The organism is Klebsiella sp. Shm-1 (genome assembly GCF_040804525.1).
In the GTDB taxonomy this organism is placed as follows: domain Bacteria; phylum Pseudomonadota; class Gammaproteobacteria; order Enterobacterales; family Enterobacteriaceae; genus Klebsiella; species Klebsiella pneumoniae.
Genome location: NZ_CP161823.1, coordinates 909,525 through 965,152, shown reverse-complemented (window position 1 = coordinate 965,152; position 55,628 = coordinate 909,525). Strand labels below are relative to the sequence as shown.

The 55,628-nt window shown below is 61.8% G+C and carries 55 protein-coding genes, 3 tRNA genes and 1 riboswitch (2 of these 59 cut by a window edge); of the genes, 28 read left to right on the top strand and 30 right to left on the bottom strand.

All coding sequences use genetic code 11. The features are described 5' to 3' along the window. Positions 1–75: the 5' portion of a YgdI/YgdR family lipoprotein gene (locus AB1E37_RS04805; RefSeq protein ID WP_002915549.1), read on the bottom strand. 150 nt of this gene lie to the left of the window's left edge; only the first 75 of its 225 coding nucleotides appear in the window; it begins with the start codon at positions 73–75; its stop codon lies off the left edge, out of view. A 197-nt stretch (positions 76–272) separates the two neighbouring features. On the opposite strand from AB1E37_RS04805, the gene csdA reads away from it, so the two are divergent. Beyond that, a complete protein-coding gene (gene csdA / locus AB1E37_RS04800) occupies positions 273–1,478 on the top strand; it encodes a cysteine desulfurase CsdA (protein ID WP_021470081.1) in 1,206 nt (401 codons plus the stop codon). Beyond that, positions 1,478–1,909, top strand: a complete 432-nt coding sequence (csdE, locus tag AB1E37_RS04795; protein ID WP_367777020.1) for a cysteine desulfurase sulfur acceptor subunit CsdE — start codon at positions 1,478–1,480, stop codon at positions 1,907–1,909. Before csdA ends, csdE begins: the two co-directional genes overlap by 1 nt. Positions 1,910–1,951: 42 nt before the next feature. On the opposite strand, the gene tcdA is transcribed toward csdE, so the two are convergent. After that, positions 1,952–2,773: a tRNA cyclic N6-threonylcarbamoyladenosine(37) synthase TcdA gene (tcdA, locus tag AB1E37_RS04790; RefSeq protein WP_002915577.1), complete on the bottom strand. Its 822-nt coding sequence runs from the start codon at positions 2,771–2,773 to the stop codon at positions 1,952–1,954. Between the two features lie 87 nt (positions 2,774–2,860). Then, complete coding sequence (mltA, locus tag AB1E37_RS04785; protein ID WP_002915579.1) at positions 2,861–3,958, bottom strand: murein transglycosylase A; 1,098 nt, start codon at positions 3,956–3,958, stop codon at positions 2,861–2,863. 210 nt (positions 3,959–4,168) lie between these two features. On the opposite strand from mltA, the gene AB1E37_RS04780 reads away from it, so the two are divergent. The 3 genes from AB1E37_RS04780 (at position 4,169) to AB1E37_RS04770 (ending at position 4,464) form a co-directional block, all read left to right on the top strand. Next, a tRNA-Met gene (locus AB1E37_RS04780) sits at positions 4,169–4,245 on the top strand. 33 nt (positions 4,246–4,278) lie between these two features. After that, positions 4,279–4,355 (top strand) — tRNA-Met (locus AB1E37_RS04775). A 32-nt stretch (positions 4,356–4,387) separates the two neighbouring features. Then, positions 4,388–4,464: transfer RNA gene (locus tag AB1E37_RS04770), tRNA-Met, on the top strand. A gap of 95 nt (positions 4,465–4,559) precedes the next feature. Here the strand turns inward: AB1E37_RS04770 and cobT are convergent. The 21 genes from cobT to pduF form a co-directional block, all read right to left on the bottom strand. Beyond that, positions 4,560–5,615 carry a nicotinate-nucleotide--dimethylbenzimidazole phosphoribosyltransferase gene (gene cobT / locus AB1E37_RS04765; RefSeq protein WP_004143920.1) on the bottom strand — a complete coding sequence of 352 codons (1,056 nt, stop codon included), beginning with the start codon at positions 5,613–5,615 and terminating at the stop codon, positions 4,560–4,562. A gap of 43 nt (positions 5,616–5,658) precedes the next feature. Continuing rightward, positions 5,659–6,204: a bifunctional adenosylcobinamide kinase/adenosylcobinamide-phosphate guanylyltransferase gene (cobU, locus tag AB1E37_RS04760; protein WP_032448066.1), complete on the bottom strand. Its 546-nt coding sequence runs from the start codon at positions 6,202–6,204 to the stop codon at positions 5,659–5,661. Next, positions 6,198–7,721, bottom strand: coding sequence for a cobyric acid synthase (locus tag AB1E37_RS04755; protein WP_032415487.1), 1,524 nt, complete (start codon positions 7,719–7,721; stop codon positions 6,198–6,200). The genes cobU and AB1E37_RS04755 overlap by 7 nt, the downstream gene beginning before the upstream one ends. Further along, positions 7,718–8,542 carry an energy-coupling factor ABC transporter ATP-binding protein gene (locus tag AB1E37_RS04750; protein ID WP_032448067.1) on the bottom strand — a complete coding sequence of 275 codons (825 nt, stop codon included), beginning with the start codon at positions 8,540–8,542 and terminating at the stop codon, positions 7,718–7,720. Before AB1E37_RS04750 ends, AB1E37_RS04755 begins: the two co-directional genes overlap by 4 nt. An 8-nt stretch (positions 8,543–8,550) precedes the next feature. After that, on the bottom strand, positions 8,551–9,228 hold the full coding sequence (locus tag AB1E37_RS04745) for an energy-coupling factor ABC transporter transmembrane protein (RefSeq protein ID WP_004143925.1): 678 nt from the start codon (positions 9,226–9,228) through the stop codon (positions 8,551–8,553). After that, positions 9,215–9,496 (bottom strand): energy-coupling factor ABC transporter substrate-binding protein, encoded by a 282-nt coding sequence (locus AB1E37_RS04740; RefSeq protein ID WP_002915619.1) that lies wholly within the window; start codon positions 9,494–9,496, stop codon positions 9,215–9,217. The genes AB1E37_RS04745 and AB1E37_RS04740 overlap by 14 nt, the downstream gene beginning before the upstream one ends. Before the next feature lies 1 nt (position 9,497). After that, positions 9,498–10,235: a cobalt ECF transporter S component CbiM gene (gene cbiM, locus AB1E37_RS04735; protein WP_004900256.1), complete on the bottom strand. Its 738-nt coding sequence runs from the start codon at positions 10,233–10,235 to the stop codon at positions 9,498–9,500. Beyond that, on the bottom strand, positions 10,232–10,945 hold the full coding sequence (locus AB1E37_RS04730) for a cobalt-factor II C(20)-methyltransferase (protein WP_004900258.1): 714 nt from the start codon (positions 10,943–10,945) through the stop codon (positions 10,232–10,234). The genes cbiM and AB1E37_RS04730 overlap by 4 nt, the downstream gene beginning before the upstream one ends. Further along, on the bottom strand, positions 10,942–11,736 hold the full coding sequence (locus AB1E37_RS04725; RefSeq protein WP_004900259.1) for a sirohydrochlorin cobaltochelatase: 795 nt from the start codon (positions 11,734–11,736) through the stop codon (positions 10,942–10,944). The genes AB1E37_RS04730 and AB1E37_RS04725 overlap by 4 nt, the downstream gene beginning before the upstream one ends. Positions 11,737–11,746: 10 nt before the next feature. Then, positions 11,747–12,532, bottom strand: a complete 786-nt coding sequence (locus AB1E37_RS04720; protein ID WP_004900260.1) for a cobalt-precorrin-6A reductase — start codon at positions 12,530–12,532, stop codon at positions 11,747–11,749. Beyond that, entirely contained in the window at positions 12,529–13,254 is a 726-nt protein-coding gene (locus tag AB1E37_RS04715) for a precorrin-3B C(17)-methyltransferase (protein WP_004143930.1), read from the bottom strand. The genes AB1E37_RS04720 and AB1E37_RS04715 overlap by 4 nt, the downstream gene beginning before the upstream one ends. Beyond that, positions 13,254–14,309: a cobalt-precorrin 5A hydrolase gene (cbiG, locus tag AB1E37_RS04710; RefSeq protein WP_004900263.1), complete on the bottom strand. Its 1,056-nt coding sequence runs from the start codon at positions 14,307–14,309 to the stop codon at positions 13,254–13,256. The genes AB1E37_RS04715 and cbiG overlap by 1 nt, the downstream gene beginning before the upstream one ends. After that, positions 14,290–15,063, bottom strand: a complete 774-nt coding sequence (locus AB1E37_RS04705) for a cobalt-precorrin-4 methyltransferase (protein WP_004900267.1) — start codon at positions 15,061–15,063, stop codon at positions 14,290–14,292. The genes cbiG and AB1E37_RS04705 overlap by 20 nt, the downstream gene beginning before the upstream one ends. Further along, positions 15,056–15,625 (bottom strand): decarboxylating cobalt-precorrin-6B (C(15))-methyltransferase, encoded by a 570-nt coding sequence (locus AB1E37_RS04700; RefSeq protein WP_002915684.1) that lies wholly within the window; start codon positions 15,623–15,625, stop codon positions 15,056–15,058. Before AB1E37_RS04700 ends, AB1E37_RS04705 begins: the two co-directional genes overlap by 8 nt. Further along, complete coding sequence (locus AB1E37_RS04695) at positions 15,615–16,220, bottom strand: cobalt-precorrin-7 (C(5))-methyltransferase (RefSeq protein ID WP_004151092.1); 606 nt, start codon at positions 16,218–16,220, stop codon at positions 15,615–15,617. Before AB1E37_RS04695 ends, AB1E37_RS04700 begins: the two co-directional genes overlap by 11 nt. Beyond that, a complete protein-coding gene (gene cbiD / locus AB1E37_RS04690) occupies positions 16,214–17,353 on the bottom strand; it encodes a cobalt-precorrin-5B (C(1))-methyltransferase CbiD (protein ID WP_032448068.1) in 1,140 nt (379 codons plus the stop codon). The genes AB1E37_RS04695 and cbiD overlap by 7 nt, the downstream gene beginning before the upstream one ends. Continuing rightward, positions 17,350–17,985 (bottom strand): cobalt-precorrin-8 methylmutase, encoded by a 636-nt coding sequence (locus tag AB1E37_RS04685; protein WP_002915711.1) that lies wholly within the window; start codon positions 17,983–17,985, stop codon positions 17,350–17,352. Before AB1E37_RS04685 ends, cbiD begins: the two co-directional genes overlap by 4 nt. Positions 17,986–17,995: 10 nt before the next feature. Beyond that, entirely contained in the window at positions 17,996–18,955 is a 960-nt protein-coding gene (gene cbiB, locus AB1E37_RS04680) for an adenosylcobinamide-phosphate synthase CbiB (RefSeq protein ID WP_004174579.1), read from the bottom strand. Then, positions 18,952–20,328, bottom strand: coding sequence for a cobyrinate a,c-diamide synthase (locus AB1E37_RS04675; protein ID WP_004185466.1), 1,377 nt, complete (start codon positions 20,326–20,328; stop codon positions 18,952–18,954). The genes cbiB and AB1E37_RS04675 overlap by 4 nt, the downstream gene beginning before the upstream one ends. A gap of 92 nt (positions 20,329–20,420) precedes the next feature. Beyond that, positions 20,421–20,599: riboswitch (cobalamin riboswitch) on the bottom strand. A gap of 281 nt (positions 20,600–20,880) precedes the next feature. After that, positions 20,881–21,792, bottom strand: coding sequence for a regulatory protein PocR (gene pocR / locus AB1E37_RS04670; protein WP_004181164.1), 912 nt, complete (start codon positions 21,790–21,792; stop codon positions 20,881–20,883). Between the two features lie 203 nt (positions 21,793–21,995). Then, a complete protein-coding gene (gene pduF / locus AB1E37_RS04665; RefSeq protein WP_002915732.1) occupies positions 21,996–22,805 on the bottom strand; it encodes a propanediol diffusion facilitator PduF in 810 nt (269 codons plus the stop codon). A 524-nt stretch (positions 22,806–23,329) separates the two neighbouring features. On the opposite strand from pduF, the gene pduA reads away from it, so the two are divergent. The 21 genes from pduA to AB1E37_RS04560 all read left to right on the top strand — a co-directional run bounded on the left by pduA (position 23,330) and on the right by AB1E37_RS04560 (position 40,097). Next, positions 23,330–23,614 (top strand): propanediol utilization microcompartment protein PduA, encoded by a 285-nt coding sequence (pduA, locus tag AB1E37_RS04660; RefSeq protein ID WP_002915737.1) that lies wholly within the window; start codon positions 23,330–23,332, stop codon positions 23,612–23,614. Beyond that, on the top strand, positions 23,611–24,423 hold the full coding sequence (pduB, locus tag AB1E37_RS04655) for a propanediol utilization microcompartment protein PduB (RefSeq protein WP_002915739.1): 813 nt from the start codon (positions 23,611–23,613) through the stop codon (positions 24,421–24,423). Before pduA ends, pduB begins: the two co-directional genes overlap by 4 nt. 18 nt (positions 24,424–24,441) lie before the next feature. Beyond that, positions 24,442–26,106 (top strand): propanediol dehydratase large subunit PduC, encoded by a 1,665-nt coding sequence (pduC, locus tag AB1E37_RS04650; RefSeq protein ID WP_002915744.1) that lies wholly within the window; start codon positions 24,442–24,444, stop codon positions 26,104–26,106. A 10-nt stretch (positions 26,107–26,116) separates the two neighbouring features. Next, on the top strand, positions 26,117–26,806 hold the full coding sequence (pduD, locus tag AB1E37_RS04645) for a propanediol dehydratase medium subunit PduD (RefSeq protein WP_004185474.1): 690 nt from the start codon (positions 26,117–26,119) through the stop codon (positions 26,804–26,806). A 14-nt stretch (positions 26,807–26,820) separates the two neighbouring features. After that, entirely contained in the window at positions 26,821–27,345 is a 525-nt protein-coding gene (gene pduE / locus AB1E37_RS04640) for a propanediol dehydratase small subunit PduE (RefSeq protein WP_002915750.1), read from the top strand. A 12-nt stretch (positions 27,346–27,357) separates the two neighbouring features. Further along, positions 27,358–29,190: a diol dehydratase reactivase subunit alpha gene (locus AB1E37_RS04635; RefSeq protein WP_004174565.1), complete on the top strand. Its 1,833-nt coding sequence runs from the start codon at positions 27,358–27,360 to the stop codon at positions 29,188–29,190. Beyond that, the gene (locus AB1E37_RS04630) at positions 29,180–29,530 is read left to right on the top strand and encodes a glycerol dehydratase reactivase beta/small subunit family protein (protein ID WP_004900279.1); all 351 of its coding nucleotides are present in this window, start codon (positions 29,180–29,182) and stop codon (positions 29,528–29,530) included. Before AB1E37_RS04635 ends, AB1E37_RS04630 begins: the two co-directional genes overlap by 11 nt. A gap of 18 nt (positions 29,531–29,548) precedes the next feature. Beyond that, positions 29,549–29,824 carry a propanediol utilization microcompartment protein PduJ gene (gene pduJ, locus AB1E37_RS04625; RefSeq protein ID WP_002915806.1) on the top strand — a complete coding sequence of 92 codons (276 nt, stop codon included), beginning with the start codon at positions 29,549–29,551 and terminating at the stop codon, positions 29,822–29,824. A 21-nt stretch (positions 29,825–29,845) separates the two neighbouring features. After that, positions 29,846–30,292, top strand: a complete 447-nt coding sequence (locus tag AB1E37_RS04620; protein WP_002915808.1) for a BMC domain-containing protein — start codon at positions 29,846–29,848, stop codon at positions 30,290–30,292. Further along, entirely contained in the window at positions 30,292–30,924 is a 633-nt protein-coding gene (locus tag AB1E37_RS04615; protein WP_002915810.1) for a phosphate propanoyltransferase, read from the top strand. Before AB1E37_RS04620 ends, AB1E37_RS04615 begins: the two co-directional genes overlap by 1 nt. Continuing rightward, positions 30,921–31,412, top strand: a complete 492-nt coding sequence (pduM, locus tag AB1E37_RS04610) for a microcompartment protein PduM (protein ID WP_032448070.1) — start codon at positions 30,921–30,923, stop codon at positions 31,410–31,412. Before AB1E37_RS04615 ends, pduM begins: the two co-directional genes overlap by 4 nt. Positions 31,413–31,415: 3 nt before the next feature. Further along, complete coding sequence (locus AB1E37_RS04605; RefSeq protein WP_032448072.1) at positions 31,416–31,691, top strand: EutN/CcmL family microcompartment protein; 276 nt, start codon at positions 31,416–31,418, stop codon at positions 31,689–31,691. 10 nt (positions 31,692–31,701) lie between these two features. After that, complete coding sequence (pduO, locus tag AB1E37_RS04600; protein ID WP_032448074.1) at positions 31,702–32,718, top strand: two-domain cob(I)yrinic acid a,c-diamide adenosyltransferase PduO; 1,017 nt, start codon at positions 31,702–31,704, stop codon at positions 32,716–32,718. Next, the gene (gene pduP, locus AB1E37_RS04595) at positions 32,715–34,103 is read left to right on the top strand and encodes a CoA-acylating propionaldehyde dehydrogenase PduP (protein WP_032448076.1); all 1,389 of its coding nucleotides are present in this window, start codon (positions 32,715–32,717) and stop codon (positions 34,101–34,103) included. Before pduO ends, pduP begins: the two co-directional genes overlap by 4 nt. A gap of 11 nt (positions 34,104–34,114) precedes the next feature. Then, entirely contained in the window at positions 34,115–35,227 is a 1,113-nt protein-coding gene (gene pduQ / locus AB1E37_RS04590) for a 1-propanol dehydrogenase PduQ (protein ID WP_032418385.1), read from the top strand. Then, positions 35,224–36,576 carry a 4Fe-4S dicluster domain-containing protein gene (locus tag AB1E37_RS04585; protein ID WP_032448077.1) on the top strand — a complete coding sequence of 451 codons (1,353 nt, stop codon included), beginning with the start codon at positions 35,224–35,226 and terminating at the stop codon, positions 36,574–36,576. Before pduQ ends, AB1E37_RS04585 begins: the two co-directional genes overlap by 4 nt. A gap of 2 nt (positions 36,577–36,578) precedes the next feature. Beyond that, complete coding sequence (gene pduT, locus AB1E37_RS04580) at positions 36,579–37,133, top strand: propanediol utilization microcompartment protein PduT (protein WP_004151971.1); 555 nt, start codon at positions 36,579–36,581, stop codon at positions 37,131–37,133. Beyond that, positions 37,133–37,483, top strand: coding sequence for a propanediol utilization microcompartment protein PduU (gene pduU, locus AB1E37_RS04575; RefSeq protein WP_002915850.1), 351 nt, complete (start codon positions 37,133–37,135; stop codon positions 37,481–37,483). Before pduT ends, pduU begins: the two co-directional genes overlap by 1 nt. Before the next feature lie 4 nt (positions 37,484–37,487). After that, positions 37,488–37,928 (top strand): propanediol utilization protein PduV, encoded by a 441-nt coding sequence (gene pduV / locus AB1E37_RS04570; protein WP_004185483.1) that lies wholly within the window; start codon positions 37,488–37,490, stop codon positions 37,926–37,928. Then, positions 37,925–39,139 carry an acetate/propionate family kinase gene (locus AB1E37_RS04565; RefSeq protein WP_032448078.1) on the top strand — a complete coding sequence of 405 codons (1,215 nt, stop codon included), beginning with the start codon at positions 37,925–37,927 and terminating at the stop codon, positions 39,137–39,139. The genes pduV and AB1E37_RS04565 overlap by 4 nt, the downstream gene beginning before the upstream one ends. Positions 39,140–39,230: 91 nt before the next feature. Continuing rightward, a complete protein-coding gene (locus AB1E37_RS04560) occupies positions 39,231–40,097 on the top strand; it encodes an L-threonine kinase (protein WP_020317261.1) in 867 nt (288 codons plus the stop codon). A 3-nt stretch (positions 40,098–40,100) separates the two neighbouring features. Here AB1E37_RS04560 and cobD read toward each other — a convergent pair whose 3' ends face one another. Further along, positions 40,101–41,177, bottom strand: a complete 1,077-nt coding sequence (cobD, locus tag AB1E37_RS04555) for a threonine-phosphate decarboxylase CobD (protein WP_004143954.1) — start codon at positions 41,175–41,177, stop codon at positions 40,101–40,103. A 17-nt stretch (positions 41,178–41,194) separates the two neighbouring features. Next, positions 41,195–42,448 (bottom strand): N-acetylmuramoyl-L-alanine amidase AmiC, encoded by a 1,254-nt coding sequence (gene amiC, locus AB1E37_RS04550; RefSeq protein WP_004174538.1) that lies wholly within the window; start codon positions 42,446–42,448, stop codon positions 41,195–41,197. A gap of 227 nt (positions 42,449–42,675) precedes the next feature. On the opposite strand from amiC, the gene argA reads away from it, so the two are divergent. Further along, the gene (gene argA, locus AB1E37_RS04545) at positions 42,676–44,007 is read left to right on the top strand and encodes an amino-acid N-acetyltransferase (protein ID WP_004149616.1); all 1,332 of its coding nucleotides are present in this window, start codon (positions 42,676–42,678) and stop codon (positions 44,005–44,007) included. Positions 44,008–44,236: 229 nt separating this feature from the next. Beyond that, complete coding sequence (locus AB1E37_RS04540; protein WP_004900320.1) at positions 44,237–44,557, top strand: hypothetical protein; 321 nt, start codon at positions 44,237–44,239, stop codon at positions 44,555–44,557. Between the two features lie 57 nt (positions 44,558–44,614). On the opposite strand, the gene recD is transcribed toward AB1E37_RS04540, so the two are convergent. From recD to recC, 4 genes are all read right to left on the bottom strand, one after another. After that, entirely contained in the window at positions 44,615–46,459 is a 1,845-nt protein-coding gene (recD, locus tag AB1E37_RS04535) for an exodeoxyribonuclease V subunit alpha (RefSeq protein WP_004900323.1), read from the bottom strand. Next, a complete protein-coding gene (gene recB / locus AB1E37_RS04530; protein WP_004900327.1) occupies positions 46,456–49,992 on the bottom strand; it encodes an exodeoxyribonuclease V subunit beta in 3,537 nt (1,178 codons plus the stop codon). Before recB ends, recD begins: the two co-directional genes overlap by 4 nt. Beyond that, on the bottom strand, positions 49,989–52,874 hold the full coding sequence (gene ptrA / locus AB1E37_RS04525; RefSeq protein WP_014599249.1) for a pitrilysin: 2,886 nt from the start codon (positions 52,872–52,874) through the stop codon (positions 49,989–49,991). The genes recB and ptrA overlap by 4 nt, the downstream gene beginning before the upstream one ends. Before the next feature lie 120 nt (positions 52,875–52,994). Next, on the bottom strand, positions 52,995–55,628 hold the 3' portion of the coding sequence (gene recC, locus AB1E37_RS04520; RefSeq protein WP_004211885.1) for an exodeoxyribonuclease V subunit gamma. Its footprint extends 744 nt past the window's final position; the window shows 2,634 of its 3,378 coding nt (coding positions 745–3,378); its start codon lies off the right edge, out of view; its stop codon occupies positions 52,995–52,997.

Genomic DNA, 55,628 nt, shown 5'->3' with positions numbered 1-55,628 from the left:
CACATAGTTAGAGGAACAGGCGCTCAGGCCTAAAGTCAGCATACAGGCAGAGATAATCGCAGCGGCCTTAGTCATTTTCATTCTTCTCTCCTTACGGCTATTTATACTATTCGTAACTCGTTAAGTAATAGGTTAAAACACAAACCCAACACTTTTCAGCATAACCCTCTTTGACCGACGTGGAGTCACATTCGGACAATTCCACAGGACGCAGAGACCTTGTCACGCCCGGCAAATTGCGCGACGATCGCGGTATTGATACGAGGAATTCCATGAACGCATTCAACCCGGCGCACTTTCGCGCGCAGTTTCCGTCTCTGGCCGATGCCGGCGTCTATCTCGACAGCGCGGCGACAGCGCTCAAACCGCTGGCGGTGATCGACGCCAGCGACCAGTTTTATCGCCTGAGCGCCGGCAATGTCCATCGCAGCCAGTTCGCCGCCGCCCAGCGGCTGACCGAGCGCTACGAGGCGGCCCGCGATCGCGTGGCGGCGTGGCTTAACGCCCCTTCCGGCAAAGATATCGTCTGGACGCGGGGGACCACCGAGGCCATCAATATGGTGGCGCAGAGCTACGTCCGGCCGCGCCTGCAGCCTGGCGATGAAATTATCGTTAGCGAAGCCGAGCATCATGCCAACCTCGTGCCCTGGCTGATGGTGGCCGGGCAGACCGGCGCCAGAGTGGTCAAACTGCCGCTTGGCGCCGACCGTCTGCCGGATATCGCCAGCCTCAGCGCGCTGATTACCCCGCGCAGCCGGGTGCTGGCCATCGGTCAGATGTCCAACGTCACCGGCGGCTGCCCGGACCTGGCGCAGGCTATCCGCCTTGCTCACGCCGCCGGGATGGTGGTGATGGTCGATGGCGCCCAGGGGGCGGTGCATTTCCCCGCTGACGTGCAGGCGCTGGATATCGATTTTTACGCCTTTTCCGGCCATAAGCTGTATGGCCCGACCGGGATCGGCGCCCTGTACGGCAAAAGCGAGCTGCTGGCAGCGATGTCGCCCTGGCTCGGCGGCGGGAAAATGATCGCCGAGGTCAGCTTTGACGGCTTTACGCCGCAGCCGGCCCCCTATGGCCTCGAGGCCGGTACGCCGAATGTCGCCGGGGTTATCGGCCTCAGCGCCGCGCTGGAGTGGCTGGCGCAGAGCGATATCGGCCAGGCGGAAAACTGGAGCCGCAGTCTGGCGAGCCTGGCGGAAGAGGAACTGGCGAAACGGCCGGGCTTCCGCTCTTTCCGCTGCCAGCAGTCAAGCCTGCTGGCCTTTGAATTTGAGGGTATTCATCACAGCGATCTGGTGACGCTGCTGGCGGAGTCCGGCATTGCCCTGCGCGCCGGACAACACTGCGCCCAGCCGCTGCTGGCGGCCTTAGGGGTCAGCGGCACCCTGCGGGCCTCTTTCGCCCCCTACAATACCCAAGACGATGTTGCGGCGCTGGTCCACGCGGTGGATCGCGCCCTGGAAATTCTGGTGGATTAATGACAACTCTGCACCCCTTCGGCACAACCATTACCGACGCTACGCTGCGCCAGATCTTCGCCCCGCTGAACCAGTGGGAGGATAAATACCGTCAGCTGATTTTATTGGGCAAAAAGCTGCCGACGCTGACCGACGAGCGCAAAGCGCAGGCCCATGAGATTGCCGGGTGTGAGAACCGCGTCTGGCTGGGCTATGAGGAGGACGCCGAGGGCAGGCTGCACTTCTTTGGCGACAGCGAAGGAAGGATTGTGCGCGGTCTGCTGGCGGTACTTTTAACCGCCGTGGAAGGAAAAACCCGCGCCGGGATCCTGGCGCAGGATCCGCTGGCGCTGTTCAACGAGCTGGGGCTGCGCGGCCAGCTCAGCGCCTCGCGCAGCCAGGGCCTCAGCGCCCTGAGCGAGGCGGTGCTCGCCGCCGCCCGCGAAAGGTAATCTCCCGATTTCGCTTTCCCGCCGCCGCGCCCGGTGGGCAAACTACTTTCCGGAAGCCGCAGCGTCACGCTGCGCTTTCGCCAGCATCTTCTTCAGGGCATGCGACACCGCGACGAACCCGAAGGTCGCGGTCACCATCGTCGCCGCGCCAAAGCCGGAAGCGCAGTCCATCCGCTTCGGCCCTTCCGCCGTGCTCTTCATTGCGCAGACGCTGCCGTCCGCCTGCGGGTAGACCAGCGCTTCCGTAGAGAAGACGCAGTCTACACCGAGCTTACCTTTGCTGTTTTTCACCACCCCAAACTGGCTTTTCAGCCGCTCGCGCAGTTTGGCCGCCAGCGGATCCTGGATGGTCTTCGCCAGGTCCGCGACCTGGATCTGCGTTGGGTCAATCTGACCGCCCGCCCCGCCGGTAGTCACCAGCGGCACCTTGTAGCGGCGACACCAGGCGATAAGCGCCGCTTTCGGCCGGACGCTATCGATAGCGTCGATAACATAGCTAAAGCCGACGCCAAGATATTCCGCCACGTTTTCCGGGGTCACGAAATCATCCACCACCGTCACCCGACACTCCGGGTTGATGAGACGAATACGCTCCGCCATCACCTCCGCTTTCGCCAGCCCGACGTTGCCGCTGAGGGCGTGGATCTGACGATTGGTGTTGGTGACGCAGACATCGTCCATATCGATAAGGGTGATCGCCCCGATGCCGGTCCGCGCCAGCGCTTCCGCCGCCCAGGAGCCGACCCCGCCGATCCCGACCACGCAGACGTGGGCGTCGGCAAAACATTGCAGCGCTTTTTCACCATATAAACGTGCCGTACCGCCAAAACGCTGGCGCCAGGCATCGCTGATTACAACAGACATAGAACCTCAGAACAAAATGACAGCGCCCGGAGGCCGCCGCAAGCGGCGTCATCCGGGCGCCCTGGTCAACAGGCACGGCCAGGGGGGTTAGCCGCTAAAAACATTCCCCGCGCCCGGGGCGTTTTTCAGCACCCATACGCGGCCGTAGTGGTTATACCAGCCGGCACGGTGGCCCGCGTCAGGCCCAATGCCCTGATAGATGTCGAAATGCTGACCTTTGATGGCCCCGCCGACGTCGAGGGCGACCATCAGGCGCAGTTCGTACTGGCCGTTAAACTTGCCGTTATTATCCAGCAGAGGCACCTCGGCCAGCAAGGTGGTTCCTGGCGGAATAATCGACCGGTCGGAGGCCACCGAGGCGCGGCCGATCAGCGGCACAGCGCTGGCCCCTTTCACCGGCGCGAAAGACTGCGGTTTAAAGAACACGAACGACGGGTTCTGCTCCAGCAGCTCACGCACTTCCGCTTCGCTGTGCTTCTCACCCCACTCGCGGATCGCCTGCATCGACATATCTTCTTTCTTCACTTCCCCGCGGTCGATTAGCACTTTGCCGATGCTGCGATAGGGCCAGCCGTTTTTCCCGGCATAGCTAAAGAAGTTGAGCGGCGAACCATCGCCAAAGTCGATATAGCCGCTGCCCTGCACGTCCATGATGAAGTTATCCATCAACGAGTTGCTATACGCCAGCACATAGTTATCGCTCAGCGCGCCGGCATAGATGCTGGCGCGGGACGGCAGCTTACCGCGCTTTGGCGGCATACGGTAAATGGGGTACTGGAATTCGCCCTGACGGGTGTGGCGCGCCTGCACCACCGGCGTGTAGTAGCCGGTAAACTGGACGTTGCCATAGTTGTCGACGCCCTGCATCTGCCAGGCGTCGATGCCAAACTGGCGCAGCGTACGGGTGTCGCCGCCGGCGCGCAGCCACTCCTGCAGCGCGTTATAGACGTTGCTCTGGCTATTATAGAGGCGTGGCGAGGCGTTACGAATTTGATTAACCTGCTCGGAGAAGTCGCCGGCGTTGATCGGCGCCCCGACGGCATCCGGCTGGTTTACCAGTGAAAACGGCTGGGTGAACTTGCCATCGCTATATTGCTGACCGCGGTCGGTCGGTTTTGAGGAACAGGCGGCGAGCATGGCCAGCATTGCCCCCGTCGCTACATATTTTGCCCAACGTCCTTTCATGGTGTCTCATCTTTTGCTGCGAAGCCTTAGTGCGTGTTGAAGATAACAAAGCGCCGGAGCTATTGAAATGCGCGATCTCATCGATGGCACAGATTTGTGTAAAAAAACACCACAACGTGGCGTTTTATAAGCCAATTCTTACAAAAATGTCGATTTGGTCGAAAAAAGGTTGCATCATCTCGCTAGCGGAGTATAGTGCGCTTCCACGGACGCGGGGTGGAGCAGCCTGGTAGCTCGTCGGGCTCATAACCCGAAGGTCGTCGGTTCAAATCCGGCCCCCGCAACCAATTAAAATTTGATGAAGTAAAGCAGTACGGTGACGCGGGGTGGAGCAGCCTGGTAGCTCGTCGGGCTCATAACCCGAAGGTCGTCGGTTCAAATCCGGCCCCCGCAACCAATCAAATTTGACAAAGTGAAGCAGTACGGTGACGCGGGGTGGAGCAGCCTGGTAGCTCGTCGGGCTCATAACCCGAAGGTCGTCGGTTCAAATCCGGCCCCCGCAACCAACATTACAAACACCCTCAAGGGTGTTTTTTTGTTTCTGCCGCCAGCAAAACCTCTGCCGAAAACGGGAACGGCCATTGCCGCCCCCATCTCCTGCTTACCCCTTCGGTAACACAATATTGCTTGCCGCCAGCATGCCCATGCGATGGTACATCGCGCAGGCCGCCTCGACGATCGGCATCGCCAGCGCCGCGCCGCTGCCTTCTCCCAGACGCATGCCCATATTGAGATACGGTTCGAGGCCCAGGTGCGCCAGCGCGATACGCGCCCCCTTCTCCGCCGAATAGTGGGACGGGATCAGATACGGTTTCACCTCCGGCGCTATCTGACACGCCGCCAGCGCCGCCGCGTAGGAGAGAAAGCCATCCAGCACCACCGGCAGCCCACAGGACGCCGCCCCCAGCATGACACCGGTCATCCCCAGCAGATCGAAACCACCGACTTTGCTCAGTACGTCGAGGCCATCATTCGGGTCGGGCTGATTGACGGCGATAGCCCGCCGCACCACCTCAACCTTGTTGCCAACCTTCGCCAGCGGCAGATTGGCGCCAATCCCGACCACCTCCTGCGCATCGCTGCCGGTCAGGACGCTGACGATCGCTGCCGCCGGCGTGGTATTGGCCATCCCCAGTTCGCCGACGCCAAACAGGGTAACGCCCTCCTGGGCCAGCGCGCGGGTGTAGCGCATCACCTCCAGCAACAGCTCCTGCCCCTGCTCACGGCTCATCGCCGGACCGCGGGCAATATTGCCGCAGCCCCGCGCCACCCGCATATTCACCACGCCGGGGAGCGGTTCGCTATCGATACCGACATCAATTACATGCACTTTCGCCCCGGCCTGGGCGGCGAGCACGCAGACGCCGGTGGTGCCGCGGGTCATATTTGCCGCCTGGATGGCGGTGACCGCCTTCGGCGAAATCGCCACCCCTTCGTCCCACACTCCATGGTCGGCGCACATCACCAGCAAGGCCTTTTTCGCCACCTGCGGCTGGCCGCCCAGGCCGGGCATTCCCGCCAGCTGCACCGCCAGCGCCTCCAGACGCCCGAGGCTGCCGGGGGGCTTGAGTAAGCCGTCGATGTGTTGCTGTGCCCGCGCCATGGCGTCGGCGTCCGGCGCGGGGATCGCCCGCAGAACCGTGTTTAAATTTTGCATACAGAATCCCTGCCAGGGCTGGCCCGGTCAGCCAGCGATTGAGTTATTTGATTTTGACGCCGATGCCGGAGACCACCAGCCAGACCGCATCCGCCGCGGCCCCCAGGCGCTGATTGACCCGCCCGGCAATATCGCGAAAATGCCGCGCCAGGCGGTTCTCCGGCACAATGCCCATCCCCACCTCGTTGGTCACCAGCACGACGTGCGCCGGACAGCGCTGACAGGCGGCAATCAGCACGCCAATTTCGTCATCAATAGCCCGTTCCATGGCGGCGTAATCCCAGCCGTCGGGGTCGCTGTCGCCGCCGAGCGCGAACAGCAGGTTGGTGACCATGGTGGTGATGCATTCCAGCAAAATCGCCTCCGCTGGGGCGATAGCCGGGGTGATCAGTTCATCAAGCTGCTGCCAGCGCTCGGCGGTGCGCCAGTGGGCGGGCCTGCCGTCGCGATGATGCTGGATCCTTGCGGCCATCTCGTCGTCAAAGATTTGCGAGGTGGCGATATATAACACCTGCGGCGCATCGGCAATCAGCGCCTCGGCATGGCGACTTTTGCCGCTGCGCGCGCCGCCGGTAACCAGAGTCAGCATAGGGGCTCCTGATGTTGGCGCATGATGGCGTAAATTTTATCGATGGCGATATGTTCGCGCATGGCCTTGGCCAGCCGATCAAACTGCCGGGTTTTATAGCGGGCATACTCCAGGGCGCTGTCCAGCGGCGCCAGCCCTTTGCGCTGGCGCAGGCCGTTGAGCAGCGCCCGGGTAAAGGCATCGCTGTCGAACAGGCCATGGAGATAGGTGCCGAACGCCAGGCCGTCGTCGCTTATCGCCCCGTCGTCCACTGCCTGCCCCGCTTTATGCAACTGCAGCAGCGGCGGGCAGCCTGCCTCGCGGCGCGTCTCGCCCATATGAATTTCATAGCCACTGACGCGCAGCCCCGCCGCGTCGGCTAACCAATCCGGGAGCGCAGACCCCAGGGTCGCCTGCACCTGGGTGGTGGTTTTGTGCTGGGCGAAGTGGGTCACGGTCTTCAGCACCCCCAGCCCGGGCTGGGCGCCAAGGCCAGACTCCACCTCATCGATAATGGTTTCGCCCAGCATCTGATAGCCGCCGCAGATCCCCAGCAGCGGCACCTTGCGCTGCCGGGCCTGCTCGACCGCGTGCGCCATGCCGCTCTCGCGCAGCCAGCACAGATCGCCGAGGGTATTTTTACTGCCCGGAAGAATGACCAGGTCGGCGTCGGCCAGCGCCTGCGGATCGCGGACATAGCGCACCCGGACGTCTGGCTGTGCCGCCAGGGCGTTAAAGTCGGTAAAATTGGCGATATGCGGCAGGTGAACCACGGCGATGTCGATATCGCGCCGGTCGGTGCGATGGTATTTCCCGGCCTGCAGCGCGACGCCGTCCTCATCCTCGAGATCCACGTCAAGCCATGGCATAACGCCCAGCACCGGCACCCCGGTCAACGCCTCGATCTGCTCTATCCCGGAGCGCAGGAGCGCCACATCGCCGCGGAATTTATTGATGATCACCCCTTTCACCCGCGCCCGCTCCTGAGGCTGCAGCAGCGCCAGCGTGCCGTAAATCGCGGCAAACACCCCGCCGCGGTCGATATCGGCCACCAGGATCACCGGGCATTGCGCCATCTCGGCCATGCCCATATTGACGATATCGCGGTCGCGCAGGTTAATCTCCGCCGGACTGCCGGCGCCTTCCAGCACCAGCGCCTCATACTCTCCGGCCAGGCTCTGGTAGACCGCGAGGATCTGCTCGCGCAGGCGCGGCTTGTACTGGTGATAGCTCACCGCATCCATGCTGGTCGCCACCTGCCCCATCAGCACCACCTGCGCCTGACGGTCGCTGGTGGGCTTGAGCAAAATCGGATTCATGCGGACATCCGGCGCAATCCCGGCCGCTTCGGCCTGGAAAATCTGCGCCCGGCCCATCTCTTTGCCATCCGGCGTAATGCCGGAGTTCAGCGCCATATTCTGTGATTTAAACGGCGCGGTACGCAGCCCATCCTGATGAAAAATGCGGCACAGTCCCGCCACCAGCACGCTTTTCCCCACGTCGGAAGCCGTGCCCTGCAACATCACTGCCAGCGTCATGACGCCTCCTTTATCGCGCCTATCGCGTTGTTGTGCATCCGCTGAAAAAACTCCGCCTCGGTTTTACACAGCGGCAGCCCCAGTTCGCTATGAAGTTTCACCAGCCACGGCTGCGTCAATCCCGCCCTGTCCATCGTCTCCGCGCAGGCAAATACCTCGCCGGGATCCCCCGCGGCCAGTACTTCGCCGTGACGCAGCACGTAAACGGCGTCGCTCACCTCATAGATCAGATCGATATCGTGGCTGGAGATCACCACCCGCCGCCCCTGCCCGACAATGCGGCGGATGATGGCGATCATCTGCGCCCGCCCGCGTGGATCGAGGCCCGCGGAGGGCTCGTCAAGCAGCAGGTAGCGCGCCTGCAGCACCAGCGCCCCGGCGATTGCCACCCGTTTTTTCTGCCCATGGCTGAGGCACTGGATCGGCTGCTGGCGAAACCCCTGGGCATCGACGAGAGTCAACGCCTCATCCACCCGGCGGGCGATCTCCTCTTCCGCCACCCCGAGGTTACGCAGACTAAAAGCGATATCGCTGTCGATATCGGTATAGAATATTTGCTGATCCGGATCCTGAAACACCGTCGCCACCTGCTGGCGCAGCGCCAGCAGACCGCGCTTGCTGTAATTCAGCGCCTCTCCCTGCCACAGCACCGCCCCCTGCTGCGGGCGCAGCAGGCCGCTCAGGTTCATAAACAGCGTCGACTTTCCGCAGCCGTTGGCCCCCACCAGGCCGGTCACCGCATGGCGGGAAAAATCCAGCGTCAGCCCTTTAAGTACCGGCTCATCCTGATAGCGAAACCAGAGATCGGTTGTGGCAAGCATACTTATCCTTAGAGGTGAAAATCACCCTGGTACAATTTGATATCCAGCGCCGTGCTCATCTGCTGATAGCGCAGGAGGACGCGGGTGAACAGCAGTCCCACCAGCATCGCCAGCGAGCGATAGCCCTGCGGCACGCTACCATAGCCAAAACGCAGGGTTTGCGCGCGGTGAATCGCCATCGCCTCGTCCAACAGAATAAAAATGAAGCGCCAGGTCAGCAGGATCTGCTCCGTCAACAGCCGCGGTACGCGACCGCGCTTGAGCAAGATAATCAGCTGTGGGAAAGGCAGATTAAGCACCAGCCAGAGCGTGGCCGCCATCGCTGCCAGGCTGCGCCAGAAGGTCTCCCCGGCCACGGCCAGCCCCGGAGCGGAAATCCCTATCGAGAAAGCGCCCAGTCGTATGCTGGCTAACAGCATCTGCGGGTCGCGGCTAACGCTGAACACAATGGTCAGCACGCCGACCAGCAAAAAGCCAAAGGGTAGCGCCATCCAGCGGCACCAGCGCCAGAATGAGACCCGCAGCAGCCAGCAGGTCAGCGCGGCGGTCAGCGCCAGCGTCAGCGCCTGGCCCCACGCCGGCAGCGTAAAGGCCAGCGCCATCAGCAGTAGCCAGAGCAGAAACTTACGCTCTGGCGCCACCTGCAGCCAGCGGCTCTGGTAGCTGAGTCGGTCAAACCCGGTCATCACGGCGCTGTCTGCCCCTCGCATATCCGAGAATGTAAAAAATCACCGCCGCGCCAAGCGAGCCCTGCAGGGTAAACAGCAGACTCTCAATCTCGCCGCTCGCCGGTTCATATAGCGGCTGGAACCAGGGTTGATAATCCGGCGCCACCACCTGGATCTGGCTCTCCGCTTCGCCGTCCGAGCCGCCAAACTCGCCGCCGTGGTTAATAAAAAATGGCAGGATCATCAGGGCGGCCACCATCGCCAACAGGATCAGGGTCTTTTTCATATTAATGTCCCTCCGCGGCGATCAGTCGCCGTTTGGTTAGCTGATCGTAGATCATCACGGTGAGCAAGCCTTCCGCGATGGCTATCGGGATCTGCGTCAGGCAGAAGATGCCCATAAACTTGGCGATCGATCCGCCTGCCCCGGTTGTCGGATCGGGAAAGGCCACCCCGAGCTGGACGGAGGTGACAAAGTAGGTCATCAGATCCGCCAGCATGGCGCAAAGAAAGACCCCGACATCGCGACGGATCCCCGCCCGACAGGCCAGCTTCCACACCAGATAGCCGACCATCGGGCCGATCACCGCCATCGACATCCCGTTGGCGCCAAGGGTGGTCAGGCCGCCATGCGCCAGCAGCAGCGCCTGGAACAGCAGAACGATCGCCCCCAGCACCGCCACCACGCCCGGCCCGAAGAGGATCACCGCCAGACCGACGCCGGTCGGATGCGAGCAGCTGCCGGTCACCGACGGGATCTTCAGCGCCGAAAGAACAAAAATAAACGCCCCGCAGAGGGCCAGCAGCACCTTCTGATTGCTCTCTTCCTGGACGATACGCCGCAGGCGCACCAGGCCGTACCACAGGCAGGGTAAAAACAGCAACCACCACGCCAGCGCCCACATCGGCGGCAAAAAGCCCTCCATGATATGCATGGCGAACGCCTCCTGCGGGACGATGATCAGCAGAACAGCGGCCGCCAGCCCCCCATACGAAAGCTGCTTCAGCGATTTCACCTGATTCATTCCGCCTCCTCCCACTGTTTGTTAACCAGGATGGTCGAGAAATAGGGCAGCGGCTGGTCATCGCTGACCTCGCGCAGACGGCGCCAGCACTGCTCGCCCGACAGGGTGGCCTCTGACATCATCAGCGCCGCATCCAGCAGCCCCGCCTGCGCCAGCAGCGCCTTAATGCGGGCGAAGCGGCCGTAGACTTTCATCAGCACCAGACTGTCATGCTGGCGCAGCGCCGCGGCAATGTCCGCTTCCGGCGCGGTGCAGGAGATGACCGCCAGCGACTGCTGCTCCATGGCCAGCGGGGTTTTCGCCCGCGCGGCAATGGCGGCGAAGGAGGTAACGCCAGGGACAATCTCCAGCCACTCCGGGCAGCCAATCCGCTGCAGCAGAAAGACCCAGGTGCTGAACAACATGGCGTCGCCGAGGGTGATAAACCCGACCTGCCTGCCCGCCGCCACCTCCTGGGCCAGCGCCGCGGCAACGTCGTTCCACACCGCCTCTTTTTCCGCGCTGTCGGCGCTCATCGGAAAATGGCAGCAGCGGACCTCCGTGTGTGCGCCCAGGTACTCGCGTACGATGGAGAGCGCCAGGCTGTCGCCGCCTTTGCGGCCGGCTGGCGCATACAGCACATCCAGCTGGCCGAGGATCCGCGCCGCACGCACGGTGATCAGATCGGCCGCCCCCGGCCCGCTGCTCAGGGCGTATAGTTTGCCGCTCATGCTGCTTTCTCCATCGTGTCGTTCAGCGCCTGCTGCAGATGGGCGACAAACATCGCCCGCACCGCCGGATTCTCCCCTAACCCGTTAAGCCACGGCGTGGCGGGGATACCGGCGGCATTGAAGCGGGTTTTCCACGAATCGTCTTCGTCGGAGGCCATATCATTAATGGCATGATCGCCGGCCACCAGCATCAGCGGCATCAGATGCACGCCGGTCACGCCCTGGCGGGAGAGTTCGTTAATGACGATGTCCACTTCGGGATAGCTTTCCACCGCCCCCACCCGCGCCGGAAAACCCTGCACCGCCATCATATGATCCAGACAGGCGTAGGCCGCGAAGGCGTGGTGGCTGGCGCCGTGCCCCATAAACACCACTCGCTCCGTCGCCGCCAGCGGCGGCATCTGCTGGCGCAGGGCCTGCATCAGCTGCACGTAATCGCCATGACCGCTCAACAGCGGCGCGCCCAGCGTCAGACGCTGAAAGCGCGGGCGCATGCTCTGCACTTCGCGAACGATCTTCTCGTACTCGTCGCCGTTGATAATGTGCAGGGACTGGATCGCCACATCCTGGTATCCCTGCTCGGCCAGCTGTTGCAGAGCCTGCAGCGGAGTATCGATATGAATACCATCGCGCTGCTGCAGTTTGCGAATAATCATCCCCGAGGTGAAGGCGCGGAACAGCGTGCGATCCGGGCAGCTGGCGGCCAGATCGCGCTCGCAGGCGGCGATGTTCTTCTCGCGGGTGTCGTGATAGCTGGTGCCAAAGCTCACCACCAAAAGTGCTTTTTTCATATCCTCTTCCTCAAGTCGCCGACAGCCAGCGCGTCAGCCGCGCAGTGAAATCGGCCTGGCTTTGCAGTAGTTCATCACCCGTCACCAGCGGCGCCGGACGGGTAATGACGATGCAGGGGATCCCCGCATCAAGACAGGGTTGTACTTTTTCCTGATAGCCTCCTTCCGCCCCCGAGGCTTTCGTCACCACAACATCGGCCCGGCACTGGCGATAAAAGGCGGCGTTAAATTCGGCGCTGAACGGCCCGCAGAGGGCGAAGATCTCCCCGACGCCAAACCCCTGATCGCTACAGTGCTGAACCACCTCCGGCACCGGCAGCACCCGGGCGAGCAGCGTTTTCTCCGCCAGTCCCGCCCGCCAGGCCGCCAGATCTTTGCTGCCGGTGGTCAGCAGGATCCGCTCGCCGAGGCGACGAGCCACCGCGCAGGCCTCGTTCAGATCGCCGACCACGTGAAGTAGCGGATGGCGCAGATCGCTCAGCTGCTCCGGCCTTTGATAGCGGCTGAGCAGAACCCCGACGCTGGCGCAGGCGCGCACAATATTCTGGCTGACCACCTCGGCGTAGGGGTGAGAGGCATCGATCACCCAGCGGGTGCGCTGCGCTCTGAGCCACTCCGCCATCTGCTGCCACTCCATACGCCCGCAGCGTATCTGCCCGCGGATATCGCCGGCCAGCCGCTCGCCGGTAGGGGTCGCCACCGACAGGGTGTAGCGCACGTCGGCGGCGTCCAGCTGCTGGCAGATCGCCCGCGCATCGCTGGTGCCCCCGATAACCAGCACGTCGCCGTGATTCACAGCGCGTAGCCTCGCGGGGTGATCATCAGGCCGTTGTCGATGTAAGTCGCTTTGTTGCCAACGATCACCAGACTGGTCATATCCACTGGGGCAAAATCCATCTCCCCGAGGGTGGTCAGCCATTTCTCCTGCTTTTTGCGTCCGGCGGATTTGACTACGCCGACCGGCGTATCTGCGCTTTTACTGGCCGCCAGCAGCGCAAAGGCGCGCGCCAGATGTCCTTCGCGGCCGCGGCTGCGAGGGTTGTAGAAACAGATAACAAAGTCCGCTTCCCCGGCGGCGACTATGCGTTTTTCAATCACCGGCCAGGGCGTCAGCAGATCGCTAAGGCTGATATGGCAGAAATCATGCATCAGCGGCGCGCCGAGCAGCGAGGCGGCGGCGATACTGGCCGTCATCCCTGGGATCAGACGGACCTCAATGTCCAGCTGCTGCTTATTAACCAGCTCCAGCACCAGCCCCGCCATGCCGTAGATGCCGGCGTCGCCGCTGCTGATCAGCGCAACGTTGTGCCCGGCCTGCGCCAGCTCGATGGCCGCCTGGCAGCGCTCAATCTCTTTGCACATGCCGGTTTTGATCACCTGCTTGTCGCCGGTAAAGGCTTTTACCAGGTGGGTGTAGGTCTTGTAGCCCACCACGATCTCTGCCGCCTGCAGGGCCTCCACGGCTTCCATGGTCATCATCGCCTGCGAGCCAGGGCCAATTCCGATTACGCTTAACATCAGTGTGTTACTCCCAAAGTAATGGTCACGCCCTGCTCACGCAGGGTTTCGCCGGACAGGTTTCCCTGACTCAGCAGCCAGGCCACCGGGCCGGAGACGCTGCCGACGCCGACCGTCTCCCGGACAAAAGACGAGGCCGGAAAGCGGTGCTCGTGCTCGCGCAGCGCCTCGGCGCTGAAGGTTTCGAACGGCACCCGGCAGCGGTGAGCCAGCTGGCGCAACCCCGGCTCGTTTGCCTTCAGGCTCACGCTGCCGATCGCTTTCAGCGCCAGCGGGTCAAGACGCTGAGCGGCAAGCTGGCGATCCAGCAACGTACTGAGCAGCGCGCAGGGGGTGTCGCGCCGACAGCCGATCCCCGCCACCACCCGCTGGGGCACCAGCTTCCAGTGAGGCACCGGCAGCGGCGGCAGCGACCGGCGCAGGGTGACGCAGATCAGGGCGTCGAGCGCCGGCAAGCGCGCCAGGTCGCTTACCGGGATAAACCCGCGCTGGTCGCAGCGGCTTAGCGCCCCGGTAAATTCGCCGTCGCACCACAGCCCCACCCGCTTACCGCTCACCAGCATCTGGTTAACGGTTTTCACCGCCGCGCGAAAATCGGTCATCCGGGCGTTCAGCTGGAAGGCCAGCGTGTCGAGGGCGGCCAGCTCGTTGACGTCGGTGGCGGTGGTGATCACCGGGTCGGCGTCGAGCATCCCGGCGAGATAGCGGGTCAGCGCATTGGCCCCCCCGGCATGGCCGGAGAGCAAGCTGATGACGTGCCGGGCGCGCTCATCAATCACCACCACCGCCGGGTCGCTGAGCTTGTCATTCACCAGCGGGGCCAGCACCCGCACGGCAATCCCGGTGGCGCCGATAAAAATCAGCGCCGAGAAGCTGCTGAACGCCTCGCGGGCAGCGCTGGCAAAGCCGCCGTTGAAGGGGATAAACCCCTCTTCCTGCAGCGCTTCGCTGGTGTAACAGGTAAGCGGCAGCATGGCCGCCAGCCGTTTTGCCAGCCGCACGCCGCCGGGCGTCAGGCAAAACAGGGCAATGGATTCAGGCTTTACGGTATTCATGGCTAAAATCCGCTGCGTACAGTTTTGAGTAGTGATACTCATCGCCGAGGAAGGGGCCGACCAGGATCAGCGCCGTTTTGCGGATCCCGGCGTCGCGTACTTTGTCGCCGATGTCCGCGAGGGTACCGCGGACGGTCTGGCTTTCCGGCCAGGTGGCCTTGTAGATCACCGCGACCGGGGTGGTCGCGGGGTAGCCGCCCTCCACCAGCCGCTCCGCCACCCGGTGAATACGTTGCACCGACAGGTAAATCGCCATCGAGGTTTGATGGCTGGCAAAGGCTTCCAGCTGTTCGCGCGCGGGAACCGGCGTGCGCCCTTCCAGACGGGTAATAATCAGACTCTGCGAGACTTCGGGTACCGTGTACTCCACCCCCAGCTCCGCCGCCGCGCCGAGGAAAGCGCTGACGCCCGGCACCACCTGCCAGCGGATCCCGCGGCGGGTCAGCTCTTCGCCCTGCTCGCGCACCGAGCCATATAGCGAGACGTCGCCCGTCTGCAGACGCACCACCGTTTTTCCCGCCTTCACCCCCGCCTCCATCAGGTCGAGTATCTGCTCCAGATGCAGCGCGGCGCTGTCGTGGCACTCCGCCTGTGGCGGACAGTAGGCCAGTAGCTCGGTGTTGATCAGCGACCCGGCGTAGATCACTACCCGCGCCTGCTGTAGCAGACGGTAGCCTTTGAGAGTAATCAGTTCGCGATCGCCCGGACCGGCGCCGACGAACCACACGCAATGGGGATCAAAAGTCTCAGCCATGGTTTTCTTCCTTCTGACAGGCGATGACAAAAACGGGATTATGGGGTTTGAAGTAGTGGCCGCTGCCCAGGGTAGCCAGGGTGGAGACCGCCAGCTGCTGGCAGTCCACCTCGTGGATGCCGCTCTGCCGCAGGTGCGCCAGGGCGCTATGAAGGTTTTCCTGCAAAATAAAAGTCATCACCAGCCGGCCGCCGGGATGCAGCTGCGCCAGCGACCAGTCGATCAGCGCCGTCAGGTGGCCGCCGCTGCCCCCCATAAAGATCGCGTCGGCTTTGTCGGCGACCGCCAGCGGCGCAACGCCCGCCACGATAGCGATGTTGTCGCAGCCAAAGCGCTGCCGGTTCTCCGCCAGCAGGCGCAGCGCGTCGGCCTGACGCTCAATCGCCGTCACCCGCAGCGCCGGGTTCTGTAGAGCAGCCTCAATGCTGACGCTGCCGGTGCCCGCGCCGATATCAATCAGATGGCGCGCCCGGTGCAGCTCCAGCTTCGCCAGCGCCAGCGCGCGCACGGCCTCTTTGGTCATCGGCACCTGGGCGCCGCGCAAAAACAGCTCATCTTTCATCGAGGATCACCACCGCATTCATCTCATATTCGTCCTCCACGGCGCTGACCGGCAGCCAGTGGATCCGCTCGTTTTCCATCGCCAGATTCTCGCCTATCACCATCCAGCGATGGCCTTTGCCGCGGGCCATCAGCTGGGCGGCTATCTCCCGCGGTCCGCAGCGGCCGTCGGTCACCATGGCGACTTTCCGGTGGGCGGCCAGAGCATCGAAGCTCACCGCCCGGCCATGGCTGCTGGTCAGCCACATATCGTTCATGTCGATGCCCGCCCGGGCGCAGAGGTACTGCACCGCGCTGATGCCGGGGATCACCTGCACTCGTTCCCGGCCAAAATGGGCAATCAGCCGGGTGCCAATGCCATAGAACAGCGGGTCGCCAGAGGCCAGCACCACGACGCGGCGCCCGGTATGGGCCTCAATCCACGCCAGCAGCGCCGGCATATCGGCCCCCAGCGCGAAGCGCTCGCCGGCGAAGTCGGGAAACTGCTGGAGATGGCGGCTGCCGCCCACCAGCGCCTCAGCGGCGGCGATTGCCTCGCGCGCGGCCGGGATCAGCCACTGCAGCCCCGCCGGGCCCATTCCCACGACCGTCAACATGTCAGCTCCCGGGCAATCGCCTCCAGCGGACGGCTGCTGCCCAGTACCTGGTTATCAAAAGAAAACAGAACCGCGTCGCAGGTGGGCGGTTGCTGAGTGAAGCGCAGCATCTCAAGAACACGCTGGCAGATTCGCTCAGCCAGATGGTTATAGAGGCGCTGGTATCCCCAGGCGTCGATATGCTCCATTGCCGCTTCGGTAGTGTCGCACTCGCTGACCAGCGTCAGCAGCGGCAGCGGCGCGCCAAGCAGCGCCAGATGAGCGACGAGAGTTTCCATCCGCGCATCGGCGATATGGCTGTGGGTATGAAAGATCCCGGCGGCGATTTTGATCAGTTTGCCGGGATGGCCAATGAGCACAATCTGGCGGAAACCGAGCCGAACCGCCTCTTCAATCATGTAGCCGACGAAGTTGCTCATGGTGACCACCATCTGCGGGTCGATGCCCATCTGCTCGCGGACAAAGCGCTCACCGTGGTTGCCCGGCACCAGCACCACGCGCTCCAGCCCGGCGGCGCGTTTTATCTCCAGTTCGAGGGAGAGCGAGCGCTTCCAGCTCTCTTCCGACATCGGGGTAACGATCCCCGTGGTGCCGATAATCGAGATCCCGCCGAGGATCCCCAGCCGGGCGTTATAGGTTTTTTGCGCGCGAAGCGCGCCTTCCGGAGCAAAAATCTCCACCTGCGCGCCGCGGGTAGGACCTATCGCTTCGCGCACGGCGGTCTCGATGGTGTGCCGCGGAGTGCGGTTTATCGCCGGGCTGCCTGTCGGCAGGCCGATCCCTTTGCGGGTCACCGTGCCGATACCCTCCCCGCCCTGCAGGCTAATCTCTCCGCTGTCATTGAGGGTGACCCGGGCAAAAATCAGCATGCCGTGGGTGGCGTCGACATCATCGCCGCCGTCTTTACGGATCGCGGCGACCGCCTGCTGCCCTTCGACGTGCGGGGACTCAACGTTCAGGCACAGGGTGACGCCGGAGGGGGTGACGATCGAGACCTGATGAATCATATGCTGGCGCATCACCATCAGCGCCGCCACTTTTGCCGCCGCTGTGGCGCAGGAGCCGGTGGTGTAGCCCTTGCGCAGCGCTTTGCCGTGATGCCACACCGGGGCGTCAAAGGTCTGATCGCTCATTGCGCCTCCCGCAGGTGGTAAAGCAGAGCGTTCACAATCGCTGCCGCCACGTTGCTTCCCCCTTTGCGGCCGAGCGCGGCGATGGCCGGCAGGCCGCTCTCGCTGAGCGCCGCTTTCGACTCCGCCGCGCCGACGAACCCGACCGGCACCCCCACCACGCCGCCGATGGCGGTCTCGCGATGTTCCAGCAGGCGAAACAGCGCGGTTGGCGCATTGCCGAAGACGAACACTTTCTCCCCGGGCTCCTGCACCGCAATATCCACCGCCGCCATCGAGCGGGTCATCCCCCGGCTTTGCGCCTCGCGCACCACCCGCGGGTCGCTGATATAGCAGCGGCATTCGCCGCCAAAGCGGGCCAGCAGGGTTTTGTTGATCCCGGACAGCGCCATGGTGGTATCGGTATACAGCGTGCAGGGCCGGCTCAAGGCCTCACTCAGCGCGATCAGGGCATCCGGAGAAAACCACAGAATATCCAGCCAGTCGAAGTCCGCGGTGGTGTGGATCACCCGCTTGATAATCGCCTCGTGCAGCGGGCTGGCGAAACGGTAGTCCGGTCGCGTTTCGGCGATGATCTCGCTGATGATGTCGAAGCTTTTCGCCTCGATCGCCTGCGGTTGTTGGATGTACTGCATCAGGTTCTCCTCAGGCCGCGCCGACCAGCCAGTAGCGCACGCCGATAAACAGCGCCAGCGCCAGGCTTGACGCCACCCACATTAATCGAATGGTTCGGGAAATATCGTCCACCGCGATGTCGCGGACGGCGTCGCCTATCCAGGGCTTTTCAACGCGCTGGCCGAAGTAATCGTTCGGGCCGCCAAGGCGGATCCCCAGCGCGCCGGCGACGGTCGCTTCCGGCCAGGCGCAGTTAGGACTGCTGTGCTGATAGCGATCGCGCCAGCCCGTACGCAGCGCCCGGGCGCCATCTTCCCGGCATAGCACCGCGGCAAGGCTGAGCAACAGCCAGCTCAGCCGGGCGGGAAGGAAGTTGGCTACATCATCAAGACGAGCGCTGACCATGCCGATCGCCCGGTATTTTTCGTGTTTATAGCCGACCATGGAATCGAGGGTGTTGACCGCTTTATAGGCCATGGCCAGCGGCGCGCCGCCGAGGAGCAGGAAAAAGAGCGGCGCGATAATGCCATCCACCGTGTTCTCCGCCACGGTCTCCACCACCGCACGGTTGATCTGCGCTGGCTGGAGCTGGAAGGTATCGCGCCCGACAATCCAGGAGAGCTTATGCCGGCTTTCGGCGAGATCTCCGGCCTGCAGCGGCCGGGCCACCGCCATCGCCGACTGTGCCAGACAGCGTCCCGCCAGCGCGGTGAAGATCATCCACACTTCCACCAGCCATCCAAGCCAGGGGTGGATCCCGTGCGCCAGCGCCAGTACGCCCCAGGCAACGCCCCATGTCAGGCCGATCACCACCAGCCACATCACCCCGCCGCCGATGCGCAGCGCCCGGTCGCTATGGCAGACGCGTCGCACTACACGCTGGCTGACGGCGATCAGGCGACCTATCCAGCGCACCGGATGCGGCCAGTGCGGCGGATCGCCAATGACGACATCAAGTATCCAGGCTACACACCAGGCGAGAAGGGTCATAGCGCCCTCCTTGCTGCCCGCAACCAGTGGTTGAGCATGGTGGGACGCTGGGCAAAATGGACATGGAGATAGCTGGCAAAGGCGCTGCCGGACTGCCATCCTCCCTGCCACTGCTGGAGCGTCTTACCGTCTCGCTGTTTACGGCAGGCCAGTACGGCGGGGGTGGCGGGAGAAAAATCGGAGTAATGAAATTCATGGCCGCGCAGCCACTCGCCAGGGGCTGCCAGCAGCGTCTGCTGCTGCGCCTGCGCTTCGCAGTAGCCGAACCGGGTCAGACGCGTCCCCATTCGGCTGTGTCCGGGAATAATATCCGCCATCGTGTAGCGCTCGCCGCTGGTGACTTCCAGGGTCGTGCCCAGATACATCAGGCCGCCGCACTCGGCGTAGATCGCCACCCCGCGCCGGTGCGCCGCGCGAAGCTGTGTCAGCATCTCGTGGTTAGCGGATAGCCCGGCCGCATGCAGCTCCGGATAGCCGCCGCCGAGCCAGATCATCTGGCAGGCCGGCAGCTGGCGATCGCGCAGTGGGCTAAAGCGCACCATCTTCACGCCGCAGCGCGCCAGCAGCGCCAGGTTATCGGGGTAATAAAAATTGAAGGCCTCATCGTCGGCGAGGGCCAACGTCAGTCCTTCGCCGGCATCGGCGGCAAGCTGTTCTCCCCACTCGCCGATCGGCATGGCGGCCAGTTCGCTGAGGGCCAGCAGCCGGTCTATGTCGAGGGTGCGCCCCAGCAGGCTGGCAAAATCCCGCCATGCCTGCTGATTGACCACCGACTCGCGGGCGGTCACCAGTCCCAGATGTCGTTCGGGCAGCGCCACGCCTTCCACGCGCGGCACATAGCCGAGCACTGGCACCCGACAGTAGCGCTCAATGGCGCTTTTCAGCAGCTGGAAGTGCGCGTCGCTGTTGACCCGATTGACGATAACGCCAGCGATGTCGAGAGCCGGATCAAAATGTTGAAAACCCATCACCGTGGCGGCGATGGAGGTCGACACCGCTTTGCCATCGACCAGCAAAATCACCGGGCAGCCAAGCTGCTTAGCCATTGCCGCGCTGCTGCAGTAGTTAGGGTCGGTGCCGTAGCCGTCATACAGGCCCATCACCCCTTCGATAACCGCGATGTCGGCCTGCTGTAGCTGTTCGGTAAACAGCGCGTTGAGTATCGGGGCGGGAAGCATAAAGCTGTCGAGATTGCGGGAAGCGATGCCGCTGATGGCGGTGTGCCAGGCGGTATCCAGGTAGTCAGGCCCTACTTTACAGGGTTGCACCCGCATACCGCGTTGTTGGAGCAAGCTGAGCAGGCCGAGCGTAACGGTGGTTTTGCCACAACCGCTGCCGGTACCCGCAAGAATGAACGCACGCCTGGTTGCCATACCCTGTCCTGTTCTGGCGGTCAGGGTATAGCTACGCGCATGCCTGGTCCTGCGACCACGCACCGCTAAGCCACCCACTTCCCACCGAAGTTGTTGGTCAGTTACCGGCAGGCAGGTCTTCTGGCTTAGCCTCGTTCTCGCCCGCCCTTCCCAATCTTTCGATCAGTGGTTTTTGCGGGGTCGTCAGCATCACAGCAGCGGGGGCTGCGGGGGATTTACACCCCCTTCCCTGACACCAAACTGGTGTCGAACCTGTCGGTTTGTTTCGCCGATGCGCCCTGCATCGACGGGTATTACTTTATGTTTTCTTTTACCGTTTCATCACTCGTCACAATGACGTCAGTGAAGGAAAGCGGTGTTGTGATAATCAGCTGTCTCGTATTAACGGACACTCTATCTCATCACAAAAATAAAAACTGGTGTAGTTTATCCCTCGAATATCACTATTTTGTTGCGCTATGACAATTTATTGCTCTACTGTCGTTTTTTTCATTTTATATTGATGAAGATACTCGGGGATATCAAAAATCGGCAATAGCAAAATATTGTCATTTAAAAAGACTCAGTTTGTGATCCGGCATTAATTTGCTGACGAAATGCCTGCGGCGTTACCTGATAGGTCTGGCGAAACACTTTGCAAAAATAGCTGGTTTGCGAAAAACCTAAATTCCGCGCGATGCTGGCGATGCTCCAGTCGCTGTGGCATAGCAGCTCTTTTGCGCTCGCCATCCGTTGCTGATTGACCCAGGCGTTAAAACCGATCCCCTGATACTTTTTAAACAGTTTGCTGAAGTAGTACGGGCTGAGATAGACATGCGCCGCCACATCCTCCAGACGCAGCTCATCGGAGAGATGCGCGTCGATATAGCGCAGCGCCTTCTTCATTTTGCCATCGTGCGGCGAGGGCGCCCGGCTGGCCTGCGCCGGGTCGTTCTGCGACGGGTTATCTTTGATAACCACAAAGTTGAGCTGTTTTTTCAGGCAATTCTCGACGATCAGCTTCAGCAGATCCGCCGAAGCGATAACCCGCGAATAGTCCATCTCCGGCACATCGCGAAACGCCTGGACCAGCGCCGGATCGTCCTGCCAGCGGTCATCGACGTTCAAGATATCAACCAGTTCAACATCATTGCTCAGACGCACCTGCCCGCACAGCACGAAACCGACCAGGTGGCCGGCGATCACCAGCGGGATGGAAAAATCGGTTAACCCCGCATGACAGCGGTAGATACACAGCTGGTCTTTTTTCGAGGCTTCCAGCCCGCCGCAGCGGTCGCTCATGCGACAGCGTCCGCTGTGCTCCGGGTGCTGACGCATCAGCTGGCAAAACGGCGTGAAATTAAACAATTCAGAAATCTCATCACCGTGAATATTGACGACCACAACCGCCAGACTGGTGGCTTGCGCAAAATCCTGTGCGATTTTATTGATGAGTTCTGAGTTCAAGGTACTCGCAGAAATCATGATAAAACCCCTCAGTTAATTTTTTGTTATAAATAAAACATATTTTTCATATTTACCTTTTTTAGCATCAGATCCCATCGACGATAAAAAAGTGCATTGACAATAACAAAAGTCTCCCAACCCGGGGAGACTTTTTGAGCGGTTCGTGATATCGGTTCATGAAATTAGCCTGGCTATTTCACAGATACATTCCCCTTATGACGCTAACGCGTATTTTCTTCCTCCACGCAGGTATGACAGGGCAGATTATTGGCGATAAGAAAACGATAAATTGCGGCGCCGAGGCAGGCCCCTAACAACGGTGCGATAATGGGCACGATAAAATAGGGAATATCTCTTCCCCCGGTCATGGCGATATTGCCCCACCCGGCGAACCAGGTGAACAATTTCGGGCCAAAATCGCGTGCCGGATTCATCGCGAAGCCGGTAAGCGGCCCGGTCGAGGCGCCGATCACCGCCACCAGAATGCCAATCAACAGCGGCGCCAGTGGGCCCTTGGGTACGCCGTTGCCATCATCGGTGAGCGCCATGATCATCCCCATCAGCATCGAGGTGATCACCACCTCCACCAGCGCCGCATGCCAGATGCTGAGCTCAGGCGCCGGGTAGGTGCTGAATATACTGGCCAGCTGCAGGCTTTCCAGGCTGCCGCGCACCATATGATGCACCGTTTCAAATTGCGTAAACAGGGTGCTGTAAAGTATCCAGGCCAGCACGGCGCCGCCAAACGCGCCGGCGACCTGAGCCACGATATAGGGCACCACTTTTCTGCCCGGGAAGCAGGCAAACAGCCACAGGGCGACGGTGACCGCGGGGTTCAGATGTCCCCCCGAAATGCCGGCCGTCAGGTACACCGCCAGAGAAATACCTAGTCCCCAGATAATACAGATCTCCCACAGCCCCAGGCTGGCGCCGGTCAGTTTCAGGGCGCTCAGGCAGCAGATACCAAAAAACAGAAACAGCCCGGTGCCTAAAAACTCGGCGATACATTGCGCGCGTAAAGAACCATTCATTGTGACACCTCGTGACGAAGTTCGTGTCCAGGCCAGCCAACCATCCGCTGGCTCGTTGGGTACGGCGAGGCCCACTATAGAAACCGGCAGCGGCAAAGTGTTGGCATCCTGCGGAAATCGGGCGGCGTAAAGTCGCCGAAGAAGAATAATTTATTGCTATTTGTTCGCGAATCCCTGCAGCAATGGCGGGCGTTCAGGGGGTATTTTAATTTCCAACTAAATGATAAAAAATTGCGAAAGCGCAGTGCTTATTTTCCAACAAATATCACATCACGCAAAATATCGCATAGCAAAAACAATTTAAAAAATCACCTCTTAAAATGTAAATACGGAGCGTGAATTGCAATATAATCACATTTATACAAACAATAAAATCAAATAAAAACAACGATATAAAATAAAATAAATCCATTTTATATTATATAAAAACCACTATTTTTTCGCTCTCCACCATCAACTCAGCCATTCTTTTTCGCCGCTCCGCCATATAGTTCCCTCACTGGCACATATCCTGCGAGGTCTTTATGCAACAAGAAGCATTAGGAATGGTAGAAACCAAAGGCTTAACCGCAGCCATAGAGGCCGCTGACGCAATGGTTAAGTCGGCCAACGTTTTATTAGTTGGCTATGAAAGGATCGGTTCAGGCCTGGTGACCGTCATCGTGCGTGGCGACGTGGGGGCAGTTAAAGCCGCCACCGACGCCGGTGCCGCCGCAGCCCGCCACGTGGGCGAAGTGAAAGCCGTACACGTCATTCCCCGCCCCCATACCGATGTTGAAAAAATCTTACCGAAGGGGAATAGCCAATGAGCAGCAATGAGCTGGTTGAACAGATCATGGCGCAAGTCATAGCCCGTGTGGCGACGCCAGAGCAGCAGGCGCTTCCCGATACCCCCCATCCCACAGGAGAGACGGCTATGGCAGAGAAAAGCTGCAGCTTAACGGAATTTGTCGGGACCGCCATTGGCGACACCCTCGGGCTGGTCATCGCCAACGTGGATGCCGCGTTGCTGGAGGCGATGAAGCTCGAAAAACGCTATCGCTCTATCGGCATCCTCGGCGCCCGCACCGGCGCCGGGCCGCACATCATGGCCGCCGATGAAGCGGTCAAAGCCACCAACACCGAAGTGGTCAGCATTGAGCTTCCTCGCGACACCAAAGGCGGCGCCGGTCATGGCTCGCTGATTGTGCTGGGCGGGAATGATGTTTCCGACGTCAAACGCGGGATTGAGGTCGCGCTGAAAGAGCTGGACCGTACCTTCGGCGATGTCTACGGCAACGAAGCGGGTCATATTGAGCTGCAGTATACCGCGCGCGCCAGTTATGCCCTGGAAAAAGCGTTCGGTGCCCCACTGGGCCGCGCCTGCGGCATTATCGTCGGCGCCCCGGCGTCCGTTGGCGTGCTGATGGCCGATACCGCGCTGAAATCAGCCAACGTCGAGGTGGTGGCTTACAGCTCACCGGCCCACGGCACCAGTTTCAGCAACGAAGCCATTCTGGTGATTTCCGGCGACTCCGGCGCGGTGCGCCAGGCGGTGATCTCCGCCCGGGAAATCGGCAAAACCGTACTGGCGACGCTGGGCGCCGAACCGAAAAACGATCGCCCCTCCTACATTTAATACCCGCGAGGCTGATTCATGAGATCGAAAAGATTTGAAGCACTGGCGAAACGCCCTGTGAATCAGGATGGTTTCGTTAAGGAGTGGATTGAAGAGGGCTTTATCGCGATGGAAAGCCCTAACGATCCCAAACCTTCTATCCGCATCGTCAACGGCGCGGTGACCGAACTCGACGGTAAACCGGTTGAGCAGTTCGACCTGATTGACCACTTTATCGCGCGCTACGGCATTAATCTCGCCCGGGCCGAAGAAGTGATGGCCATGGATTCGGTTAAGCTCGCCAACATGCTCTGCGACCCGAACGTTAAACGCAGCGACATCGTGCCGCTCACTACCGCGATGACCCCGGCGAAAATCGTGGAAGTGGTGTCGCATATGAACGTGGTCGAGATGATGATGGCGATGCAAAAAATGCGCGCCCGCCGCACGCCGTCCCAGCAGGCGCATGTCACTAATATCAAAGATAATCCGGTACAGATTGCCGCCGACGCCGCTGAAGGCGCATGGCGCGGCTTTGACGAACAGGAGACCACCGTCGCCGTGGCGCGCTACGCGCCGTTCAACGCCATCGCCCTGCTGGTGGGTTCACAGGTTGGCCGCCCCGGCGTCCTCACCCAGTGTTCGCTGGAAGAAGCCACCGAGCTGAAACTGGGCATGCTGGGCCACACCTGCTATGCCGAAACCATTTCGGTATACGGTACGGAACCGGTGTTTACCGATGGCGATGACACCCCGTGGTCGAAAGGCTTCCTCGCCTCCTCCTACGCCTCGCGCGGCCTGAAAATGCGCTTTACCTCCGGTTCCGGTTCTGAAGTACAGATGGGCTATGCCGAAGGCAAATCGATGCTTTATCTCGAAGCGCGCTGCATCTACATCACCAAAGCCGCCGGGGTGCAAGGCCTGCAGAATGGCTCCGTCAGCTGTATCGGCGTACCGTCCGCCGTGCCGTCCGGGATCCGCGCCGTACTGGCGGAAAACCTGATCTGCTCAGCGCTGGATCTGGAGTGCGCCTCCAGCAACGATCAAACCTTTACCCACTCGGATATGCGGCGTACCGCGCGTCTGCTGATGCAGTTCCTGCCAGGCACCGACTTCATCTCCTCCGGTTACTCGGCGGTGCCGAACTACGACAACATGTTCGCCGGTTCCAACGAAGATGCCGAAGACTTCGATGACTACAACGTGATCCAGCGCGACCTGAAGGTCGATGGCGGCCTGCGGCCGGTGCGTGAAGAGGACGTGATCGCCATTCGCAACAAAGCCGCCCGCGCGCTGCAGGCGGTATTTGCCGGCATGGGTTTGCCGCCTATTACGGATGAAGAAGTAGAAGCCGCCACCTACGCCCACGGTTCAAAAGATATGCCTGAGCGCAATATCGTCGAGGACATCAAGTTTGCTCAGGAGATCATCAACAAGAACCGCAACGGCCTGGAGGTGGTGAAAGCCCTGGCGAAAGGCGGCTTCCCCGATGTCGCCCAGGACATGCTCAATATTCAGAAAGCCAAGCTCACCGGCGACTACCTGCATACCTCCGCCATCATTGTTGGCGAGGGCCAGGTGCTCTCGGCCGTGAATGACGTGAACGATTATGCCGGTCCGGCAACAGGCTACCGCCTGCAAGGCGAGCGCTGGGAAGAGATTAAAAATATCCCGGGCGCGCTCGATCCCAATGAACTTGGCTAAGGGGTGAAAAATGGAAATTAACGAAACGCTGCTGCGCCAGATTATCGAAGAGGTGCTGTCGGAGATGAAATCAGGCGCAGATAAGCCGGTCTCCTTTAGCGCGTCTGCGGCTTCTGTCGCCTCTGCCGCACCGGTCGCCGTTGCGCCTGTGTCCGGCGACAGCTTCCTGACGGAAATCGGCGAAGCCAAACCCGGCACGCAGCAGGATGAAGTCATTATTGCCGTCGGGCCAGCGTTTGGTCTGGCGCAAACCGCCAATATCGTCGGCATTCCGCATAAAAATATTCTGCGCGAAGTGATCGCCGGCATTGAGGAAGAAGGCATCAAAGCCCGGGTGATCCGCTGCTTTAAGTCTTCTGACGTCGCCTTCGTGGCAGTGGAAGGCAACCGCCTGAGCGGCTCCGGCATCTCGATCGGTATTCAGTCGAAAGGCACCACCGTCATCCACCAGCGCGGCCTGCCGCCGCTTTCCAATCTGGAACTCTTCCCGCAGGCGCCGCTGCTGACGCTGGAAACCTACCGTCAGATTGGCAAAAACGCCGCGCGCTACGCCAAACGCGAGTCGCCGCAGCCGGTGCCGACGCTTAACGATCAGATGGCTCGTCCCAAATACCAGGCGAAGTCGGCCATTTTGCACATTAAAGAGACCAAATACGTGGTGACGGGCAAAAACCCGCAGGAACTGCGCGTGGCGCTTTAACAAAGGATATCCCGATGAATACCGACGCAATTGAATCCATGGTACGCGACGTGCTGAGCCGGATGAACAGCCTACAGGACGGGATAACGCCCGCGCCAGCCGCGCCGACAAACGACACCGTTCGCCAGCCAAAAGTTAGCGACTACCCGTTAGCGACCCGCCATCCGGAGTGGGTCAAAACCGCTACCAATAAAACGCTCGATGACCTGACGCTGGAGAACGTATTAAGCGATCGCGTTACGGCGCAGGACATGCGCATCACTCCGGAAACGCTGCGTATGCAGGCGGCGATCGCCCAGGATGCCGGACGCGATCGGCTGGCGATGAACTTTGAGCGGGCCGCAGAGCTCACCGCGGTTCCCGACGACCGAATCCTTGAGATCTACAACGCCCTGCGCCCATACCGTTCCACCCAGGCGGAGCTACTGGCGATCGCTGATGACCTCGAGCATCGCTACCAGGCACGACTCTGTGCCGCCTTTGTTCGGGAAGCGGCCGGGCTGTACATCGAGCGTAAGAAACTCAAAGGCGACGATTAACAGGGGGTAAGCATGCGCTATATCGCTGGCATTGATATTGGCAACTCCTCGACAGAAGTCGCCCTGGCGACGGTCGATGACGCAGGTGTGCTGAACATTCGCCACAGCGCGTTGGCTGAAACCACGGGTATAAAAGGCACATTACGAAATGTGTTCGGTATCCAGGAGGCGCTAACGCAGGCGGCAAAAGCGGCCGGCATTCAGCTCAGCGATATTTCGCTTATTCGCATTAACGAAGCCACGCCGGTCATTGGCGATGTGGCGATGGAAACCATCACGGAAACCATCATCACCGAGTCCACCATGATCGGCCATAACCCGAAGACACCCGGCGGCGTCGGACTGGGGGTCGGCATCACCATCACACCAGAGGCGCTGCTGTCCTGCTCCGCGGACACTCCCTATATTCTGGTGGTCTCCTCGGCCTTTGACTTTGCCGATGTCGCCGCGATGGTCAATGCGGCAACGGCAGCGGGCTATCAGATAACCGGCATTATTTTGCAGCAGGATGACGGCGTGCTGGTCAATAACCGGCTACAGCAACCGCTACCGGTGATCGACGAAGTTCAGCATATCGACCGGATTCCACTTGGCATGCTGGCGGCCGTCGAGGTCGCTTTACCCGGTAAGATCATCGAAACGCTCTCCAACCCCTACGGTATTGCGACCGTTTTCGATCTCAACGCCGAGGAGACCAAAAATATCGTGCCAATGGCGCGGGCGCTGATTGGCAACCGCTCGGCCGTGGTGGTGAAAACCCCCTCCGGCGACGTCAAGGCCCGCGCTATTCCGGCAGGTAATCTGCTGCTCATCGCTCAGGGGCGCAGCGTACAGGTTGATGTGGCCGCCGGGGCGGAAGCCATCATGAAAGCGGTTGACGGCTGCGGCAAACTGGACAACGTCGCGGGAGAAGCGGGCACCAATATCGGCGGCATGCTAGAGCACGTGCGCCAGACCATGGCGGAGCTTACCAATAAGCCAGCTCAGGAGATCCGCATTCAGGATCTGCTGGCCGTTGATACGGCAGTGCCAGTCAGCGTGACCGGCGGTCTTGCGGGAGAGTTCTCGCTGGAGCAGGCGGTGGGTATCGCCTCGATGGTGAAGTCGGATCGCCTGCAGATGGCCCTCATCGCCCGTGAAATTGAGCACAAACTGCAGATTGCGGTTCAGGTGGGCGGCGCCGAAGCGGAGGCGGCTATTCTTGGGGCGCTCACCACTCCCGGCACCACGCGCCCGCTGGCGATCCTCGATCTGGGCGCCGGGTCGACCGACGCCTCCATTATCAATGCGCAGGGAGAGATCAGCGCCACTCACCTGGCCGGCGCCGGCGATATGGTCACGATGATCATCGCTCGCGAGCTGGGGCTTGAGGACCGTTATCTGGCGGAAGAGATCAAAAAATATCCGCTGGCAAAAGTCGAAAGCCTGTTTCATCTGCGTCATGAAGACGGCAGCGTCCAGTTTTTTCCGTCGGCCTTACCACCGACGGTATTTGCCCGCGTCTGCGTGGTGAAACCGGATGAACTGGTTCCCCTGCCCGGCGATCTGCCGCTGGAGAAAGTGCGCGCCATTCGCCGTAGCGCCAAATCACGCGTCTTTGTCACCAACGCCCTGCGAGCGTTACGCCAGGTGAGCCCTACCGGCAACATTCGCGACATCCCGTTCGTGGTGCTGGTGGGCGGCTCGTCCCTCGATTTCGAGATCCCCCAGCTGGTCACCGACGCGCTGGCGCACTACCGGCTGGTTGCCGGGCGCGGCAACATCCGCGGCTGTGAAGGCCCACGCAATGCGGTCGCCAGCGGATTACTCCTTTCCTGGCAAAAAGGAGGCACACATGGAGAGTAGCGTAGTCGCCCCCGCCATCGTCATTGCCGTCACTGACGAATGCAGCGAACAGTGGCGCGATGTCCTGCTGGGCATTGAAGAGGAAGGCATTCCTTTTGTTCTGCAGCCGCAGACCGGCGGCGATCTTGTTCATCACGCCTGGCAGGCGGCGCAGCGTTCGCCGCTGCAGGTAGGCATCGCCTGCGACCGGGAACGGCTCATCGTGCACTACAAAAATTTACCCGCATCAACTCCGCTGTTTTCGCTGATGTATCACCAGAACAGGCTGGCCCGGCGAAACACTGGCAACAATGCGGCTCGTCTCGTCAAAGGGATCCCATTTCGGGATCGCCATGCTTAATCCACAGGAGAACGCAGTATGAATAACGCACTAGGACTGGTTGAAACGAAAGGCCTGGTTGGCGCCATTGAAGCCGCTGATGCAATGGTGAAATCCGCCAACGTGCAGTTGATTGGTTACGAAAAAATTGGCTCCGGGCTGATTACCGTGATGGTCCGCGGAGACGTCGGCGCGGTCAAAGCCGCCGTTGACGCCGGCAGCGCGGCGGCCAGCGTGGTCGGCGAGGTCAAGTCCAGCCATGTGATCCCGCGCCCGCATAGCGATGTTGAGGCCATTCTGCCGAAATCCGTCTGACCCTCAAAAAAGGAGCACCGCGTGAAGCAATCACTGGGATTACTTGAGGTCAGCGGTCTGGCCCTGGCCATCACCTGCGCCGACGCTATGGCGAAAGCGGCCGCCATCACGCTGCTCGCCCTGGAAAAGACCAACGGTTCCGGCTGGATGGTGGTGAAGATCGCCGGTGATGTGGCCTCTGTCCAGGCGGCGGTGATGACCGGGGCCGAACTCGCCGAACGGCAGCAGGGGCTGGTAGCGCAGAAGGTTATCGCCAGGCCCGGGGAAGGCCTGCTGCCGGCCCGCGTCCAGGCGCCTTCACCAGCGCCTGACGTCGCCGTGACGGAGGAGAACACGGCCCTCACAGACGCCCCTTCCCACTCTACGGAGCGGGTGACCTGCAACCTGTGCCTGGACCCACACTGCCCACGACAAAAAGGCGATCCCCGCTCGCAGTGCCTGCACGCCGGTAAACGAGGTGACGCGTAATGGATAAACAACAGCTGGCTTCGACAGTCAACAAAGTGCTGGATGAGATGCGCCAGCGTCCCATTCCAATCGGTATCTCCAGTCGCCATATCCATTTAGCGGCGGCTGACTATGCCAGGCTTTTTCCCGCGCAGCCCATCCAGCCGAAAAAAGCGCTGCTGCAGCCGGGACAATATGCTGCAGAGCAGACGGTGACCCTGGTTGGCCCCAAAGGGCGATTAAACAACGTGCGCCTGCTCGGCCCTTTGCGCCAGACCAGCCAGGTGGAAATCTCACGCACCGACGCCCGGATCCTCGGTATCGCCGCGCCGCTGCGCATGTCCGGCAATCTGCAGGGCACGCCGGGGATCCGCCTGATAAGCCCCTTTGCCGAACTGGAGCTGAGCGGCGGGACGATTGTTGCCCAGCGACATATTCATATGTCGCCACTTGATGCGTTGATCCTGCGCGTCTCCCATGGCGATAGCGTCGCGGTGGCGATCGAAGGCAGCGACAGGCGGCTTATCTTCGACAACGTAGCGGTCCGCGTTGCCCCGGATATGCGTCTTGAGATGCACATCGATACTGACGAGGCTAATGCGGCAGGCGCTGACGCTGCGCAAGCCTGGGCAACGCTGGTGACGAAGCCATGAACCACGCGATGCTGCAGCGTATCGTCGAAGAGGTCGCCGCCCGTCTGCGCCGTCGCGCCCTCAGCACGGCCACGCTCAGCGTGGCCCAGCTCGGCGAAGCGGATATCCGCAGCCTGCTGTGCCAGCACGCTTCGCTGCGCATCGTGCAGGTCGATTTACCGCTGCTGGAGCAGCTTGCCGGCCAGCGTGCGCTGGCGGCAGCCGGTTGCGCACTGCATGGGGCGATGGCCTGGGGCGTTCGGGTACAGCTAACGCTGCTTCCCGCCCTGCTCCCCTCGCTGGCGGTAAAAAAACTCGCCCGCTTGCCGCTGACGTACAGCGATCCGCTTGGCCAGCCCGTCAGGCTTCACGCCGCGTCGGTGCTCACCTATGCCGACGTAGCCCGTTTCAGTGGCGGCTATCTGGTGCTGCGCCGCCGCCCCATTATCACCGCCCTCGCCCGCGAAGCGGCCGTCGCGCGGCATGTTCAATTGATTAAGCAGGAGTGAACTATGCATCTGGCACGCGTGACCGGCGCCGTCGTCTCGACGCAAAAATCGCCCTCTCTGAACGGCAAAAAACTGCTGCTGGTGCGCCGGGTAAGCGCGGACGACGATCCTCCGATTCTCCCCACGAGCGGCGATGAAGTGGCGGTAGATTCGGTTGGCGCTGGCGTCGGCGAGCTGGTGCTGCTCTGCAGCGGCTCGAGCGCACGCCACGTTTTCAGCGGCCCGAATGAGGCCATCGATCTTGCCGTCGTGGGCATTGTTGACTCACTTTCACGCTAAGGGGGCGCCTGTGGCTATCTATACCCGAACCGGCGATGCCGGCAGTACATCACTCTATACCGGCCAGCGGGTCAGCAAGACGCATCCGCGCGTCGAAGCCTACGGCACCCTGGATGAACTGAACGCCATGCTGAGCCTGTGCGTCTGCGCCGTCGCTGAAGAGGAACAGCGCACCCTGCTCGAAGCCCTGCAGCAGCACATTTTTTGGTTCAGCGCGGAGCTCGCCAGCGACAGCGAACAGCCATCACCGGGTAAGCGCTATATCAGCAGCGAAGAGATTGCCCTGCTGGAGCAGACCATCGATCGCGAGATGGCCCGCGTGCCGGCGCTGCACCAGTTTGTATTGCCCGGACGCTGTGAAGCCGCCAGCCGTCTGCACCTGGCCCGCACCGTTGCCAGACGGGCGGAGCGCCGGCTGGTCGAGCTGGCGGCAGAGGTTACTATCCGTCAGATACTGCTGCGTTATCTGAACCGCTTATCTGACTGCCTGTATGCCCTGGCGCGCAGCGAGGATCATGCCGCTCACCAGCGCCGCCTTGTGACGGAGATCGCGGCCCGCTATCTGGCCGCCAGCGGGTCGCCTGCGCCCGACGCGCCCAAAGCCCAGGCCGGGTCGCTCTCCTTTCACGAGCTGCATCAGCTCATCCATCAGGCCATTGAACACGCCCGCCAGCTGCAGGTGCCGGTGGTGGTCAGCATCGTTGACGCACACGGCACCGAAACCGTGACCTGGCGAATGCCCGATGCGCTGCTGGTCAGCAGCGAGCTGGCGCCGAAAAAAGCCTGGACCGCCGTCGCCATGAAAACCGCCACCCACGAGCTCGCGACGACCGTACAGCCAGGCGCTGCGCTGTACGGTCTGGAGAGCCATCTGCAGGGCAAAGTCGTCACCTTTGGCGGCGGATATCCGCTGTGGCGCGATGGCCAGCTAATAGCCGGCCTCGGCATTAGCGGCGGCAGCGTCGAGCAGGATATGGCTATTGCACAGGCTGCCATGGCGGCCATTAACGTGAGAACTCATCAATGAATACAGCAGAACTGGAAACCCTTATCCGCACCATCCTCAGTGAAAAGCTCGCGCCGACGCCCCCTGCCCCTCAGCAAGAGCAGGGCATTTTCTGCGATGTCGGCAGCGCCATCGACGCCGCTCATCAGGCTTTTCTCCGCTATCAGCAGTGTCCGCTAAAAACCCGCAGCGCCATTATCAGCGCCCTGCGGGAGACGCTGGCCCCCGAGCTGGCGACGTTGGCGGAAGAGAGCGCCACGGAAACCGGCATGGGCAACAAAGAAGATAAATATCTGAAAAATAAAGCCGCTCTTGAAAACACGCCGGGCATAGAGGATCTCACTACCAGCGCCCTCACCGGCGATGGCGGGATGGTGCTGTTTGAGTACTCGCCGTTCGGGGTTATTGGCGCCGTGGCGCCCAGCACCAACCCAACGGAAACCATTATCAACAACAGTATCAGCATGCTGGCGGCGGGTAACAGCGTCTATTTCAGCCCCCATCCCGGCGCGAAAAAGGTCTCGTTGAAGCTTATCGCCAGGATCGAAGAGATCGCCTACCGCTGCAGCGGGATCCGTAACCTGGTGGTGACCGTTGCCGAGCCGACCTTTGAAGCCACCCAGCAAATGATGTCCCACCCGCTGATTGCCGTTCTGGCTATCACCGGCGGCCCTGGCATTGTGGCGATGGGCATGAAAAGCGGTAAAAAAGTGATCGGCGCTGGCGCCGGCAATCCGCCGTGCATCGTTGATGAAACCGCCGATCTCGTCAAAGCCGCCGAAGATATCATCAGCGGCGCCGCCTTCGATTACAACCTGCCCTGTATCGCCGAAAAAAGCCTGATCGTCGTCGCCTCCGTCGCTGACCGCCTGATCCAGCAGATGCAGGATTTTGACGCGCTGCTGTTGAGCCGACAGGAGGCCGATACCCTGCGTGCCGTCTGCCTGCCCGACGGCGCGGCGAATAAAAAACTGGTCGGTAAAAGCCCGGCTGCGCTGCTGGCGGCGGCGGGTCTCGCCGTTCCGTCTCGCCCCCCTCGCCTGCTGATAGCCGAGGTGGAGGCGAACGACCCCTGGGTGACCTGCGAGCAGCTGATGCCGGTGCTGCCGATCGTCAGGGTCGCCGACTTTGACAGCGCCCTGGCGCTGGCCCTGCGCGTTGAGGAGGGTCTGCACCACACCGCCATTATGCACTCGCAGAATGTCTCGCGGCTCAATCTGGCGGCACGCACGCTGCAGACCTCCATTTTTGTCAAAAATGGCCCGTCTTACGCGGGAATCGGCGTCGGCGGCGAAGGGTTTACCACCTTCACCATCGCCACGCCAACCGGAGAAGGCACCACCTCCGCGCGGACGTTCGCCCGCCTGCGGCGCTGCGTGTTGACCAACGGTTTTTCCATTCGCTAACCGGGGGCGCCATGCATACCTTTTCTCTGCAAACGCGCCTCTACAGCGGCCCGGGCAGCCTTGCCGCGCTGCAGCGCTTTAGCCATCAGCACATCTGGATCGTCTGCGACGGCTTCCTGGCGCGCTCGCCGCTGCTTGACCGACTGCGCGCCGCGCTGCCCGCCAGCAACCGCGTCAGCGTGTTCAGCGATATTACACCGGATCCGACCATTCACACCGTGGCGAAAGGGATAGCGCAGATGCAGGCCCTGCGTCCGCAGGTGGTGATCGGCTTCGGCGGCGGCTCGGCGATGGATGCCGCCAAGGCTATCGTCTGGTTCAGCCAGCAGGGCGGTCTGCCTGTCGACACCTGCGTGGCGATCCCCACCACCAGCGGTACCGGTTCGGAAGTGACCAGCGCCTGCGTCATCAGCGACCCGGAAAAAGGGATCAAGTACCCGCTGTTCCATGAGGCGCTCTGTCCCGACATGGCGATCATCGACCCGACGCTGGTGGTTAGCGTACCGCCCACCATCACAGCCCATACCGGGCTGGACGCGCTGACCCACGCCCTGGAGGCATGGGTCTCGCCGCAGGCCACCGATTTTACCGATGCGCTGGCGGAAAAGGCCGCCAGGCTGGTGTTTCGCGCCCTGCCCGTTGCGATTCGTCAGGGCGACTGCATTGCGACCCGCAGCAAAATGCACAATGCATCAACCCTCGCCGGTATGGCCTTTAGCCAGGCTGGCCTTGGGCTCAATCATGCGATCGCCCATCAGCTTGGCGGCCAGTTTCACCTCCCCCATGGCCTGGCCAATGCGCTGCTGCTGACCGCGGTGATCCGCTTCAATGCCGGCGAGCCGCGAGCGGCTAAGCGCTATGCGCGCCTGGCCAGGGCCTGCCGCTTCTGCCCGCCCGCAGCTGGCGAACAGGAGGCTTTCCAGGCGCTGCTTACCGCGGTGGAAACGCTGAAACAGCAGTGCGCCATTCCCACCCTCAAGGGCGCGCTGCAGGAAAAGTATCCCCTTTTCTTATCGCGAATTCCCGCCATGGTGCCGGCCGCGCTGACCGACGCCACCCTGCGCACCAACCCGCGTCCGGTCGATGGCGCGGCCATCGCGCAACTGCTGGAGAACCTGCAATGAGTGAAGCGATAGGGCCACTATCAAGCATTGATGCAGCGGAGATCCGCGAACGCGTTCGGGCCGCTGGCGTCGTAGGAGCCGGTGGCGCAGGCTTTCCGACCCACATCAAACTGCAGGCCCGGGTGGACACCGTGCTGGTGAACGCCGCCGAATGCGAACCGATGCTGAAGGTTGACCAACAGCTGATGGCGCAGCAGGCTGACCGACTGATTCGCGGCCTGGGTTACGCGATGACCGCCACTGGCGCCCGGGAAGGGATCATTGCCCTGAAGGCGAAATATGCTCCGGCGATTGCGGCATTAACCCCACGACTCCCGGAATGGGCCCGGCTGCATATTCTGCCTGACGTCTATCCGGCCGGGGATGAGGTGCTCACTATCTGGCTGGCGACGGGACGCCGCGTACCACCTGCCGCGCTGCCGGTCAGCGTCGGCGTGGTGGTCAATAACGTGCAGACGGTGCTCAATATCGCCAGAGCCGTGGAACAGGGCTATCCGGTAACTCGCCGGACGTTGACCGTCAATGGCGCCGTCGCCCGTCCACTGACGCTGGCCGTACCACTGGGTATATCGCTGCGCGAGGTGCTGGATCTGGCCGGCGGCGCGACGGTTGACGAACCGGGGTTTATCAACGGCGGTCCGATGATGGGCTCGCTTATTACCTCCCTCGAGACACCGGTCACCAAAACCACCGGCGGCCTGCTGGTGCTCCCGGGCAACCATCCTTTGATCCAGCGACGGCGGCAGGATGAACGAACGCTGCTCGCCATCGCCCGCACCGTCTGTGAACAGTGCCGTTTATGTACAGATTTATGCCCCCGGCACCTGATCGGCCATGAGCTTTCCCCTCATCTGCTGGTGCGGGCGGTGAACTATCGCCAGGCGGCCACCCCGTCGCTGCTGCTCAGCGCCCTGACCTGTTCGGAGTGCAACGTTTGCGAGAGCGTCGCCTGCCCGGTGGGTATTTCCCCCATGCGCATCAACCGTCTGCTGAAACGTGAGCTCAGGGCGAAAAACCTGCGCTACGACGGACCGCTGCGTCCGGCGGACGAGATGGCGAAGCACCGCCTGGTGCCGGTCAAGCGGCTCATCAGCAAACTGGGACTTGATCCCTGGTATCAGGAAGCGCCGCTGACGGCGGTGGAGCCGGAGGTGGCCTGCGTCACCCTGCCCCTGCGCCAGCATATCGGCATCAGCGCCGTGCCCTGCGTCGCGCCGGGAGAGCGGGTAACGCGCGGCCAGCTACTGGCGGATATCCCCGCCGACGCCCTCGGCGCGCCGGTGCACGCCAGTATTGACGGCCTGGTCTCCGCCATCACGGAGCAGGCCATTACGCTTGTAAGAGGTTAATCATGACCCAGGCTATCGGAATTTTAGAACTGACCAGCATCGCCAGGGGGATGGAGCTGGGTGACGTCATGCTGAAAAGCGCGAACGTACAGCTCCTGCTCTGCAGAACCCTTTGCCCCGGGAAATTCCTGCTGATGCTCGGCGGCGACGTCGGCGCCGTGCAGCAGGCAATCGCCGCCGGCACCGCGCGCGCTGGGGAGATGCTGGTGGACAGCCTGGTGCTGGCCAACATTCACCCCAGCGTACTACCGGCGATCAGCGGTCTCAACGTGGTCGGGCAGCGGCAGGCGGCGGGGATCGTCGAAACCTGGAGCGTGGCGGCGTGCATCAGCGCCGCCGACCGCGCGGTGAAAGCGGCCAACGTCACCCTGGTGCGGGTCCATATGGCGTTTGGTATCGGCGGCAAATGCTACATGGTGGTGGCGGGTGATATCGCCGATGTCGACAACGCCGTCACGGTGGCCAGCGACAGCGCAGGCGAGAAAGGATTACTGGTTCACCGGGCAGTGATCCCGCGACCGCACGATGCGCTGTGGCAACAGCTGATGGAGGGATAATGGAACCGCAAACCCCTACCGAACGCATGATCCAGGAGTATGTCCCGGGCAAACAGGTTACTCTGGCGCATCTCATTGCCAATCCTGGCAAAGATCTGTTCAAAAAGCTGGGTCTGCCGGACGCGGTCTCCGCCATCGGCATTCTTACCATTACCCCCAGTGAAGCATCGATTATCGCCTGCGACATCGCTACCAAGTCCGGTGCGGTGGAGATCGGTTTTCTCGATCGCTTCACCGGCGCGGTGGTGTTGACCGGCGATGTCTCCGCCGTGGAGTACGCGCTCAGGCAGGTCACCCGCACCCTCGGTGAGCTGATGCGCTTCACCGCTTGCCCAATTACCCGGACCTGAGCCCATGAAACGCCTGATGCTAATCGGACCCAGCCAGTGCGGCAAAACCTCGCTGACACAGGTATTGCGTGGCGAAACCCTGCGCTATCAGAAAACCCAGGCCATCGTCTGGACGCCGGCCGCCATCGATACCCCCGGGGAATATCTGGAAAACCGCTGCCTGTACAGTGCACTGCTCACCAGCGCCTGCGAGGCCGATGTCATCGCGCTGGTACTAAATGCCGATGCGCCCTGGTCACCTTTTTCTCCGGGGTTTACCGCCCCGATGAACCGCCCGGTTATCGGGGTGATCACCAAAGCCGATTTAGCCGCCCCGCCCCGTCTGCAACAGGTCCGGACATGGCTCGAGGCGGCGGGCGCCGGACATATCTTTATCACCAGCGCGTTAACCGGCGACGGGCTTGATGACCTGTTCGCCTGCCTGAATGCAGAGGAATATCAATGACCTATAAAATCATGGCGATTAACGCCGGCAGCTCCTCCCTGAAGTTTCAGCTGCTTAACATGCCGCAGGGGGCGTTGCTCTGTCAGGGGTTGATCGAACGTATCGGCCTGCCCGAGGCCCGCTTCACGCTGAAAACGTCGGCACAGAAATGGCAGGAGACGCTGCCCATCGCCGATCACCATGAGGCAGTGACCCTGCTGCTGGAGGCGCTGACCGGCCGCGGGATCCTGAGCAGCCTGCAGGAGATCGACGGCGTTGGCCACCGCGTCGCCCACGGCGGCGAACGCTTCAAAGACGCCGCGCTGGTCTGCGACGATACCCTGCGGGAGATCGAGCGCCTGGCGGAGCTGGCGCCGTTGCATAACCCGGTCAATGCGCTGGGCATACGTCTCTTTCGCCAGCTGTTACCCGCGGTACCGGCGGTGGCGGTTTTTGATACCGCCTTTCACCAGACCCTGGCGCCGGAGGCCTGGCTCTATCCCCTCCCCTGGCGCTATTACGCCGAGCTGGGCATTCGCCGCTACGGTTTTCACGGTACCAGCCATCACTATGTCAGCAGCGCGCTGGCGGAAAAGCTGGGCGTACCGCTGAGCGCCCTGCGGGTAGTAAGCTGCCATCTGGGCAATGGCTGTAGCGTCTGCGCCATCAAAGGCGGGCAGTCGGTGAATACCTCAATGGGCTTTACTCCCCAGTCCGGGGTGATGATGGGCACCCGCAGCGGCGATATCGACCCGTCGATTCTTCCCTGGCTGGTGGAGAAAGAAGGGAAATCCGCCCAGCAGCTCAGCCAGCTGCTGAATAATGAATCCGGGCTGCTTGGCGTCTCCGGCGTGTCATCTGATTACCGCGACGTCGAACAGGCAGCTGACGCCGGCAACGAACGGGCGGCTCTGGCGCTGTCGCTGTTTGCCGAACGCATTCGCGCGACTATCGGCAGCTATATCATGCAGATGGGAGGTCTGGACGCGCTGATCTTTACCGGCGGCATAGGCGAGAATTCCGCCCGGGCGCGGGCGACGATCTGCCGCAATTTGCATTTTCTCGGCCTCGCGCTGGACGACGAGAAAAACCAGCGGAGCGCGACCTTTATTCAGGAGGATAATGCGCTGGTCAAAGTGGCGGTGATCAACACCAATGAAGAGCTAATGATTGCCCGCGACGTCATGCGTCTTGCATTGCCGCAGGCGCGCGAGCTGGCGGTGTCGGCATAAACGACGCGCCTCCTCTTGCGGAGAATCATGGTAACCGGCGGGTCGCCATGCCACTATGCGCCCTGGCGAAGGTAAGCGGAAAGGTGAAAATGTGGCTGTTGCACAATGTCCCGCCTCGTGCGGAGAACTTATCCAGGGCTGGATCCTCGGCAGCGAAAAGCTGGTCTCCTGTCCGGTGGACTGGTACAGCACCGTCGAGGTCGAGACCGGGGTACCGCGAAAAGACGAGCGGCCGCTGTCGCGGGCGATGGTCGACCAGCTGCTGGCCCACTGGGGCTACCCCCCAGCGCTGAGCCAGCAGATCCGCATCACCCTGCACTCAACGATCCCGGTGGCCAAAGGGATGGCCAGCAGCACCGCCGATATCGCTGCCACCGCCGTCGCCACCGCCCATCATCTGGGCCATCTACTGGATGAGCCGACGCTGGCGCGCCTGTGCGTCGCGCTGGAGCCTACCGACAGCACCCTGTTTCGCCAGCTGACGCTGTTCGACCATAATACCGCCGCCACGCAAATCGCCTGTCCCCCTCCGCCGGCGCTCGACCTGTTAGTGCTGGAGAGCCCGCTGACGCTGCGCACTACCGACTATCACCAGCTGCCGCGCGAGCCGGGCCTGTTGGCAAACGCCTCCCGGCTGCAGCTGGCGTGGGAGAAAGTACAGCAGGCCTGCCACTGCGGCAACCCGCAGCTGCTGGGCGAAGCAGCGACCATCAGCGCCATTGCCAGCCAGCAGCTGTTACCTAAGCCGGGGTTTGACGCGCTGCTGGACCTGGTGGAAAGCGCAGGGCTCTATGGTCTCAACGTGGCGCACAGCGGCAGCGTCGTCGGCCTGCTGCTGGACCGCCGTCGGCATGACGTCGAATTTCTGCAATGGCGGCTGGCAGAGAGCGATATCGCCGCCCACTGGCCGCAGCAGCATCTGTTGGCGATGGTGCCCGGGGGCGTCATCCTGCAGTAGGCCTCAGGCCAGCACCCGGCGCAACGCCGCCAGCAGCTGGTCGTTTTCCTCGGCGCTGCGGATCGCCACCCGGAAATAGCGGCTATCCAGCCCCGGGTAGTTGGCGCAGCTGCGGATCAGCACATGCTGGCGCAGCAGGGCATATTGCAGGTCAAAATCGGCTCTGTCGCAGCGCAAGAACAGGTAGTTAGCACGCCCGGGCCACACGGTCAGCCCGGCCATCTCCTGCAGCTGCGCATAGAAACGCGCTCCCTCCTCCTGCAGCCACTGCCAGGTGGCCCGCTGATACGCCCGATCCTGGAGAATAATTTCCCCGGCCAGGGCGGCATAGGCGTTGATGGACCACGGCATTTGTCGCGCGCGCAGTCGGGCCACCGCCTGGGCATCAGCGTTCAGCAGGTAGCCGAGACGCAGCCCCGGAATGGCATAAAATTTGGTCAGCGATCGCAAAACCCAGACGTGCGGATGCTGCGCCAGCAGAGGAATAAACCCCGGCTGGTCGGGGATAAAGTCGAGGAAGGCCTCATCGAGGATCAGGCTGATGTTCAGCGCCCGGCAGCGCTGCGCAATGGCTTCCAGCAGGCCCCGCTCCGGCAGCAGGCCGGTGGGGTTGTTCGGGGTGCAGAGAAACAGGCAGTCCAGCGCCGGAGTCAGGGCATCGAGGATCGCGTCGGTCAGCTGCCAGCCATCGCGCTCCCGCAGGGCATACTCCACCACCTCACAGTCCACCGTCTGCAGCGCCCGCCGGTACTCCGCAAAACCGGGAATGACGATCATCGCCCGCCGCGGCTTAAGGCCGTGGACGAGGGTGAAGATCGATTCAGTTTCGCCGTTGCCGGCGAGGATATGCGCCGCCGGCAACTGATGGTGGGCAGCCAGCGCCTGATGCAGCTGTTGATACTCGACGTCAGGGTAGCGTTCGGCGCAGCCTGGGTTGTCAACGATCGCCTGCCTGAGCGAGGCAGGCATCCCCAGCGGATTGATGTTGGCGCTAAAATCCAGCAGCTCGCCGGGGGCTATGCCCAGCAGGGCGGCGGCCTCGCGGATATTGCCGCCATGGGCGCTTTTCAGTAAGGCCATGTCCCTTTCCTGTGTGGTTATCCGCGGCGGGCCAGCGTCGCGCCGTCGGCGAAGTAGGCTTTAATCCCGGCGAGGATCGACTCGGCCACCTCCTGCTGGAATTTGGCCGTTTTCAGTTTCCGCTCTTCTTCCACGTTACTGATAAACGCCGTCTCCACCAGAATGGAGGGGATATCAGGCGCCTTCAGTACCGCAAAGCCCGCCTGCTCTACCCGATTCTTGTGCAAATTATTGATATTGCCCATTTTCTCCAGCACTGCCTTTCCGAATTTGAGGCTGTCGGCGATGGTGAGGGACTGCACCATATCGAACATGGTGTGGTCGACATAGCGGTCGCCGCTCTTGCTGACCCCACCGATCAGATCCGAGGCGTTCTGCGTCTGGGCGAGATATTTTGCCGCGGTACTGGTGGCCCCCTTGGTGGAGAGGGCAAACACCGAAGAGCCGCTGGGCTGGCGGCTGGTAAAGGCGTCGGCGTGAATCGACACGAACAGGTCGGCGCGCTGCTTCTGCGCCTTGGCGACACGCACTTTCAACGGGATAAACACGTCTTCGTTGCGGGTCATATAGGCCTTCATATTGCCTTCTTTGTCGATCAGCGCCCGCAGGCGACGGGCGATCTGTAGCACCACATCTTTCTCGCGGGTGCGATACTTCCCCACGGCACCGGAGTCTTCGCCGCCGTGCCCGGGATCGAGCATGATGACAATCGGCCGGTCGCGCCCGGCTTTGCCCGGCTGCGGCCCGCTTTGCGCCGGCGGCACCTGCCGCTCCAGATCGCCTTTGTTGTAATCCTCGAGCAGCGCCAGCAGCGGATCCTGAACATCGGTAGCGTTGGCGGGGTAGAGATCCATCACCAGACGCTCTTTAAAGCCGGCCACCGGCGCGAGGGCAAACAGCTGCGGCTTAACGTTCTGCTTGAGTTCGAAGACCATGCGCACGGTTTGCGGATCAAACTGGCCCACCCGGGCGGACTTAATAAAGGGATCGTCAGCGCGGATCTGGCCCCCCATGCCCTTCAGTACCGAGTTCAGGTTAACCCCCTCCAGATCGACCACTACCCGTTCCGGATTACTGAGGGCAAACTGCCGGTATTTCAGCACATGATTCGATTCCACCGTGACGCGGGTGTAGGTCGATGCTGGCCAGACGCGAACAGCGACCACCCGCGCGGCGGCGGCCAGCCCAACAGGGCTCACGCTCATTAACCACATGGCGCCCGCCCCCTGCAATAAACGGCGACGGCTTAATCCAGAGTTGTTTCCCGACATGCCACTCCCAAGCAATAAAAACGCATTTATACCCAAAACAAACAGATTGACCAGAAACTTTAACGAAAGGCATATAACCTGTCATCTATAAAAGGGTAAACATTCATTGACACCCTGCGCCGGGTCACATGTTTTTCGCGGCTTAGCCTCAAATTGGGGCTTGCGCTTAACGGCAAAACAGAATAAAAATACAATAATTACGAATAATCATGCATTGAGGGTTTGTCATGGTGAAGGAACGTCGCACTGAACTGGTAGAAGGATTCCGCCATTCTGTTCCCTATATTAATGCCCATCGGGGAAAAACGTTTGTCATCATGCTGGGCGGCGAAGCCATTGAGCATGAAAATTTCTCAAATATTGTCAATGACATAGGATTATTGCATAGCCTGGGCATTCGCCTGGTGGTGGTCTATGGCGCCCGCCCGCAGATTGACGCTAACCTCGCCGAGCACCATCACGAGCCGGTCTATCACAAGCAGACGCGAGTGACTGACGCCAAAACGCTGGAGCTGGTTAAGCAGGCGGCGGGGATGCTGCAGCTGGAGATCACCGCCCGTCTGTCGATGAGCCTCAACAACACCCCGCTGCAGGGGGCCCATATCAACGTTGTCAGCGGCAACTTTATCATTGCCCAGCCGCTGGGCGTCGATGACGGCGTCGATTATTGCCACAGCGGACGCATTCGCCGCATTGACGAAGAGGCGATTCATCGTCAGCTCGACAGCGGCGCCATTGTCCTGATGGGGCCGGTCGCGGTGTCGGTCACCGGCGAGAGCTTTAACCTGACTTCGGAAGAGATCGCTACCCAGCTGGCCATCAAGCTGAAGGCGGAGAAAATGATCGGCTTCTGTTCGTCGCAAGGGGTTTACAACCAGGCCGGGGAAATTGTCTCCGAACTGTTCCCTAATGAGGCGCAAGCCCGCGTCGAAGAGCTGGAAGCAGACGAAGACTATAACTCCGGCACCGTGCGCTTCCTGCGCGGGGCGGTGAAGGCCTGCCGCAGCGGCGTACGGCGCTGCCACCTGATCAGCTATCAGGAAAATGGCGCGCTGCTGCAGGAGCTGTTTTCACGCGACGGCATCGGCACCCAGATCGTCATGGAGAGCGCGGAGCAGATCCGTCGGGCGACCATCAATGATATCGGCGGTATTCTTGAGCTGATAAGCCCGCTCGAGCAGCAGGGCATTCTGGTACGCCGTTCCCGCGAACAGCTGGAGATGGAGATCGACAAATTCACCATTATTCAGCGCGATAACACCACCATCGCCTGCGCCGCCCTCTATCCTTTCCCGGAAGAGAAGATCGGCGAAATGGCCTGCGTGGCGGTGCATCCGGATTACCGGAGCTCGTCGCGGGGAGAGGTGCTGCTGGAGCGTATTGCCGCTCAGGCCAGGCAGATGGGACTGAGCAAGCTGTTCGTGTTAACCACCCGCAGCATCCACTGGTTCCAGGAGCGCGGCTTCACGCCGGTGGATATCGACCTGCTGCCGGAGAGTAAAAAGCAGATGTATAACTATCAGCGCCGGTCGAAGGTGCTGATGGCCGACCTCGCTTAAGCCCTTCTCCTCTCTATCTAACGGCCCGGGATAGCGCGACGCTTATCGCTTTATCCCCGGCCGGTCTCCCGCCCCTCTTCCCGCCAGCCTGGCGTACGCACGCGGGCGAAATTCCTGGTTTCCGCGCAGGCCATTTCTTTCTCGCTGGCTCACCGATATGCTATTGGCTGTCGACAGGACGTCGACTGGCGCCGCGGCCGCCACCCGCCCTGTAAGGATCGCTTAAAGAATGGAAACCAAACCGAACTGGCTGGTCAGACATATTAATCTCATCACCACCGCGGTCGCCCTCTATCCGTGGTTGCTGATGATACTGCTCCTCTGGGATAACCAGCGCCATCATCAGCATGGCTATGCCGCGCTCGGCGCCGCCATCGCGATATTATTTCTGCTGGCCCTGACGTCCGGCATGAATCTTCTCATCTCCTCGCTGGTGATTTTTTGTGCCCGCTGTTCCACCCCACCGCTGGCCGGCGGCGCAGCAGTCCGCTTTTTCGCGATGAACTCGATCTCGGCGCTCTGGCTTTTCCCTCTGTTCTTTAGTTACTGATTTTTCCGCCAGCCCGGGCGACGGCTGCAGCATTTTCCATCGCCCGGACCCGGCGTCTCATGGGGTTTCGCGCCCGGCGAAAATCTCCGCCAGGCCGCTGCGCCGTTCGGTGCGCGTCACAATGGCCTGGGAGAGCACCTGCTCGTCGGCATAGAGCGACAACCGCCGTTTCGCGCGGGTGATCGCCGTGTAGACCAGTTCGCGGGTCACCAGCGGGACGCTGCGCGCCGGCAGGATCAGCGCCGCGTGTTCGAACTCCGAGCCCTGCGATTTATGCACGGTCATCGCCCAGGCGGTATCATGCTCCGGCAGACGGCTCGGCTGCACCGACTTGATGGCGCCGTCGGGCATCAGGAACCACACCCGCAGCTCGCCGTTGCGCTCCAGGGCGATGCCGATATCGCCGTTAAACAGCCCCAGCGCGCTGTCGTTGCGCGATATCATGATCGGTCGGCCATCATACCAGCGAGAGTGGCGCGGCAGGGCGATCGCCCGCTGGCGGTTGAGCCGCTGCTCCAGCCGCTCATTGACGCCGCTCACGCCATACGGCCCCTCGCGCAGCGCGCACAGCAGCTGGAATTCGCTGAAAGCGGCCAGCATGGCCTGCGGTTCGGCCCGCTCGCGGCGCAGCTGCAGGTAGCGCTCATAGCCCTGCTGAGCCGCGCCGAGCATGGCTTCGTACTCTTCGGTCGTGCTGAGGGGATGAAGCGCGATATCGTCAAACGGCTGGCGCAGCGTGGCCTTCACCTCCGCGCGCGCGCCAGCGTTCACCGCCCGCGCCAGGCTCCCGATGCCGGAGTGACTACCGAAGCGATAGCTCTTTTGCAGCAGGCACAAACTGTCTCTCAGCGCGCCCGCGATAGCCCCCTCGCCCGCCGGCACCGGCGAACCGGTCAGCCGGGTCAGCTCCTGCGCCCGCGCGGCGGTATAGCCCGAACTCGCCCAGGCGCAGATATCCCCCAGCACCGCCCCCGCTTCTACGGAGGCCAGCTGGTCGCGATCGCCGAGGAAAATCACCCGCCCGTGGGCCGGCAGCGCGTCGATAAGCCGCGACATCATCGGCAGGTCGATCATCGAGGCTTCATCCACCACCAGCACGTCCAGATGCAGCGGGTTGCCGGCGTGATAGCGCATCCGCTGGCTGCCTGGCTGGGCGCCCAGCAGACGATGCAGCGTGCTGGCCTCGGTGGGAATCAACGCTTTCTGCGCGTCGGTCAGCGGCAATTTTCTCAGCGCCGCGCCCAGCGATTCGGTCAGACGCGCCGCCGCTTTCCCCGTCGGTGCCGCCAGGCGAATACGACAGCGTGGGCTGTCTTCGATCTGGATCAGCGCCGCCAGAAGCTTCGCCACGGTGGTGGTCTTCCCGGTCCCGGGACCGCCGGAGATCACTGAGATGCGGCGGGTCAGCGCCACCGCCGCGGCCACTTTTTGCCAGTCGGTTTCGCCGGTGGCAGGGAACAGGGCATTCAGGGTTGACGCCAGCCGGGCCTCATCCATCTCCAGCACCCGGTTGGCTTCATTGAAGAAGCGGGCGACGGTCAGCTCGTTGCGCCACATCCGATTCAGATAGAGCCGGTCGCCGCACAAAATCATCGGCGCCGGAGCATCGCCGCAGCTCACCGCCGACGACGCGAGCAGCAGTGCGGGCCAGTCCTCCGGCGCGCCGGCTTCGGCCAGCAGCCGATCGCGGATCTCCCCCGCTTTACCGCTCAGCGCCTCGTCGCCGCTCAACCGCGAGAGCGGCAGACAGACGTGCCCCTCGCCGGCATCCCGGCTCAGCAAGGCCGCCGCCAGCTTGACCGCCGGCGGGTCGTTTTGCGCCACCATCAGGGCAAACTGGACGTCCAGCGGCCGCAGCAGACGCTGCTCCACCGCCGCCAGCAGTAGTTGTTCGAAAGTCATGAGGCCTCCTCCTGAGTTTCTCCGGCAAAAAGCTGATCCAGACCGTCAATCAGCGGTCGCACCGGCCGGGTGGTGAAGATCCCCTGCCCCCCCTCCTGCCCGTCCATGCCGCGCAGGAAAAGATAAATCACGCCGCCGAAGTGGCGGTCATAGTCATAATCGGCCAGCCGGTGGCGCAGATAGCGGTGCAGCGCCAGGCTATACAGCTGATACTGTAGATCGTAGCGGTGGGCACGCATCGCCTGCTCCATCGCCGGCCGGGTGTAGGCCTCGCGATCTTCCCCCAGCCAGTTGGATTTGTAATCCAGCAGGTAATAACGGCCTTCGTGACGGAAGACCAGATCGATAAAGCCCTTCAGCATGCCGCGCACCTGGCGGAAATCCAGCGGCGGCGTGTCGGCAGAGAGGGGATCGTACTGGCGGATAAGCGCGTCAAGGCGCTCCGCCGTCAGCAGCTGGGCGATGGGCAGGTAAAATGCCATCTCCACCTGTTTATCCCGCGCCGCAAGCTGATTGAGCGCGATATCCGGCCCCGGCAGGCGGGTCTTCAGCACGCCCCCCAGCCAGTCGGTCAGCACCGGCGCCCACTGCGCGTCAAACCCGCTCAGCTGCAGCTTCTCCGCCATCCACCCTTCCGGCACCGGCTGGGTGAAGTCCAGCTCCTCAAACAGGCTGTGCAGGAAGGTCCCCGGCGCGGCGCCGCGCGGGAACTGGTGCGGAGTCAGCTGCGGCTCTTCCACGACTTCGCCGACGCCGGCGGCATCAACATCCAGACGCGGCAGCAAATCCTGCCCGCCGCTGAAACCATGCTGCTGCAGTCCGGAGTAACTGGTCACCCGCCAGTCGTCGGCGATGCGGCGCTGCAGCTCGCGCGCCGACAATCGCGGGATGGTCGCCGCGGGCGCCTGCCACGGGGTGAGATCCAGTTCGCCCGGAATCTGTAATGCAATATCGCCATGACAGAAGTCTGCCAGCCGCGCAGCCAGCCCGGCGGCGTCCATGGCTTCGCCCGCCTGCAGCAGCCACCCCAGCGCGCTGAGGTGGAAATCGCTGTTGCCGGATTTCCGGCTGCTGAGCGGCGCCACGCCGAGGCTGCAGTGCCAGACCGCGCGGGTCAGGGCGACGTACAGCAGGCGCAGATCTTCCGCCAGTCGTTCCGCCTCCGCCAGCTCGAGGCTGGCCTCATCCTGGCCCAGATCCAGCACCGCCGCGAACGTCTCGCGATCGTGGTAAAACGCCTGGTCCTGTTTACGAAACCGGGCGATAAACGGCAGCCAGACCAGGGGGTATTCCAGCCCTTTTGACTTGTGAATAGTGACAATTTGCACCAGGTGCTTATCGCTTTCGAGACGCATCTGCTGGCTGGCGGCGTTGCTGTCCGGCTCGGCGATATGCTGCGCCAGCCAGCGCACCAGGGCATGCTCGCTTTCCAGCTGGCTGGCCGCCTCCTGCAGCAGTTCGCTGATGTGCAGAATGTCGGTTAAGCGCCGCTCGCCGCCGCGGGTCGCCAGCAGATTCTCGGCGATATGTCGGGCTGTCATCAACGCCCGCAGCATCGGCATCACTCCGCGCTGCCGCCAAATCTGGCGGTATTCGCTGAACTCTTCCACCAGCGCGTCCCACGCCTGCTCATCCTGGTTCAGGTTTTCAATATCCAGCGCGGTCAGGCCAAACATCGACGTCGCCAGCGCGCTGCGCAGGGTATTTTCCCGCTCCGGGGCCAGCACCGCCTGCAATAGCCAGAGCAGCTCCTGGGCCTCCAGCGTCTCAAAAACGCTGTCGCGGTTGGAGAGGTAGACCGAGGGAATACCCAGCGTCTGCAGCGCTTCACGCACCTGCGCCGCCTCCAGCCGGTTGCGCACCAGCACGGTAATATCCGAAGCCTGTACCGGGCGCGAGGTTTCCCCGCGCCACAGCAGCGCGCGCCCCCGCTGACCGGCGCTCAGCCAGTCGCGGATCTGCGTGGCGCAGAGCTGCGCCATAAAGGTCTGATAATCGCCAGACCCGACAGTGTCGCCGGGCATCAGCCAGACGTTCATCGCCGGTACGTCCGCCGCGTCAACGGTAAAGCGCAGCCCCTTGTTCTTCGCCGCCGCCTTCACCGGCAGGAACGGGATCTCGTGGAACATGAAGGGGTTATCGCTGAGGCTGAACAGCCGATTGACGCTGCCCACCATGCCCGGCGAGGAGCGCCAGTTGGTATCGAGGGTGTAGTGCGCGGCAACGTCGCCGCGCGCTTTCATATAGGTAAAGATATCGGCGCCGCGAAAGGCGTAGATGGCCTGCTTGGGATCGCCGATCAGCAGCAGAGCCGTCTCCGGCTGCCGGCGCCAGATGCGGCGAAAAATCCGGTACTGCTGAGGGTCGGTGTCCTGAAATTCATCGATCATCGCCACTGGAAAACGCTGGCGAATGGCGCTGGCCAGCGTCTCGCCGCTGTCGCCGCGCAGCGCCTCGTCAAGCCGGCCGAGCATATCGTCAAACCCCAGCTCGCCGCGGCGGCGCTTTTCGCGGGCGACCGCATCGCGGATCTCGACCATCGCTCTCGCCAGCACCAGATCGGTGAGCGTCAGCGAGGAGGCCAGCAACGACTCTACGGCGCTAAACAGGGGATGCACCGGCGGTTCGCCACCGGCTTTGGTGCGCTCGAGCAGAAACGACTGGGCAAATTTCTCCAGCGCGTCGGGCAGCTGGTAGCTTAACGTCTCTTCCTGCGCCCAGGCGTTCACTTTCTCCATCCACTTGCCCTGGTTGCCGCGATTAAACTTCCGCCGGTCAAGGCCGGAATTTTCCAGCACGCCTTCGATCTCGCCCACCTGCTCACGCCACTGCTGCTTGAGCGAGTCAATGCGGGCGATGATCTGCTGATGGCGTTCGGCCAGCGTCTCGTTAGGGGCTGGCGGCGACTTAAGCTGCGGCGCTTCGCCCTGCAGCCAGCGGTCAAGGGACTTCAGCAGATCGCGCGGCCCTTTCCAGACGTCGTGGATCACCGCCGCGATATCGCGGGTCAGGGGATAGCAGTGGCGGCGCCAGAAATCGGCGCAGGCCTGATAGCGCAGGCGGGATTCATCCTCGATCAGCTGTTGCTCGAACAGCATGCCCGACTCGAAGGCGTTAAGGCTCAGCATCCGTTGGCAAAAGCCGTGGATGGTGAATACCGCCGCCTCGTCCATCTGCCGTTCAGCCAGCAGCAGCGTCTTCGCAGCGTCATCTTTATCGGCGATCTCCGCCAACAACGCGCTGTAGAGCGGATTGTCGGATTCGCCGCGCAGGCAGGCGATGCGCAGTTCGTGGATGTTGCTGCGGATACGGCCGCGCAGCTCTTCGGTCGCCGCCTCGGTAAAGGTCACCACCAGCAGTTCTTCAACGCTGATGGCGCGGGGATAGGCGGCCTCACCGCCCAGCCCCAACAGCAGCCGCAGATACAGCACGGCGATGGTAAAGGTTTTTCCGGTGCCCGCAGAGGCTTCTATCAGGCGCTCGCCGATCAGGGGCAAGCGCAGGGGATCCAAAGACTCAGCGGTGTCGGTCATTCATTCTCTCGCATCAGGGGTAAGGATTGCTGCAATGCGCTGACGTTTTCCCACACTTTGCCGCCTTTCGGCTGGGCATAGTCCGCTTTGCCATTCTGGCTACCGGAAATCTGGGACAAGATCGTCATGCCCTGCGGATCCACCACCGTCTGATGGAAGAAGTCGGCAAGTTTTTGCGGCGTCAGCAGTTTAATCTGAGCCACTACTTTATCACGTGAATCAAAACGCATATTACCGCGATCGAAATCTTTGCTCAGTTTCGAGGCTTCATCGCCCAGCGTCTGCGGCGCCTGCAGCATCTGGCTTATCACCGCCTGCTGGAGCTGAGCAAACTCTTCCGGCTTCATCGCCCGCAGCTTCGCCTCCGCGGTGGGGAAGAAGGCCTGGAACCGCTGCCAGAGGAAGGCCGGCTGCTTATCGCTACTCTGCAGCAGGAAGCCCATGCCCCACTGGCGCCCCACGTTCATCGGGAAGGCAAAGACCGCGTAGCCGAGCTGCTCTTCAGTACGCAGCTGGTTGTAGAACCACGGCTGAATGATCTGCCCCAGCAGGGTGCTGGCGGCGGTGCTGCTGAACTCATCCACGTTGGGCGGCGCAAACACCGCGGCCAGCGCGGAGTCGGTGCTATTGCCCGCTTTGTTGAAGATCGCCAGCTGCTGCCGGTTCACCACCACGTCTTTATTACGGCACCATTCGTTGCCGTCAGCGCCCAGCTGCTGCTGGATCTGGCGGGCCAGGGTCGTGGCGGCATCGGCGGTCATATTGCCGATCACCATCAGTTCAGGACGCCCCCTGGTTTTCAGGTTGGCGCGGTAGTCGAGCACCTCTTTAAGGGTAATGGAGGGCAGCAGCGCCCGGCGCACTTCGCGCTGGAAGTACGGCACCTGCGAGACCATCTGGATCGGCATTATCGCCTGATCGTAGGCTTTGCCTTTCTCGGCGGAATCCATCATCTGCGCATACCAGGATTTGGCCTGCTCCAGCTGCTCCTCGGTCGGCGTATAGCTGAAGTATCCCTGCAACAGATCGCTGAACAGCGCCGGAAGATGCTGGGTATAGCCGTTGGCATTGACCATTAATCCGTTATTAGCGCCGGTAGAGAACGAAATGCCGCCGACCGCCGCCTGGTTACTGAGCTGGTCGAGGGCGATGCCGGCGAGATAATCGTTGAGGGCAAACATCACCTGCCGGCGAGCGCTGTCCATCGCCTGGGGATTACGCAGCACCAGGGAGATGTCCGCCTTCGGCTCGCTGGCAAAATACTGGCTCGGGGCATACACCACCCGCAGCGTCGGTTCATCAAGGATCAGCTGCGGATGCGGCCAGGCTTTATCGCTTTTGATAAGGGTGAAGTCATCCGGAATATAGGGGTTGAGCGCCGGCAGCTGCAGCTGGATGGCCTGCGATTTGTGCTGCCAGTCAGCGAACGTCTGCTCGCTAATCTTATCCACCTGATACGGCGCATCGACAAAGTAGGCCGTCTTGTTATGCGGCTCCTGGGGGCTGATATACCAGATGCGGGCGTTCTGCGGGGTCATCATCGCCAGCCGGTCTTTGATCGCCTGCGGGTCGTACTGGTCGGCAATATTCACCACGTCCAGCGCATGCTCGACCGGCACTCGGATCATGGTGTCCGCCAGCCATTCCACGTAGTCCATGTCGCGGTTGATCGACGGATAGCGGAAATCCAGCGCCAGTACATGCGCCAGTTCGTCGAAGTACCGTTTATCGATGCCCTGAGTACGCAGGAGGCCGAGGTAGCTGAAAATGGCCGCCGTCACTTCATCGCGGTGCGCCAGGCCTTTGTCGGTGAGGGTGGCTGAGATCGCCAGTACGCCGCTGTTGCCGTTTACCACCGGATCGGAATCGGCGCGGATACCTTCCGCCAGACCCTGTTTTTGCAACCAGTCAGAGAGCGTGCCCGGGCTGCGGTTGCCGATAAGATAGGTGACCAGCTCATCGGTTTTGCTGCGGAAGCGATCGCTGTTGTTGTCGATGCGAAACTCGACGCGCAGCACTTTACGCGGCATCGCCGGCACATAGTGAATAATGATGCCTTTTTGCGCATCCGTGACCACCGGGACGGTAATTTCCGGCCTGCTGATCTGACGATTCGGCACGCGGCCAAAGGTGTCCGCAGCCATGCGCGCCAGCGCCGGCAACGGCTTGTTGCTGTAGATCACCGCTTTCATCAGATTGGCGGAGTACCAGCTATCGCGGAAGGTGTGCAGCGCATCAAGCACCGGGCTGCCGGGCTTATCGCTGAGCGTCTCGAGGTTGCCGCCGGAGAAGTGGGCCGCCGGGTGAGCCGGGTTGATGGTCTCCGCGCTGACCTGGGCCATGCGCATCCCGTCTCGCGTCCGGGCCATCGTCAGCTCGGCGTTGACCGCGTTACGTTCGCGGTCGGCATATTTTTTATCCAGCAGCGGCGCGGCGATGGCGTCGGCCAGGCGATCTACGGCCCCGTCCAGCGCATCATTTTCCACTTCAAGATAAAACGCGGTGCGGTAGGGCGCGGTACTGGCGTTATGGCTGCCGCCGTGCAGCTTAAGAAACTCTGCAAGGCTGTCAGGCTGGGGATATTTTTGCGACCCCATCAGCGTCATATGTTCCAGAAAATGCGCCAGCCCCTGATGATCTGCCGGATCCTGCAGGGATCCCACCGGCACCACCAGCGCCGACAGCGATTTCACCGCCTGCGGATCGGAAACCAGCAGCACGACCATGTCGTTATCAAGGCGGATCGCCTGATACTGACGCGTATCTTTTTCGCTTTTGCGGATCGTCTCCTGAATCGGCTGCCATCCGGTGTCGGCCTGACTAAACGGCGCCCAGAGGACGGCCAGCACAACAAAAACCTTGAACCATAAACTGCGGGGCATTCACGAACCTCATCATTAACAAACTTGCGCTGCACAGCGTGCAGCCTTTTATGTCCATCAGTCCGTGATACGTTGCGCATATTAAATGAACCGCCATTCAGTGCGCAATTTTTATACTATTTAAATTTGTGTGGACCGATGGTAACGATATAGCGGTAACAGATAACGCTGCGTCTGGGCAATGATTTCTTCGTAATGCGCCGGCTCCAGCGAACGCCACAGGCGTTGATACCAGATATCGGCGCCCTCCCCGCTGACCACCATGTTCCCTTCGTAGGTCTGCAGGAATTTGCTCCGCGCTTTCTGCTGCGTCTCTTCGTCCATTAAGATGACATCCTTTTCGGCGTCGTAACAGGCTTTCAGCCAGGCGCCACCGCTTTCCGGCAGCAGCAGCAGCGGCTGCGACATCCCCAGCAAATAGCCATCCACCAGCTCGTTAAGGTACGCCTGCGCCTCGGCGGGCGCCAGCGCCGGAAAGCGCCACTCTCCCTCTTTCCGCACAAACAGCCGGCTCTCGCCGGTGCCGCCGCTGGCGCAGTAGACAAGGTGTTCCAGCCAAAGTTGCATCCCCTGGGAGACGCTCAGCAGCGAAGGCCGCCAGCGCAGCAGACCGTCCGGCTGCACCTGCTGCAGCCAGCCGGTCAGGTTCACGCCGCCGCACTGCAGATCGATCTCCATGCTCTGCGCCTGCTGGCGCTCGGCCATCACCCGCTCGGCCAGCGCCTGCATCTCCAGGCGCTGCGTCTCCCAGACCAGCTCGCCAAAGGCGCCATACGGCAGCTCGCCGGCGGCGCGAAAGCGGCGGAACATAGCCGAGACGTCCTGCTCCTCAATAAGCGTATTGAGCAGTTGCTGATTCAGTTGATAACGGCTCAGCCCTTCAAGAGTGAACGGCTCGTCGTCTGGAATATCGTCCTCTTCGGCGCGGAAATTGACCCGCAAACGCTGCTGAAAGAACGCGCGTACCGGGTGCTGCCAGAAGCGCAGAAGCTGATCGAACGGCAGGCTGTCAATCGGCGGCGCGGTGAGCGGCTGTATAAAATCGCTATGCGCCTCTCCCTGCTGGCCGGCGGCCGCCAGCCATTCACGAGCGTAGCTCTTGTTCTCGTCTTCCTGGAAATTGGCAACGTCGAACGGCATGCGCGTATGAAGATGGGTGATATGGGCTTTAACCCGCGCTTCGCTGGCGTCGCAGTCAAGCTCTTCGTCACCGGCGAGACAGTGGCTCTGGCCGATATAATCCACCAGCTCCTGCACCAGCACCGAAGGAAAACGCTCGCTGTTGTCCTGGATCGAACGGCCGATATAGCTGATATACAGCGTCTGCTCGGCGGACATCAGCGCTTCGAGGAACAGATAGCGGTCATCATCGCGCCGGCTGCGGTCGCCGCGCTGCGGCTTCTGGCTCATTAAATCAAAGCCCAGCGGCGGTAGCGTGCGCGGATAAACCCCGTCATTCATCCCCAGCAGGCACACCACCTTAAAGGGGATCGAACGCATCGGCATCAGGGTACAGATATTGACCGGGCCGGCAAGAAAGCGCTGGCTGATCCGCTGCTGATCGAGGCGCTGGGCCAGCTCATCGCGCAGCAGCGTCAGCGGCACCTGCTCGCCATACTGCGCCTCCAGACCGCTATCAATAACCGCCAGCCACTGCTGCTCAATCAGCGCCAGCGCCGCTTCGGTCTCACTGTCCGGCAGGAAAAAGTCATTCAGCAGATCGCGACAGACCGGCAGCCACTCCGCCAGCGGCCGCTGCTGGGCCAGGCCGCGTCGCCACAGATTAAGCTGCATCAGCAGCGACGCGAGGTTGCCCACCAGCTCGGCGATCAAACCGCTGGATTCGTCATACGGCAGCACCGACTGCCATTCTCCCTCGCGGCTGTCCATCGCGTAGCCCAACAGCATGCGGGTGAGGCCGAACCGCCAGGTATGCTGCCCGGTCGCCGGCAGGTCCAGTTCACGGACGTTGTCGTCATCCATTCCCCAGCGGACGCCGGACTCGTTCACCCACTGGCGCAGGTAGCGCAGCCCTTCTTCCGTGATATTAAAGCGCGCCGCCAGCACCGGGACGTCCAGCAGCGCCAGCACATCTTCACTGGCGAAGCGGCTGTCCGGCAGCGAGAGCAGCGTGATAAACGCCTGCAGCACCGGGTGCGACTCTCGGGCGCGACGGTCGGAGATCGCCCACGGCAGCCAGCGATCGCCGCTGGCTGCGCCAAACACCGCCTGTATATAGGGGCTGTAGCTGTCGATATCCGCCACCATGACGATGATATCCCGCGGCGTGAGCGTCGGATCCGCCTCCAGCATCGCCAGTAGCCTATCGTGCAGAACCTCCACTTCGCGCTGCGGACTGTGGCAGACGTGAATGCTCAGACTGCGGTCATCCAGCGCCAGCGGACGTTTGTCGCGACTGTGGGCGAATGCCTCTGCGCTCTGCCCGGCCACCGCCGCGTTGCGCAGTTCGAGGATATCCGATTGCAGGTTATGCAACAGGTTATCGGGGGCGATGTCGACAAAAGCGTCCAGTTCCTCATAGCGCTCCAGCCCTGCCAGCAGGTAGATATAGTCGCGCCCCAGTTTGCCCCAGGAGGCGAGCAACGGGTTGCCGACATCCTGTTCCCCGGCGTCATTAAACAACCCCGGTGCCTGCTCGGTGTCGCGAAACAGAGGTAGCGCGCGCGCCTCGCGGTGATGGCGCCGCTGGCGCGACAGCAGCTTCGCCAGGAACGCCGGATCCTTAATGTCTCC

What these genes read in the sequence shown, in the direction of transcription:
- csdA (WP_021470081.1), top strand. Translation starts at nt 273, where the DNA reads ATGAACGCATTCAACCCGGCGCACTTTCGCGCGCAGTTTCCGTCTCTG.
- csdE (WP_367777020.1), top strand. Translation starts at nt 1,478, where the DNA reads ATGACAACTCTGCACCCCTTCGGCACAACCATTACCGACGCTACGCTG.
- tcdA (WP_002915577.1), bottom strand. Translation starts at nt 2,773, where the DNA reads ATGTCTGTTGTAATCAGCGATGCCTGGCGCCAGCGTTTTGGCGGTACG.
- mltA (WP_002915579.1), bottom strand. Translation starts at nt 3,958, where the DNA reads ATGAAAGGACGTTGGGCAAAATATGTAGCGACGGGGGCAATGCTGGCC.
- cobT (WP_004143920.1), bottom strand. Translation starts at nt 5,615, where the DNA reads ATGCAAAATTTAAACACGGTTCTGCGGGCGATCCCCGCGCCGGACGCC.
- cobU (WP_032448066.1), bottom strand. Translation starts at nt 6,204, where the DNA reads ATGCTGACTCTGGTTACCGGCGGCGCGCGCAGCGGCAAAAGTCGCCAT.
- AB1E37_RS04755 (WP_032415487.1), bottom strand. Translation starts at nt 7,721, where the DNA reads ATGACGCTGGCAGTGATGTTGCAGGGCACGGCTTCCGACGTGGGGAAA.
- AB1E37_RS04750 (WP_032448067.1), bottom strand. Translation starts at nt 8,542, where the DNA reads ATGCTTGCCACAACCGATCTCTGGTTTCGCTATCAGGATGAGCCGGTA.
- AB1E37_RS04745 (WP_004143925.1), bottom strand. Translation starts at nt 9,228, where the DNA reads ATGACCGGGTTTGACCGACTCAGCTACCAGAGCCGCTGGCTGCAGGTG.
- AB1E37_RS04740 (WP_002915619.1), bottom strand. Translation starts at nt 9,496, where the DNA reads ATGAAAAAGACCCTGATCCTGTTGGCGATGGTGGCCGCCCTGATGATC.
- cbiM (WP_004900256.1), bottom strand. Translation starts at nt 10,235, where the DNA reads ATGAATCAGGTGAAATCGCTGAAGCAGCTTTCGTATGGGGGGCTGGCG.
- AB1E37_RS04730 (WP_004900258.1), bottom strand. Translation starts at nt 10,945, where the DNA reads ATGAGCGGCAAACTATACGCCCTGAGCAGCGGGCCGGGGGCGGCCGAT.
- AB1E37_RS04725 (WP_004900259.1), bottom strand. Translation starts at nt 11,736, where the DNA reads ATGAAAAAAGCACTTTTGGTGGTGAGCTTTGGCACCAGCTATCACGAC.
- AB1E37_RS04715 (WP_004143930.1), bottom strand. Translation starts at nt 13,254, where the DNA reads ATGTTAAGCGTAATCGGAATTGGCCCTGGCTCGCAGGCGATGATGACC.
- cbiG (WP_004900263.1), bottom strand. Translation starts at nt 14,309, where the DNA reads ATGAATACCGTAAAGCCTGAATCCATTGCCCTGTTTTGCCTGACGCCC.
- AB1E37_RS04705 (WP_004900267.1), bottom strand. Translation starts at nt 15,063, where the DNA reads ATGGCTGAGACTTTTGATCCCCATTGCGTGTGGTTCGTCGGCGCCGGT.
- AB1E37_RS04700 (WP_002915684.1), bottom strand. Translation starts at nt 15,625, where the DNA reads ATGAAAGATGAGCTGTTTTTGCGCGGCGCCCAGGTGCCGATGACCAAA.
- AB1E37_RS04695 (WP_004151092.1), bottom strand. Translation starts at nt 16,220, where the DNA reads ATGTTGACGGTCGTGGGAATGGGCCCGGCGGGGCTGCAGTGGCTGATC.
- cbiD (WP_032448068.1), bottom strand. Translation starts at nt 17,353, where the DNA reads ATGAGCGATCAGACCTTTGACGCCCCGGTGTGGCATCACGGCAAAGCG.
- AB1E37_RS04685 (WP_002915711.1), bottom strand. Translation starts at nt 17,985, where the DNA reads ATGCAGTACATCCAACAACCGCAGGCGATCGAGGCGAAAAGCTTCGAC.
- cbiB (WP_004174579.1), bottom strand. Translation starts at nt 18,955, where the DNA reads ATGACCCTTCTCGCCTGGTGTGTAGCCTGGATACTTGATGTCGTCATT.
- AB1E37_RS04675 (WP_004185466.1), bottom strand. Translation starts at nt 20,328, where the DNA reads ATGGCAACCAGGCGTGCGTTCATTCTTGCGGGTACCGGCAGCGGTTGT.
- pocR (WP_004181164.1), bottom strand. Translation starts at nt 21,792, where the DNA reads ATGATTTCTGCGAGTACCTTGAACTCAGAACTCATCAATAAAATCGCA.
- pduF (WP_002915732.1), bottom strand. Translation starts at nt 22,805, where the DNA reads ATGAATGGTTCTTTACGCGCGCAATGTATCGCCGAGTTTTTAGGCACC.
- pduA (WP_002915737.1), top strand. Translation starts at nt 23,330, where the DNA reads ATGCAACAAGAAGCATTAGGAATGGTAGAAACCAAAGGCTTAACCGCA.
- pduB (WP_002915739.1), top strand. Translation starts at nt 23,611, where the DNA reads ATGAGCAGCAATGAGCTGGTTGAACAGATCATGGCGCAAGTCATAGCC.
- pduC (WP_002915744.1), top strand. Translation starts at nt 24,442, where the DNA reads ATGAGATCGAAAAGATTTGAAGCACTGGCGAAACGCCCTGTGAATCAG.
- pduD (WP_004185474.1), top strand. Translation starts at nt 26,117, where the DNA reads ATGGAAATTAACGAAACGCTGCTGCGCCAGATTATCGAAGAGGTGCTG.
- pduE (WP_002915750.1), top strand. Translation starts at nt 26,821, where the DNA reads ATGAATACCGACGCAATTGAATCCATGGTACGCGACGTGCTGAGCCGG.
- AB1E37_RS04635 (WP_004174565.1), top strand. Translation starts at nt 27,358, where the DNA reads ATGCGCTATATCGCTGGCATTGATATTGGCAACTCCTCGACAGAAGTC.
- AB1E37_RS04630 (WP_004900279.1), top strand. Translation starts at nt 29,180, where the DNA reads ATGGAGAGTAGCGTAGTCGCCCCCGCCATCGTCATTGCCGTCACTGAC.
- pduJ (WP_002915806.1), top strand. Translation starts at nt 29,549, where the DNA reads ATGAATAACGCACTAGGACTGGTTGAAACGAAAGGCCTGGTTGGCGCC.
- AB1E37_RS04615 (WP_002915810.1), top strand. Translation starts at nt 30,292, where the DNA reads ATGGATAAACAACAGCTGGCTTCGACAGTCAACAAAGTGCTGGATGAG.
- pduM (WP_032448070.1), top strand. Translation starts at nt 30,921, where the DNA reads ATGAACCACGCGATGCTGCAGCGTATCGTCGAAGAGGTCGCCGCCCGT.
- AB1E37_RS04605 (WP_032448072.1), top strand. Translation starts at nt 31,416, where the DNA reads ATGCATCTGGCACGCGTGACCGGCGCCGTCGTCTCGACGCAAAAATCG.
- pduP (WP_032448076.1), top strand. Translation starts at nt 32,715, where the DNA reads ATGAATACAGCAGAACTGGAAACCCTTATCCGCACCATCCTCAGTGAA.
- pduQ (WP_032418385.1), top strand. Translation starts at nt 34,115, where the DNA reads ATGCATACCTTTTCTCTGCAAACGCGCCTCTACAGCGGCCCGGGCAGC.
- AB1E37_RS04585 (WP_032448077.1), top strand. Translation starts at nt 35,224, where the DNA reads ATGAGTGAAGCGATAGGGCCACTATCAAGCATTGATGCAGCGGAGATC.
- pduT (WP_004151971.1), top strand. Translation starts at nt 36,579, where the DNA reads ATGACCCAGGCTATCGGAATTTTAGAACTGACCAGCATCGCCAGGGGG.
- pduU (WP_002915850.1), top strand. Translation starts at nt 37,133, where the DNA reads ATGGAACCGCAAACCCCTACCGAACGCATGATCCAGGAGTATGTCCCG.
- pduV (WP_004185483.1), top strand. Translation starts at nt 37,488, where the DNA reads ATGAAACGCCTGATGCTAATCGGACCCAGCCAGTGCGGCAAAACCTCG.
- AB1E37_RS04565 (WP_032448078.1), top strand. Translation starts at nt 37,925, where the DNA reads ATGACCTATAAAATCATGGCGATTAACGCCGGCAGCTCCTCCCTGAAG.
- cobD (WP_004143954.1), bottom strand. Translation starts at nt 41,177, where the DNA reads ATGGCCTTACTGAAAAGCGCCCATGGCGGCAATATCCGCGAGGCCGCC.
- amiC (WP_004174538.1), bottom strand. Translation starts at nt 42,448, where the DNA reads ATGTCGGGAAACAACTCTGGATTAAGCCGTCGCCGTTTATTGCAGGGG.
- argA (WP_004149616.1), top strand. Translation starts at nt 42,676, where the DNA reads ATGGTGAAGGAACGTCGCACTGAACTGGTAGAAGGATTCCGCCATTCT.
- AB1E37_RS04540 (WP_004900320.1), top strand. Translation starts at nt 44,237, where the DNA reads ATGGAAACCAAACCGAACTGGCTGGTCAGACATATTAATCTCATCACC.
- recD (WP_004900323.1), bottom strand. Translation starts at nt 46,459, where the DNA reads ATGACTTTCGAACAACTACTGCTGGCGGCGGTGGAGCAGCGTCTGCTG.
- recB (WP_004900327.1), bottom strand. Translation starts at nt 49,992, where the DNA reads ATGACCGACACCGCTGAGTCTTTGGATCCCCTGCGCTTGCCCCTGATC.
- ptrA (WP_014599249.1), bottom strand. Translation starts at nt 52,874, where the DNA reads ATGCCCCGCAGTTTATGGTTCAAGGTTTTTGTTGTGCTGGCCGTCCTC.